Raw genomic sequence first — 57,141 nt, forward strand, 5'->3', positions numbered from 1 at the left:
AACTGTTGTCCTCTAGTGTAGGGCAGATTAGCTATACATTACTCACCCGTGCGCCACTAACTCATAAGAGCAAGCTCTTACTCGTCCGTTCGACTTGCATGTATTAGGCACGCCGCCAGCGTTCACTCTGAGCCAGGATCAAACTCTCCATATTAATTACCTATCTAATAGATAGGATTTTTATTATGAAGTTTTTAATCAAAAAAACTTTTAGTTTTTATATTAGTTTGTCTAATCTATTATTTAATCATAATAGACTGGCTCAATCGATCACTTGTTTAGATTTCAAAGATTGACTAATAGTTTAACAATTGTAAGTTAAAAGAACAACGATAAGAAAAAGGCTTTATTAACGTTGAAGTTAAAGGTGGTTTCTCGTTTCGTGAGCTGGAATTATATATGAGGGATGCTTAAAGTAAAATTAAACAAAACAATATTTTCTGAAAAAATGAATATTTTTAGTTTTTACAAAACTATTTCCTTTTTCATTTAATATAGGAAAAACCACTTTCCTTTTCTATAACTATAGTTGTTTTATTACCATATTTATCAAATATATTTATTTCACAGTCTTTTTTAAGAAGTCTATCATAAGGTCGTTTTGCGCCGTTATTTTTTGTAATACTTACAACTTTCATCAAACGACCCATTTCGTCAAAATTTATTGTTTGCATCCTATCACAACCATTTTTAAATTCAATTAATGTTATATTGAATCTCTTTCCTAAATTTGATTCTTTATTTAATCTCCTACAGGTAGACTCCGATGTTATTCCACTCCATCCGCCACTAAGCAACTTGCCGTTTTTATAAATATCACTAGCAACTTCTTTTTCTGAATTTATATTTCCACTAAAAATTTTTTTGCCTCTTTTATCAAAAAAAACAACTATATTTCCAGGTCTTAACTCCTAGCTCATCTATAGAACATTCCTTTAAACTAGTTTCATTAAACGTTATTCCCCATCTCATTTTAAACCATAGCTTTTCATCAACCGATTGAGCGTATTTATCATCCTGCATAGCGAGGTGTTGAGTATATCTGATATGAGTTAGGATCTGATTTGCAGCTTCTCTTGAGGCATTTCTGTTTAGTTTTGGGATCATAATGGCAGCTAAAATTCCAACAACAACAATAACAAAAATAAGCTCTATCATCGTAAAAGCTCTTTTTTTCATAGTTTATCGTTCCTTGATATTGAAATTTGCAACTACTCTTCCCATTTTTTCTATACTAAATTTCGATTTTTCATCTAAATCGGCACTTGCTAATAAATTTTTAGAATAGCTTTTTGTTTTTATCCCATAAAATTTAAGTCTTAGCGCAAGCCTTGTATCTTCAGTCGCTATATCTTGCACTCCAGCCTCTTTTAGCTTATCTGCCAGCTCTTTTGCTACATCAAATTTATAAGTGAGGTGTTTTGTAGGATCGTTTAAAAATAGGTAAAAAATTTGATTAAAGATGATCGCTGACCAGTTAAATATCAAAAAAAGCATCACTAAGCTAGTGCAAATTTTATGACCTTTTCTAAATTTTGGCAGCCTCACGCGATATGAGTTGAAAAAAACTCTTACCATAAGTGGTGTTGCGATCACGCAAAATGGCAAAAACTGCTCAAGCTCCAGCCTTTGGCGCACAGAGACTATCATACAAAAGCAAAATGAGCAAATGGCGATAAACCACAAAAGATCCTTCTTCTCCTTAACCCAAATTCTATAAATCGTATATACAAAAAAGATAAAGACAAATGGCGAAAATACAGCGGCAAATATGCCAAAGGTATCGATAAAATGCCCACTTGGTCTGCCATTTGTTTCAAAGCCAAAAAAGTAAAGTGTCAGCAAAAATAAAATAGCGCTTAGCCAAGCAAGAGGCGGCTTTCTTTTGTAAAGAGCAAATATAAAAAATCCTGCATAAAATATCAAAAAATCACCATCTATAAAAAAGGCTAGGCAAAAAAAGATGCCAAATAAAATTTTCTTTTTAATATGAAAAAGATATATGCACAAAAGCGCTAGAGTGATGCAAATTCCAGCATTATTTATGATAAGGGCAGAAGCTAACGTGCCAGGCAATAGCACAAAAAGTAGAACCGCTATGATCCTGTCAAACTCAAGCTTGATGTAAAATTTACTAACCTTATACATCAAAACTACGCTTGCTATGTAAAAAAAGATCATCACGCCTCGCACAGCAAGGTCATTTTGACCAAAAAAATGGGTGCTTAGCTTTAAGATAAAGCTTAGAAGGCTGCGCTTTTGAAAGAAAATTTCAGCCTCATTGTAGCTTACACTAAGAGAATTTGCCGCATAAAGTAGAAAAACAAAATCAATCAAACATATCAAAAATACGCTAAAAGCGATGTGTCTGCTAGCAAATTCTCTAACTCTTTCTAACAAATCGCGCCCTTAAATATGTATATCCCAGAAAAACTCAACCCAGTCATGAGCCTCTTTTACCTTAAATTCAGGCAAAAGTAGAGCCTTTTCTTTGTAAAATACAGTTGCTATCTTTATATCTAAATTTGGATAGCGTTTAAGCAGCTCTCTTTTTATCTCGACCATACTCTCGCCGCTATCAATGATATCATCAACGAGCAAAATTTTAGTGTATTTGCTAAGATCTGGCACGTTAAAAATTTGTATTGTATCAAGTTTGTTTGTATCCTCGTAGTGGATAGAATTTAGGGTAAATAAATTTCTATTATTAAGCGCAACAGCTAGCGAGTGACCAAGCGTTAGACCGCCTCTTGCCACAGCTAGTATCACCTCTGGATCAAACTCATCTTTTATCTGTTTTGCCATCTTTTTGGCATCAATGGCAAATTCATCGTAGCTATAAAATATCATCTTTCATCCTTATCAATGCACTAAAAATACGATAAAACTAATGAGCGCTAGCACGACTACACCTAAATTTATATCGCTAAATTCTCTCTTTATGAGCTTAACTATGACATATGACATAAAGCCAAATGCAAGGCCGTTTGTGATCGAGTAGGTAAGCGGGATGAGCACAACTATGAAAAATGTCGCAACGGCGATGGCTGGATCTTTGAAATTTATGCTAGCTAGCTCAGCAAACATAAGCACGCCGACCATTACGAGGATCGGATAGATGGCATTGCCAGGGATAGCTTTAAAAAGTGGCAACATAAATAGTGTAAGTATAAATAAAAGTCCGCAAAATACAGCCGTTAGGCCAGTCCTGCCGCCCTCTTCTACGCCGCTTGCGCTCTCTACAAACGATGTGGTCGTACTTACACCTACAAGCGAGCCAGCTGCAGTAGCAACGGCATCAGCTTCAAGAGTTTTTTCAAGTTTTACGACGCCATCTTTTTTGTTTTCGTCAAATATCCCAGCCCTCGTGCCAACGCCAGCTAGCGTGCCTATCGAGTCAAAAAGATCGGTCACAAAAAATGTGATAATAACTGGGAGTAAAGCTAGGCTAAAGGCACCTTTTATGTCAAGCTCTAAAAATATCGGTGAGATAGAGGCTGGAGTTGAGAAAATTTCTGTTGGATGAGGAGCTATGCCAAGCACCCAAGCTATCACTGAAGTGACAAGCACTGCCAGGATAAACGCGCCCTTTATCTTCCACGCCCAAAAGCAAATAACCAAAAATAGCCCCAAAACGCCAAGAAGCACGTTTGGATCTCTGAAATTTCCTATGCCAACCAAAACTGCGTCACTATTTACGATAAAGCCCATTTGCTGAAATGCAACAAAGCTGATAAAGGTGCCTATGCCAGCGCTTATCGCTCTTCTTAGATCAAGTGGGATGGATCTTATTATCCACATTCTAAAATTTGTAAAAGACAAGACAACAAATATCACGCCGCTTAGAAAAACAACGCCAAGAGCCGTTTGCCAAGGTACTTTCATACCGATGCAAAGACCAAATGTAAAATAAGCATTAAGCCCCATGCCAACGCTCATCGCAACTGGCGTGTTCGCCCAAAAACCATTTAATACCGTAGAAAAGATGGTAATTAGCGCAGTTGCCGTAATTAGTGCCTCATAAGGCATACCAGTTTTGCTCATAATGATCGCATTTACCGGCACGATATACATCATCGCCAAAAACGTCGTAAGTCCCGCTCCAAATTCCTGCTTCACACTCGTTTTGTTTTGTGCTAAGTCAAAAAATTTCACCCCAAGCTCCTTTAGTAAATTTTAAGTTCGTTATATAAGCTATCACGCTCAACCGGCGTAAAACCAGATGTTTTAATAAGATCGCAAAATGTCTTTAGTGTAACGCCATTTGCGCTATTTGCCCCAGCTGCACTTTGGATACTCTCTTTTTCTATCGTGCCATCAAGATCATCAGCGCCAAATTCCTGAGCGATCATCGCTAAATTTAGCGTCGAAGTAGCCCAGTACGCCTTTATATGTGGAACGTTATCAAGCACCAAGCGAGATATCGCCATAGTTTTTAAAATTTCAGCTGATCCTAGAAATTTAACATCTTTTAAGTAGTTATTTTCTCTTTGATAGACAAGCGGGATAAATGCGTTAAATCCGCCAGTTTCGTCCTGCAAGTCTCTGATCCTTAACATGTGATCGATCCTATTTTCGCGGCTTTCTATGTGGCCAAAGAGCATTGTTGCATTGCTTTGCCTGCCCTTGTCGTGCCACATTTTGTGGATTTTGAGCCAGTTTTCGCTGCTTACCTTGCCTTTGCAAATTTTAGCCCTGACCTCTTCATCAAAAATTTCAGCCCCACCGCCTGGCATGCTATCGACGCCGTATTCAAGCATCTTTTCTATCACCTCATCATAGCTTAAGCCGTAATGTCTTGATAAAAAGTCAATCTCAGCCGCCGTCATCGCCTTTACGTGAAGCTCTGGATGAGCTGCTTTTATCTTTTTAAAAATCTCTAAATACCACTGCCAGCCGCTAGTTGCGTTGTGAGCTGATACGATGTGTATCTCTTTTACTCCGTGACTCACGCTCTCATCAACGATCTTTAAAATTTCTTCGTGGCTCATTAAGTATGGATTTGGATTTTTTCTGTGAGCCGAAAATGCACAAAATTTACAGATATCAGCGCAGATATTTGTTGGATTGATATGGCGATTTACATTAAAAAAGACCTTGTTGCCGTGCAGTTTTCTGCGCTTTTTGTCGGCAAATTTAGCCAAGGTAAAAAGATCAAGCTCATAAAGCGAAAAAGCCTCTTGCTTGCTTAATCTCTCGCCACTTTCTAGTTTTTGTAATAGATTCATTATTTATATCGTCCTAAAGCTGAACTTAAGGCTTTATTATAAGCAAATAAAGCTTTGTTTTTGCAAAAATTATGTAACATTTGCCAAGATATTTTTAACAATGGAAACACTAAATGCTAGCTGATAAAAGTGCCAAAAATAGCGATAATTATTCAAAGATCAAAGAGAAATTTCTTGATTTTAAGGCAAATTTGCCAAAACATTTTCAAAAAAACCAAGGTAGAAATTTCACAAATTTCTTAGCCAAAGAGTATGATGATTTTATAAAATCTTATTTAAATGAAACTATGCGAGAATTTTTTGATGAGTTTGTGCCACAAAATGACAGCTTTGCCTTTAGTGTTTTAGCCACTGGAAAATACGCCCAAACCTTACTTAGCGCAAATAGTGAGCTTGAAATTTTACTAGTTTATAAAAATTTAAAAGGCTACAACATAAAGAATTTCTTAAAAGAATTTAGCGAAATTTTAAGTAGCTCTGGAATAAATTTTTATATAAAAAGCGTTGAGTTAGATGAAATTTTTACAAATTACAAAGACGATCTCAAATTTAAAAGCGAAACATCGCAAGTCCGATATATCTGTGGTTCAAAAAGTCTATACCGCCTAGTAAAAAGCGAGATCGTAAAATTAAAAGAATTTGATAAAAAAGCCTTTTTAAACTACCATTTAAAGGCATTCTTGCCATTTTCTAGCATCAGCTACTTAGCCCAAGAGCCAAATTTAAAAAGTGGCTTTGGCGGGATAGATGAAATTTATCACCTAAACTGCATACTAAACTGCCTAGATAGCGATATTTCAGTTAGATCACAAGCCCTAAAAGTGATGAATGAAAAAGAGATCGCTAGTTTTAACCTAAATGTAGACTTTTTACTAAGCCTACTAACTACCTTAAATTTAACGCAAAATTCTGATACTTTTAGCGCTTCAAGTGTCGAGATTACGACAAATTTCATGCAGACAAAGTCCAAAAAGCTTCAAGACAACGAGAGTGTCATCAGCCAAAAGATGCTAAGCTCGATGAACAACGTAGCCATTTATTCAAGATTTATCGCAGCTTCGCTTTGCAGGCCATTTTTCAAAAGCGAGCTAAGCTTCGTTCAAAGAAAATTTGCTAGGCTGAAAAATGGCTTTTATGAGATAAATAGCGTCATCTACGTGCCGCTTCACAAAAAGCCAGCACTCATCGAGGATCTCATAAATGAGCTTTTAGAGCTAAAAGATGTGGATTATAAATTTGATATAAGCGCGATCTTTTATATTAAGCGAGCCATCATCACAAAAGATGGTTTAGAGCGCGCTATAAGCGAGTTTAAGAAGATATTTTTAAGAGAAAATTCCTACGCCATCTTAAAATCCTTACTCGATGCGCAGATGATACAAATTTTGATAAAACCGATGGAGCACATCTCCCAGCTAGCAGAATATGACGGCTATCACGAATTTACGGTTGATGAGCATAGCATCTTAAGCGTCAAATTTCTTGAAAATATAAAAGATAAATTTATAAAAAATCTCTACACTGAGCTTTGCTTGGAGGGCAAAACGATGCTAAAGATCGTGACGCTTATGCATGACGTTGGCAAAGGACTTGGTGGCAAAGATCACGCAAACATCGGCGCAAACATCTTTAGAGCCTATGCTAACAAACTAAATTTAAGCCAAAAAGCTATCAACATCGGCGTCATCTTGATAAAATACCACACCCTAATGAGCAACGTCTCAAACAGAGAGGACATCTACTCACAGCGCGTCATCTTTGCCTTCATATCAAAGCTTGGCGACAAGCAGGTTTTAAAGCTACTTTACATCCTTAGCTACTGCGTGATAAACGCTACAAACGAGAAGCTTTACAACGCCTACACAGCAAAGCTTTTAAGAGAGCTTTATGAAATTTCTTTTAGCGCATTTAGCGATGAAAATTTACTTGATGAAGCGACAAGGCGGGTAAAAAAAGAGCAGTCTATAAAACGAAATAGCGAGTTTTTGGCGCTTGAGCCAAAGCTTCAAGAGAAAATTTTTAAGATCACATCAAATTTGGTCTTTACAAAATATAGCGCGAGCGAGATCATAAATTTAAGCAAAGTGGCTGATAGCCTAAACGAAACCGAAATTTTCATAAACAATAGTAAAAATTTAAGCATTCAAATTTATACAAACAAGAGTCTAAATTTAAGCGCCCTACTCTATGAATTTGCCAAATTTGACCTTGCGTATATGGAGATATTTGAGCTTTTTGAGAAAAAATTTTATATTAGGCTTGACTTTAACCAAAATGTAAAAAATCATGAGCTTGAAAATACTAAAATTTTAGCCCTAAAATCCCTAAATAGCGAGGTTTTAAGAGAGCCTTTGAAACCAAATATTAACAAAGATGAGATAAACTTCGAGCTAAATCACTCAAAAGATTACGCCAAACTTAGCATCAACGCAAAAGATCAGCGCGGGCTAATGGCTTATGTGATGAGTGTTTTTGACAGGCTTCATTTTCAAGTCACGAGTGCTAGAATTCAGACGGTTAAAAATAGAACGAGAAATCTCTTTTTGATCGAGAAAAACGAGCGACTTGAGAGTAAAGGCGAAGAGATATTAAATTTATTAATAAGCGAGTAAAACATGTGTGGAATCGTAGGATACATCGGAGATAAAGAGAAAAAAGAGGTCATTTTAAGCGGTCTAAAAGAGCTTGAGTATCGTGGATACGACAGCGCTGGCATGGCTGTGATGAGTGATGGCAAGATCGACTTTTTCAAAGCTGTTGGCAAGCTTGAAAATTTAGCCCTAAAGACAAAGGACTTTACATCAGAGGGCTTTGGCGTGGCGATAGGTCACACACGCTGGGCAACTCACGGCAAACCAACTGAGATCAATGCTCACCCGCACCTTGGCGAGCACTCATTTGTCGTTCACAACGGCATCATCGAAAACTACAAAGAGCTTAAAGATGAGCTTGAGGCAAAGGGCGTGAAATTTGTCAGCCAAACCGATACCGAAGTGATCGTGCACCTTTTTGAAGAAATTTTAAAAGAGAAAAAAGACCCATTTAAGGCTTATGAGGCGACTATTGCAAAGCTTAGAGGCGCTTATGCGACACTACTTATCACCAAAACTGCACCTGATAAGATATTTTTCGCAAAAGATGCCGCTCCTATGGCGATAGGCAAAAGTGACAAAAAAGAGCTATATTTTGCCTCATCAGATGCCCCACTTATCGGCAACGCAACCGAAGTGGCATATCTTGATGATAACAACTACGGCTATGTGAGCTTAGATGAGATAGCTGTTTTCAAACACGGCAAAAAAGCTAGCATAACATTTAACGCACTGCCAAAAGATAAGAGCTATGCCCAAAAAGAGGGTTATACATTTTTTATGGAGAAAGAAATTTACGAGCAAGGTGCTGTTGTGTCTGAAACCATCATGGGCAGGGTCAAAAACCACAAAGTCACCCTTGAAAATTTAGACGATGAATACCTAAAAGGCATCGATGATGTCGTGCTTTGTGCGTGCGGTACGAGCTACCATGCAGCGCTTGTTGCAAGCTATCTTTTTGAAAGGCTTGCTAAAGTTAGAACAAAGGTCGAAGTGGCAAGCGAATTTAGATACAGAAAGCCTTATCTAAACAAAAACTCGCTCTTCATCGTCATCTCGCAAAGTGGCGAGACAGCTGACACTCTTGAGGCGCTTAGGATCGCAAAAGAGGCTGGACTAAAGACACTTGCGATTTGCAACGTCGATAACTCATCTATCGTTAGACTAGCTGATAATACGCTTCTAACTCGCGCTGGCATCGAAAAAGGTGTGGCAAGCACAAAGGCCTTTGCAACGCAGATCATCGTGCTTTGGATGCTTGTGCTTCAAATGGCATCTGCAAAGGGATCTATCAGCAAAAAAGAGCTTGATCACGAGATCAAAACGCTTCTTCACATCCCACAAATTTTAAATATAGATAACTCTTTGCAAGAGAAGCTTCACCGCCTAAGCAAGCACTATTTACACGGTCATGGCTTCTTCTTCATCGGTAGAGATATCTTCTATCCGCTAGCACTTGAAGGTGCGTTAAAACTTAAAGAAATTTCATATCTTCACGCCGAGGGCTATCCATCAGGCGAGATGAAGCACGGACCTATCGCGCTTGCAGACGAGAAGCTATTTACGATAGCTTTAATGCCTCAAAACTTACTATATGAAAAGACAAAGAGCAATGTCGAAGAGCTTGCTGCAAGAGATGCATATATCTTAGCGATCAGCCCACTTGAGTTTGAACTAAGCGATGACTACGTAAAAACAAGCGTTCAAGATCACTATATGAGCGAATTTTTCGAGATGATGCTTGTGCTTCAGCTACTTGCTCTTGAAATTTCTGTTAGACTTGGCAACAACGTCGATATGCCAAGAAACCTCGCAAAAAGCGTAACTGTCGAATAATTTATGTGGCTGGCATCTTGCTGGCCGCTTAAATTTTCATAAAAATAATTTTGCATTATGTTATTAAACATAAATTTTATATTAATATTTTTATAATATTTACTCATATATAATTCTAAACCCAACTTAAATATTAAGGATAAAAATGAAGTTAAGCTCATCTTTACTAAGCGTAGGTCTTGGAGTTTTACTTTTAAGCGGTTGCGCAACTGGCAACAACAATGGTGTAACTGGCAGTGCTGCTGGTAGCAACAACAAAAACGCTAACACAAAAATAGAAAAGTGTAGTAGCACTATTGGAACACTTGCGTTTTATGAAGACCAGAATTCTGACTGGTATTCATATTTAACACGCAACTACAAGCTCACATCAACTATTCCTGTTTTGCGCCTTCTTGCACAACAAACTGGTTGTTTTGTTATAGTTGAGCGTGGCGCTATGATGGATAATATGATGCAAGAGCGTGCACTTGATAGATCGGGCGAACTACGTAGCGGTTCTGGCTTTGGCAAAGGTAAAATGGTAGCAGCTGATTATACTATTCGCCCTGAAATTTTCTTTAGTAACGAAGATACGGGCGGTGCAGGCGCTCTTGTTGGAGCACTTTTTGGTAGTGTAGCAGGTGCTATAGCTGGTGGTTTTTCAACAAAAGAGACACAAACTACATTGGTTCTTATAGAGAATCGCTCAGGTGTTCAATTAGCAGCAGCCATTGGCTCAGCTTCTAGCACTGATTTCTTTGGTATGGGCGGTGGCGCTGGTGCTTCTCTTGGTGCTGGACTTGGTGCATATTCAAGAACACCTGAGGGAAAAACACTTGTAAATGCTTTTCTTGATTCAATGAATCAATTAGTTATTGCTCTAAAAGACTACAAAGCACAGACCGTAAAAGGTGGTCTTGGCAAAGGTGGAAGCCTAAGAGTAGGAGATTAATATGAAATTTTTAGCCATTTTATTTTGTTCATTAACTTTTTTGTTTGCTATGAGTTATGAAAAAAAAGTTGAAGCTAGGCTTTGTGGTCTTATAAATCAAAGAGAAATGGCTAAAATTTATGGCGATATAAGAAGCATTGATAGCTTTGATAAAAAAATAGAAAGCTACAAATTTCGCAACGGAATAGAAAAATTTGACGAGGATAGTTGCCGTGCAAATGGCTACTATCCTGTTGATCCAAACTATGCGCCATATCCGCCTAACTACCGCCCATACTATCAAAATGAGTACGACAGATTTGATAGATTTCAGCGTGGTTACCGTGGAGGCTACTATAACGATGACGACTACGATGATGGTTTTGATCGTGGCTATAGACGTGGTTATAAGGATGCAAGAAGAGATTATAGGCTAGGTAGATAATCTTATCTAGCCTTAACTTTTCTTAGCTCTCTTTTCTAACAAGAAACGATTTTTACTAATAGCAAATCAAAAGCAACACATATACCAAATTTTACTGCTATAAATAAGTTCAATACATTGATTAAAAAATACTCTGTTTTTAGGAAAATAATGCAAAACCTGTGGATATGGCAACATCCCAACTACCCAAATTTTTCTTTCGATAAAAGTGCAATAGGTACCATCATAAATAAACTAGAGCAAAATCACGAAATTTTAAAAGAGATAATAAGCAAGACCGGCAGAAACGATCTTTTAAAGGCGCAAATTAATGCCCTGGAAGATGAGATCTTTTGCTCATCTCTCATAGAGGGCGAGAGGCTAAAAAGATCAAGCATTCACTCATCGGTAAAAAAGAGACTAGATGAAAATTTTGACTGACTAGCCGACACTCATGCGACCAGACACAGTGATAATCTAGTCTCGCTAATGCTTGAAGCAAATTTAAACAAAGCCCTATGAGCTTCGAGCGGCTACATGGCTTGCACAATGCCTTATTTGAATACAGCCATAGCAAAATTTACAAGATGAAATAGCTAAATTTAGAGATGATGAGATGAACGTCGTCTCAGGTCCTTCAAAAAATGTGCAAATCCACTACGAAGCCTTGTCAGCAGAGCGCATAGAGGATGAGAAATTTTTTAAATTTTATCAATAAAAATCACGAAAACACATATGTAAAAAGTGCCTTAGCGCACCTTTGGTTTGTGATCATCCATCCTTATGAGGGCGGCAACGGATGCATGGCAAGGGCTTTGGCGCACTACTGCTTGGCAGCTAACAGCATTAAGCTATTTTCTATCACCAGCATTATTTATGCAAATAAAAAAGATTATTATGAAATTTTAAAGCAGACGACAAAGCTTGAAAATAATTTAAACTTTGACTTCACAGCGTGGATAAAGTGGCATTTAGAAGCGGTAAATATCGCCATAAAACAAGCTATAAGCTCATTAAAAAGATAAAATTTCTATCAAATTTAAGAGCCAAAGCCCTTAAATTTTATCTTTACTTAGGATTTTTGCGAGCTGCTCTTTGATCTCGTCATCAAATTCACTAACACTTATCACGCCCCTGCTCTCGCACATCTTAGCGTCATTTACCTCGCAGTAGCCACTCAGCGCGTTTTTGTATCCGCCCCTTATGCAGGCCTCTCTATCCTCTAAAAATCCAGCCCCGCCAAGGATGAGCACACCAAGGTCAAAGCCGATCTTAAATTTCGCACTCGCTGAGCTTTTTATCCAGCTTAAAAATATCTCATCATACCTTAATCCAAGCGCCCCAACACCGTCTGGCACGACCAAGATATCCACGCCATAAAGGCTTTCAGCGTAAATTTCAGGATGAAGCCTGACGCCAAATTCATCGACTATCTCAGGCTTTAGGGCGTAGGTTTTGATGTTAAAACCTTCAAATTTATGCAAAAAATCATAAATTTTGGCAAAGCTTAACAAATTTATCTTGTCAAACATCAAAATGCTAACTTTCATGCTAGCTCCTTTTAATGAAGTGCCTCATTTAGCTTGATCGCCCTTTTGCTCGCACTTGCGGTGATCTGACCTGTTTGGCTATTTTGTCTAAAATGAAGCCCGTTTAGCCCGCCAAGTTCAAGCGCTTTGTAAATTTCAGCTTCAAATTTAAAGCTAGGATTTAGCTTAGCTAGCTTTTCGAGCTCGCTGGCTGAGATATAGACCTTTGTGCCCTCAAGCACTGCTATTCCAGCATCCACGATGCAGTTATCACCAAGTGGCACGCCTGTGACTGAGTTTGCGCCAAGCAAGCAGTGTTTGCCGATGCTTACAGGGTTGCCGTTTGTGCCGCTTAACACGCCAAGTATGCTAGCTCCGCCGCCAACGTCGCTGCCCTCGCCCACGACAACAGAGCTGCTGACCCTACCCTCAACCATCACGCCACCAGTCGTGCCTGCGTTAAAGTTGATGTAAGCAGCACCCGGCATGACGACTGTACCAGGATGCACAGCTGCGCCCATGCGAACCTTGGCAGCGTCTAAAATTCTCGTGTTATCAGCTGGGATGATGTGACTTAAAAATCTTGGGAATTTATCCACGCTCACGATCGCTGGATACTCGCCAAACATCTTTAGAGAAATTTCGTTTTCTCTTAACCACTCAAGCTCGATCGGGATGTTTTGGCTAGTCCATGCGACATTTGGCAGCACTCCAAAGGCTCCATCAAGCACGATCGTCCTAGGCGCGACCTTGCCAAGCGAGATCAAGTAGAGCTTGAGATAGACGGCCTCCACACTAAGTGGCTTTGCGTCATCAAATAAAAATACAAGCTTAAATTTATTCTCATTTAGCTCAAGATCGTCATCAAATGCCATCTTCACAGCGTGTAAATTCTCCACATTTTTATGCGATTTTATATCTTTTTCAAAGACACTAAAGAGCTTGCTAGCCTTTTTTACTACCTTTGGCGTGAGATCAGCGACAAACTCGTGAGCACTAAAATCAACTTCAACATCACACTTTTGCAAAGCATAGATAAAAGCAGCTGCGCTTAAAAAGCTCTCTTTATAATTTACAACGGCGTAACTTGCTTGCAAAATTTTGTCGCTATTTTTTTGTCCGCGATCGACTCTTGCGATGCCAAAAGCAACTGGATCTTTGTAACCATCTTTTTTTCTAAATTCTTCAAAAAATTCCTTAAATTCGTTTGCGTCTTTAAACTCTTTAGACATCTATTCTCCTTTAAATTTTTTCTTAGTCTAGCCAAAAATGGCTAAAAATTTTATGATTTTAAAGCATTTTGGTTTTGGTAAATTTATAAATTATAATAATGATTAACCTTATCATAAAGAAAATAGAAATAAAATGCCTTAAATTTTACAAGGAGGCAAAATGTCAAATTTAGCTACCAAACTAAAATTTGCCTTAGCTGCGTTGATCGGCCTCGTCGCTGGCGTAGTTTCAGCTTTTGTCAAATGGGGGGTGCAGAAGTACCGCTTCCGCCAAGAAGCCCCATGGATATGTTTAACGCAGCTTGTGGGCCAGAAAGCGCCCTCAGAGCGGCTGATGCGATCGACTGCTCGAGAAATTTTCTAAATCCCCCTTATGTGTTTTTGAGAGATTATGTCGGTATCACCGATCCAAACGCTGCTATCTACGAGTTTGCAGGGCATGCCTTTAACTACGTGATGCTAACGCACATCATATTTTCAGTAGTCTTTGCCGTTGGCTACTGCGTCGTGGCTGAGAAATTTCCAAAGATCACGATGTGGCAAGGTGTGATGGCTGGTATCTTAGCAACTATCGTAGTTCACGGCATCTCACTGCCGCTTCTTGGCCTCACTCCGCCACTTTGGACACTTCCTTGGTATGAGTATGTCTCTGAGTTTGTGGGTCACATGATCTGGTTTTGGTCGATAGAGATCATCCGCCACGACCTAAGAGCTAGGATCACAAAAGAAAAAGATCCAAGCGACTGCTGCAACGCATAATTAACAAATTTGCTGTTTTTGGGCGCAAAACCTAAGACAGCAAATTTCAATCATAAATAAAACCATAACGCCTCTTGATCGCAGCCAATACCTAAAAACAAAATTTCATCATTTTTTGCAAGGCTTGAAAATCTTAACTAGCTTTTAATGCGTAAATTTAAAATTTTAAGCACTTAGCACTCACTGCTAAGCTCTAAATTTTCTAAACAAAGCGGCTTTTCATCCTCAAAGATCACCCCTATACCATAAGGCTCACAGATATCAAGCGCACCCTCAGCAAATCTCATCAGCCACTGCTTATCGCCCGCATAAAAGGTGCATTGTGGCGAACTAAATGGCAGCTCACAAACTGGCACGTCAAGCAAGCTAAGCTCGTCCTTGCTCAAAAAGCCACTCGCCTAAGCTCATCTTTTAAAAAGGCAAGCGCCTCTTTTATGTATCGGTCGATATCTTGGGCGATTTTTTCTGCTAGCAAAGTAGTCTCATCATCCATGTCTGCCCCATCTGTGCTAACAAGGCAAAATAGCACCTGCCCGAAATTTTCGCTCATTAGCTTCACCTCCGCATACCAGATAAAGCCATCGTCTGTTGCAACTTTTTCAAGTTCGCCAAATTTCAAAGTCATTTTTTATTCTCATTTTTTGTGATTTTGCTACTCTTACGAAAAAGAGCGAAATTTAAGTAAATTTGTTGTGAGCTAAAATAGAAATAGCTTGTAAATTTGTCCTTTTATCATAAAGCAAAAGCTAAATTTACAAGCAAATTTTCAAATTTATATCGCTATTTAGAAGCAAAATTTCTCATCAGTGCCATTTTGCTTGCGCATAGCTTTGAAGTCAGCAAGATTGTCTTTGTCTAAAAAGTAATCTTTCTCTTTTTTATTGCGGGCTTCTAGCTTTTCTATGCCTTTTGCAAGGGCTGCTTTTCTATCTTCGTGAGGCGAGCTAAATTCTGGCGAAAACATCGCTTCATAGGCATTTTTCTTAGTCCATTCAAGCGCTTTATCAGCGATCTCTTGTTGCTTTTTGATATCGCAAAACGCATAAGGATTGACCACGTCGCCAACAAGCTTCATAAACGCCCCTATCGCAGCCACCACGTCAGTAAATTTCTCGCCCTCCATGTCTATAACGCCTCTTAGCAAGATCGCGCGGTTTTTTGCCGCATAAAACCAAAATACCGCATCATCGCGAAGTCCAAGATCATAAGCACGAGCTGAGAGGACAAAAAGAGTTATCGGAGAGACCATTTGTGGGGCGTCTTGCACGATCTTTTCTGCCTTTTTAAAGTCCTCTTCTTTGCCACTTTTTAAAAGCTCATCTATCTTGTCATAGACCTTGACGTACTCCACCTTGCCAGCATTTGCTGAGTAGTATGGCGTGACGTAGATGTCGATACTTCTTACTTTGCCGTCGTTTGCAAAGCTACATACCGCTGTAAAAAGTAGCATCGAAAGCAGTGATAAAATTTTCATTTTAGCTCCTTGTTAAATTTTTCTTTTTTTACTATCAAATTTATTAAAAAACTCGTATTTTTACATATCCTTATGAATTTAATACGCCTTTATTAGTCGTAAATTTTTTAAATTTATACCGCCTAAAAATACTCCTCTTTCAGGCTCAACCCACTCTACGACTATATTGTCTAGATCATCATTTGGCTCGCAATACATTTTTGAGCAATCATACTTTGCTACAAACTTATCACCAATGTTAAAATCCATCTGCGTAGAATTACTTGGTATGTGCAAAGTATATATTATTCGGTATTTTTCGCCCTCTTTTGTCTTTACTGATGTCATCTTAATAAGAATGTCTTCATCATTATTAAAATTTGATCTATAGATACCATCTTTACCAATACCTGCTGCTTCAAATTTCATCTCTTTGCTATAAAATGGATATAGTGCCGAGCAACCAGATAAAAGCAAAATCATAAAAAATAGTCCAACTGCTTTCATTTTATAACCATCCTTTTAGAAACTTTTAGTTTTTAAAACTATGAATAGGAGCTGGGATTTGTCCGCCACGAGCGATGAAGTCGGCACTTGAGGCCTTATTTATCTTCATCACAGGCGCTCTTCCTAAAAGACCGCCAAACTCGATCATATCGCCCTCACGTCCAAGAGGTATGATACGAACGGCCGTTGTTTTTTGATTTATCACGCCGATAGCCGCCTCATCAGCGATCATCGCAGCTATACTCTGGCTTGGCGTATCTGCAGGTATGGCGATCATATCAAGCCCCACCGAGCATATCGCCGTCATCGCTTCAAGCTTTTCTAAATTTAACGATCCCGCGCGCACCGCAGCTATCATGCCCTCATCTTCTGAAACCGGGATAAACGCACCACTTAAGCCGCCAACTTGGTTGCACGCCATGACGCCGCCTTTTTTGACTGCATCATTTAGGAGAGCAAGCGCAGCCGTCGTGCCGTGCGTACCAACAGCCTCAAGCCCCATCTCCTCAAGCACACGAGCCACCGAGTCGCCAACAGCTGGCGTTGGAGCAAGAGAGAGATCGACGATACCAAATTTCACCCCAAGGCGCTCGCTCGCCATTTGACCGACTAACTGACCGATACGAGTGATCTTAAACGCCGTCTTTTTCACAGTCTCAGCCACCACGTCAAAGCTCTCGCCACGCACCTTTTCAAGGGCTCTTTTTACGACGCCTGGACCTGAAACGCCGACATTTATCACCACGTCAGCCTCGCCCACGCCGTGAAATGCACCGGCCATGAAAGGATTATCTTCAACTGCGTTTGCAAAGACAACAAGCTTCGCACAGCCCATCTCTGAAGCTGCCGCCGTCTCTTTTATGATGCGCCCCATGTCACGCACTGCGCTCATATTTATGCCACTTTTTGTTGAGCCGACATTGACGCTTGAGCACACTTTTGCGGTTTGTGCTAGTGCTTGCGGGATAGAATTTATCAAAATTTCATCACCCTTTTGATAGCCCTTTTGCACTAGAGCCGAAAAACCACCTATAAAATCAATACCAACTTCAATAGCCGCCCTATCAAGCGTCTTTGCGATCATCACGTAGTCTTTTGCGTCCGTTGCTGCGCCGATTATTGAGATAGGCGTCACGCTCACTCTTTTATTGACGATTGGTATGCCTAGCTCAGCGGAAATTTCGTTGCCCACTCTAACTAGGTCTTTGGCTTTAGTGGTGATTTTTGCGTAAATTTTATCGCAGGCTTTGCCTATGTCAGGGTCGATGCAGTCAAGCAAACTAATGCCCATCGTGATCGTTCTGATGTCAAAATTTTGCTCCTCGATCATCGAGATAGTTTCGGTTACGTTTTTGATATCCATCTTTTGTCCTTAAATTTTGTGCATCGCATCAAAAATGGCTGAGCTTTGGATATTTATCTTTACTTTTAGGCTCTCTCCAAGCTTATCAAGCTCCGCTCTTAAGGCTGTAAAGTCCTTATTTTCATCGCTTGAAACCACCGCCATCATCGTGAAAAAGTCGCTCAAAATAGTCTGGCTTATATCATCTATATTTAGCCCTAGCTCGCTAAGCTTTGCTGAGACGCCAGCAACGATGCCAACTCTATCTTTTCCGACTACGGTTACGATCGCTTTCATCTTTTCTCCTGTTAAATTTTAAATTTATTTTTTAAAGTGCATTTTGGCTACAAAATTTAAGCTCCGCATCAAGCAAAGCTAAATTTTGGTAGCCAAATTTAAACTGGCAAATTTTAAAATTTGCTCTAAATTTTATCTTTTGTAAATTTACTTCGAGCAAGCACTCTTGCCGTCATTTACTGGCTGGATCGCTGAGTTATCAGCCCCACCGCCGTTATTTATATTTTCTATTATCTCCCAAAGCCTTGCAGCTGCGCTCTCGTAGCGTTTTGCAGTGACTGAGTTTGGCTCATAGAAGCTAACTGGCTTGCCATTATCGCCACCCACTCTAACAGCTGGCTCGATAGGAATTTCAGCCAAAATTTGAGTGTTGTAAGCCTTTGCCACCTCTTCAGTCGTGCCTTTGCCAAAGATATCGTACTCTTTGCCGTTATCTGGGCAGATGAAGCCGCTCATATTTTCGATGACGCCAGCGATTGGGATGTGAAGCTTCTCAAACATATCAAGCGCACGCTTGCTATCGTCAAGTGCTACTACTTGTGGCGTTGTGACGCATACACCTGCCGTTACTGGCACGCTTTGAGCTAGAGTTAGCTGCGCGTCGCCCGTTCCTGGAGGCATGTCGAGAAACAAGACATCAAGCTCGCTCCAAAGCACGTCCCTTAGCAGCTGCTCGATCGCTTTCATTATCATCGAACCACGCCAGATAAGGCTCATGCCCTCCTCCATCAAAACGCCCATACTCATCATCTCCACGCCGTGGCTAAGTATCGGTTTTAGCTTGTTGCCGACGACTTGTGGCTGAGTATTTACTTCGCCAAGCATTCTTGGGATGTTTGGTCCGTAGATGTCAGCGTCCAAAATTCCCACTTTTTTGCCTAGTTTTGCCATTGAGATGGCTAAATTTAGCGTTGTGGTTGATTTACCAACGCCGCCTTTGCCAGAGCTTACCATTACGAAATTTTTAACTTGTGGCGCGATATTTTTGCCACTTTGAGTGTTACTTTTCTCCTCAGGTATCTTTGGCTGGATCAAATTTAGCACGTACTCATTTGAGCCCATGACGCGTTTGATGTCCGTTTTTAGCTCGTTTGCCACCTCTGGGCTTGAGCTAACGATCTCGACTTCGATTAAGATTTTCTCGCCGATCTCTACGTTTTTTACAAAGCCAAAGCTAACTATATCCTTCTCAAATCCCGGATATATGACGCCTTTTAGTCTATTTAGGACCTCTTCTTTATTTAACATTTTTCTCCTTTTTCTAGATCTTTTGAAATTTTATATGCACAAAATTTTGGTCCGCACATCGAACAAAAATGAGCGTTCTTAAACGCATCTTCTGGCAAGCTCTCGTCGTGAAGCTCTCTAGCCTTTTTTGGATCAAAGCTAAGCTCAAACTGCTTGTTCCAGTCAAATGCGTATCTCGCGTCACTCATCGCATGGTCTTTTTCGATAGCTCCAGCTTTGCCAAGTGCGACGTCTGCGGCATGAGCTGCTATCTTGTGAGCTACGATGCCCTCTCTTACGTCATTTTCATTTGGCAAGCCAAGGTGCTCTTTTTGCGTCACGTAGCAAAGCATGCTAGCACCGTGATATGCTGCCATCGTACCACCAATCGCTGAAGTGATATGATCATACCCTGCGCCGATATCGCTAACAAGCGGTCCAAGCACGTAAAATGGGGCGTCATGGCAGAGCTCTTGTTCGATTTTCATATTATACTCAATTTGACTTAATGGCACATGACCAGGGCCTTCTATCATTACCTGCACATCTTTTTGCCACGCACGAAGCGTAAGCTCTCCAAGCACCTTTAGCTCACTAAGCTGTGCCTCGTCTGTTGCATCAAAAAGGCAACCTGGGCGAAGTCCGTCGCCAAGCGAGAGCGAAACGTCGTATTTTGCGCAAATTTCTAAAATTTGATCAAAAATCTCATAAAATGGATTTTGCCTATTTAGCTTTGACATGTAGCTCGCGCTCAAACTGCCGCCGCGGCTTACTATGCCCATTTTACGCTTTTTAACAAGGGGCAAAAACTCACGCAAAAAGCCAGCGTGTATCGTAAAGTAACTAACCCCTTGCCTTGCTTGCTTCTCTAGCACGCTTAAAATTAGCTCATTTGTGATATTTGTAACCTCTTTTGCCTCTTTTAAAATTTCATACATCGGCACTGTGCCAACTGGCACACTTGAGTGCTCAATGATAGCGCTTCTAATGGCGTCTAAATCGCCGTCCGTGCTTAGATCCATAACCGTATCAGCGCCAAATTCTAGGCAAATTTCAAGCTTTCTAAGCTCTGTGCAAATGTCACTACTTAGGCTTGAGTTGCCGATATTTGCATTGATTTTTGTCTTTAGCTTTCTGCCTATGCCCATAGGCTTTAAATTTGTGTGATTTACGTTTGCTGGGATGATGATGCTGCCTTTTGCCACCTCATCCATCACTAAATTTTCACTCACTCCCTCGATCTTTGCCACATAGCTCATCTGCTTTGTGAGCTCGCCTCGCCTAGCATAGTACATCTGCGTCTTTGTCATGACTAACCTTTTTTAAAATTTAAAGGCTCATTTTAGTCCTTTTTTGTTTTGATCTAACTAAATGCTAGCCTTAAATTTATTTCTATAAAAAGAAATATTTAGCTTTTAGGTGTATAATTCCGTAACAATCTTCAAAGGAGCTACCTTGCTTGATATCTCACTTATAATGCTAGGAGCAGGAAATTCCAGTCGTTTTGAGCTACCTGTAAAGAAGCAATGGCTTCGCATCGGCAGCGACCCACTTTGGCTATTTGCCACTAAAAATTTGAGTAACTTTTACACATTTAAAGAGATCATCGTCGTTAGTAAAGAGTGCAAATATATGTCTAAATTTGCTCCAAATTATAAATTTGTTGATGGCGGCAAGACAAGGCAAGATAGCCTAAAAAACGCACTTGAGCTAGTAAATAGCGAATTTGTCCTAGTTAGCGACATCGCGCGCCCTTGCATATCAAGCGAGCTCTTTCACAAGATCATCGAGGCGGCCGCTCAGGCTGACTGCGTGGTGCCTGCGCTAAAGATCGCTGACACTGCCTATCTTGGCGAAAACGCAATCGACAGAGAAAAGGTAAAACTTATCCAAACACCGCAGCTCTCGCGCACAGCACTTCTTAAAAAGGCTCTTAGTAGCGGCGAAATTTACACAGATGATAGCTCGGCTATGAGAGCCATTGGCGCAAGCGTTTGGCACATATTGGGCGATGAGATGGCTAGAAAGATCACTTTTAAAGAGGATCTTGCCAAAATTTCAGCCCTAAAAGCACCAGAAAATGAGGTTTTTGTAGGTAACGGCTTTGACGTGCATGAGTTTGAAAAGGGTCGTCCGCTTGTGCTTTGTGGCGAAAAGATCGACTATGAGTTTGGGCTAAAGGCTCACAGCGACGGCGACGTGGCACTTCATGCGCTAACTGATGCCATTTTAGGTGCTGCTGGGCTTGGAGATATAGGCGAACTTTTTCCTGATACGGACGCTAAATTTAAAGATATTAGCTCCATTTATCTGCTGCAAGAAGCTTATAAAAGGGTGCAAAGCGTGGGCTTTGTGCTAACAAACACTGATATCACGATAATGGCTCAAAAGCCAAAACTTTCAAAGCTAAAATCAAAAATGGAGGCAAACATCGCGCAGGCTCTAAATTTAAGCCAAAGCCGCATAAATGTAAAGGCGACGACGACTGAGGGGCTTGGCTTTGTGGGCAGATGCGAGGGGATCGCTGTCATGGCAAGTGCTAGCCTTAAATTTTACAACTGGACACAAATATGAAAATTTTAATAGTAGAAAACGAAATTTACCTAGCTGGCTCGATGGCTAGCAAACTAGCTGACTTTGGCTACGATTGCGAGATCGCAAAGAGCGTCAAAGAGGCTTTGAAATTTGAAAATTTTGACGTAGTGTTACTTTCTACCACACTCCCAGGGCAGGACTTCTACCCTGTCATAGAGAAATTTAAAAGCTCTATCATCATCTTACTCATCGCCTACATCAACAGCGACACCGTGATAAAACCGATACAAGCGGGCGCGGTGGATTACATACAAAAGCCATTTATGATAGAAGAGCTTGTTAGAAAGATAAGGCATTTTGAAGAGTTTAGAGGCTTTAAAAACGAGATAAAAAACTACGAAAACTATATAAATTTCGCCCTAAAAGACTACGAGATACCTTGCTTTGAAGCTAAAAAGATCAAATTTCCACTTCTTTTAAAATCAAGCAAAAATGGTTACAGCGATAAATTTATCTTTAACTATGTAAAGGCTGGAAATTTGCCATTTTTGTTTTTAGGCAAAGCCTGTTTTAGTGAGCTTGAAAAAGCACTTGCTCAAAGTGGCGACGAACTAATATACATCACAAATCTCGAAGAGCTAAAAGATGATGAAAAAGAGAAAATTTTAGAGCTTTGCAAAAAGAAAAAAGTGGCTATCCAAACTAGCGATTTTGCGCAAAGTGCGCCATTTGAAGTGCTTGAACTCTCTGTTAGAGATAAAAATTTTGATATCGGTGAGATCGTCACGATCGATGAATATATAAAATATATCATAGTTAATTATCAAGATAAATTCCCCGACACCGAGCTAAGCAAAAAGCTTGGAATTTCTAGAAAATCACTTTGGGAAAAGAGAAAGAAATATGACGTCAGCAAGAAAAAATAGTGAAATTTCTATAAACACCGAAGTTTATGGCGCCTTAGAGCTTATCAAAAACAAAATTCTCTCAAATTTTAGCGCCCTGATGGACGACGAGCAGATCAAAGAGGTGGCAAAAAAGGGCTACTTTAACGGCGAGCCGATGCCCTACTCTTTTGGCTTTGCTCCATTTGGCGAGGTCAATCAAAATATCGCTAGCAAGCTGCATGCTGGGCAAAGAGTAAATTTAAATATGGACGGCAAGATCGTTGGGCACATCGACGTGGCAAAGGTCTTTAAATTTGACGAGAGCATGCGAGCTAAAAATATATTTTTAGCAAATGAGTCAAACAGCGAAATGTCACTAAATTTAGGCAAATACGGCATAAGCGGCGAGTTTGAGCTATATGATGAGAGCCTCCAAATAAGCAAAGATGCGCTAAATGAGCTGATAAAAGAGAGTGGCGCCAAGAAGATAACGGCTGTTTTTTTAACGGCCGATCCATTTAACCGCGCGCATGAACGCCTAGTTAGGATGACTATCGACAAGGCCGATCTCGTGGTCGTTTTTCTCATCAGAACGCGCGAAGAGAGGCATATTGACTACGAGATCAGAAAGCAAGTGCTTGGCTTTTTTAACCAAAACTATCTGCCGACAAAAAAGGTCTTTGTTTTCGCACTAAAAAACACAACCCTTTTTAGCTCGCACGCCAACCCAACGCTTGAGTGCATCGCAGCTTCAAGACTTGGCGCAAATAAGCTAGTCATCGGACAAAATCACTCAGGAATTGGCATGTTTTTTGACCACAACGAGGCACACACGATCCTTGACATCTACAAAAACGATCTAAATTTAGATGTGATCGTCCTGCCAGAGCTAGTTTATTGCAACAAGTGCAAGACGCTAGTTAGCACCAAAAGCTGCCCGCACGGACAGCACCACCAGATCAAATACCACCCAGACGTGATCAAAGAGCTGCTATTTAACGGCATCATGCCACCAGCCATACTAGTAAGGCCTGAAATTTCAGCGCTCATCTTAAGCAAGCTCTATGTAAATCGCTTTAAAGATATACAAAAGCTCTGCGACGATCTCTTTGTAAATTCTGGACTGCTTGAAAACAAGACCGACCGCGACTTTTACGAGGAGCTCATGAAGCTCTACCAAACATCATCACTCACTTAAGGAAATTTATGCAAAAACTATTTTTGACATTTTTTGGATTTGGACTTTTACCAAAGGCACCTGGCACTTGGGGCTCGGTGGCTGGAGCTGTGGTAGCTTATTTTGTGTTATATTTTTTCTCATCTACCACGCTTTTGCTAGCTAGTATTTTATTATTTTTGGTGAGCATCAGCGTCATTGATGATTTTGAAAAAAAGGTAAATTCGCACGACGAGAGCTTTATCGTGATCGACGAAGTTGCTGGCGTTTGGCTTGCTATCGCCATTAGCGGAGCGACTATCTCACAGCTAGTTCTCTCGCTAGTACTTTTTAGAGTACTTGATATCAAAAAGCCTTCGATCATTGGCAGGATAGACCGCAACGTAAAGGGCGGACTTGGCGTTATGGGTGATGATATGGTTGCTGGATTTTTCGCTGGCATTATTAGCGCGATGATATATGGCATGGCTATGAAATTTGGCGTAGTTTTGCCGTAAGCTGAGCTAGCGATCTTGCTGGCTCTTTTTTAAATTTAACTCTCCCTGCTTTTTATTTTAGACCTCTTTTTAGATGAGAACTTTATCGTTAGAATTTATCTCATCCCTGCCTGCAAATTTCTCTTTGTCATAATTTTTCTAAAGACGATCATATTATAAAGTGAAAATTTTAGCTCTCCAAAAAAGCTTAAATTTTTCACATTTTCAGGGGTTATTTCATTGCTATTTTTGTCACGTCCTTTGCCACCTAAAAATAGCAAATAAACAAGCGTGGTCATGAAGTTAAATCTTAAAAGTAACGCCAAGAAGCAGTTTATAAAGCCGTGATTGTATTTAATGCAAACATAAAAACCAAAAACGGCGTAAATGGCTATTATAAAAAGCATAGTGTAAAAAATATAAGTTAGTCCATCATCGTTTGAAACGTCAAAATACTCGGCCACTTCACTAAAAATAGCTACAAAGATAGGAAATATCACGAGTGGAAAAATGAGATACAGTCCAACTAGGTCAAATTTACTCAGATAGACTTTTATATTTCGCCTGCCAGCAAAGATCATCAACAAAATAGCTAGCACTATCGGCAAAAAAGACCAAACTAGCATAGAGATCATTGATGTCCAAATTGCACTCCTATTTTTGCTTTGTAAATTTGAGTTTTGCTAACGATGTTTTGCGTTCTTAAATTTAAAAAAGCTAAATTTACCTACGGTTTTTACGGTTTTCTATGCCTATCCTCTCGCTATCTTCGATCTCTGCAACATAGCTTGGATTTTTCTTTTTAGCCTCTTTGTCTAAAAAGCTAATAAGCTTTGCATCGGCATTTTGGTGAGAGCAGATGAGGATTATAAAATTTATGTAGTTGCTAGCTTCTTTTGGAGCGACCTGATTTTTTTTCGCTGGTATTATAAATTTCTCTCCAAAAATTTGTATAAGCTCGAAAAGCTCGTTTTTGCTTAAAGTTTTATCACTAGCAAACTCTTCTAGCTTTTCGATCGTGATCTCTTCTTCACTATCAGGCTCTAGCCCTCTTGCCAAGGCTTGATGATTTTTGTTTTTTAGCAAAAGATAGACTAGCGCGCAAATGGCAACTATAAGCAAAAAAACAAAAAAGACTATCAAGCCTTTAATAAGCATCTATAGCCTTGTGCAAAGAGAGCGTTTCGTAAATGCAAGAACGCTCATCGCTATCATCACGACGATGCTTATCCAGACAAAATCAGGCACTGGAAGCGGATCTCCAGCTGCGTATGAGTGCATGCCAGCTAGATAGAAATTTACCCCAAAATAGGTCATTATGATCGACCAATAGGCAAAAAATGATGCAACAGCAAATGCGTATTGATTATTAAGCTTTGGTATAAATCTCATGTGAAGCACTGCTGCATAGACAAGGATCGAAACTAGCGCCCAAGTCTCCTTGCTGTCCCAGCCCCAGTATCTACCCCAGCTCTCATTCGCCCAAACGCCACCTAAAAAGTTTCCAAGCGTGAGCAAGCTAAGACCTAGTATCATCGCCATCTCATTTATACGCGTTGCTTCAGTGATATTGCGCGCGATCTCTGCATTTGGCTTTTTCTTGTTTTGCAAGATGATAAGCAGCAAAGTAAAGCCACCAAGCAACGCACAAAGGCCTAAAAATCCATAACTTGCAGTTATGATAGAGACGTGGATAGTTAGCCAGTAGCTCTGAAGCACAGGCACAAGTGTCGTGATCTGCGGATCCATCCAGCTAAGGTGTGCAACAAATAGCGTAACGCCAGCTAATATAGATGTAAGCGCAAGTGCGATCGGACTACGTTTTGCAAAGATGATGCCTGAAAGTCCAAGCGCCCAAGCGATATATACCATCGACTCGTAGGCGTTACTCCAAGGGGCGTGTTCAGCGATGTACCAGCGAAGACCAAGTCCAGCTGTGTGCGCAAGAAAAGCTAGTAAATTTATAATATATACAGCTTTAACTATGCCATTTATCTGCACTTTTGGCGCTAACATCTTGACAAAAACAAATAGTAAAAGAGCAAGTCCAGCCAAAAGATATATCGGCGTCAAGCGGTCAAATACTTGAAATTTATTAAATAAAATTTCTATGTCTATTTTTTTCTCACTTGGCATGACTGCAGAGCCGTATTTGTGCTGATAGGCTGAAATTTTCTCAAGCGCCGCATCCGCCTTACTCCAGTCATTATCCTTTGAGGCTGCATCAACAGCTGAAAAATACTCTCTCATCATGCCAACTACTAGCTCAGCCTCTTTTGGCGAGAAGTACATCATCGCACTAGCTGGCGAATACCAAGAATTTGACGGATCATCTTGTTTTGGGAAAATTTTGAAAATTTCACCGATAAATATCATATAAAATACATTTAGTCTCTCGTCGATCTTTATCACATCTTTGTCAAAAGTATTGCGTGAGCCTGGGTGTTTGCGGTTTGCTATCTCGGCAAATTTTGTTAGTTTATACTCGCTTCCGCCATCTTTTGTCGCTTTAAAAAATTCATCAAAGCTTGCGTATCTTGCATTTTCATCGACGCCTAGCTCTTTTTTAAGCTCCTTGCTTTGGCCAAGTGCGATGATCTTCTCATTTCGCCAAAAATCAGGCGTTACCATTATAGAAAGCATCGCTTGGTTTGAATTTAGGCTACCTATGCTCTCGCCTCTGTGAATTTTGTTTAAAACCTCTTTGCTAAGCGTATCAAATGGCTTCATCCTGCCATCTGGACTTTGCACGATAAGCCTAGCAAGCTTGTCTGCATGCTCTTTGCTGATATGCGGCAAGAAATCCTCTGCCCTTAATGAGCTAAAATTTAAGCCCAAAAGTAAGACCGTTATGAGTGCAGCAACTTTTTTACCGCTTTTTGTTGATTCATTATCTATTAGTTTAGCTAGCTTTCTAAAGCGGCTGTTAGGATTTATGACATTTAACAAGAAGCCAAGACCTAGCAAAAAGTAGCCGATATATGTCGGGATCTTGCCTGGGTCTTTATTAACAGAGAGGATCGTACCTTTCTCGTCAGTATCGTATGAGCTTTGGAAAAATCTATATCCATCATAATCAAGCACGTGGTTCATATAAATTCTATAATCAAACCCCGGATCATTTGTGCCATCTTTTACCACAACCTCGCTTGAGTAGCTCATAGGAGAATTTGAGCCAGGATATCTTTTTAGCTCAAAGTCCTTTAGGTAGAGGCTAAATGGGAGTTTTATCTGCTGAGCTCCCCATGAAGCGTTAAATTTCTGTCCAGCCACGGCGATACGTGAAGGCTCCATTAGGTTGTAAAATACATGCATCTCTTTACTCTCACCTTTATAGTTTAGCTCAGCTATCAACGCATTAAACTCGCTATCCTTTGAGCTGACTAGCTTTCTTGAAGCGTGCGCTGAGACTAGCCTTGGGGCAAAATTTATATTTGAGATAGTATATAAGCTACCTGTGCCAAATTCATTCACGCTGCCAGCTTTTAGCTCAGTTTTAGAGCTATCCACCATAGTAAATTTTAAAAGATCAGCATTTGAAGTAACTGTAAAATTTCCATCGTTTAGTCTAAAAAGAACGTATTTTTTATTTTCATCTGGTTTTGCATTAAAGATAAAGCTGATATCTCCAACTCTTGCCTCTTCTTCTTCAAGCAAAAATATCTCTTCGCTTTCGCTCTCGTTTGATACTACAAATTCAACAACAGGCTTTCCGCTATCATCATTTACAAATTTATAACTTGCATTTGGCACAAATTCTTTAAATTTTAAACTAGCCTCACCGTCTGCTGTTTTTAGCCTTAGATCAAAGCCCTTCTTCACATCAGCAAGTCCCAAAGGCATAGCCGAGCTGATCTCCTCGCCTTTGTCGTTAAGCGCTGTTAAATTTATATACGAAACCTTTGTACTAACAACGTTTGAAGCGGTATTTTCACGTATATGTATATCGGCTTCAAAGCCAAGGTATCTTGTGATGCCAGCACCGATTAAGATGACGATAAAACCTAAGTGAAAGATGAGCGATGGGAGTTTTTTAGGATCGATTAGGTTGTATCTAAAGATATTGAAGGCTAAATTTATACCAAGAAGTAGTTGGATGAGCGCAAACCAGCCAGCCCCATAAACATAGTACCAAGCTGCTTCAGTGCTGGTTTTGCTCTCTATTATTGTGGCGGCTCCACTAGCTATGGCAAAGATTATCATCAAAACGATAGCTGAGCCCATACTTAAAAATAATGTTTTTGGATTTAACATCTGCTTCCTTTTATTTATATTGTGGCAAAGCTACCAAAGTGAAATTTATCTTAAATAACTGCCCTGCTTTGTTTCGGTTGAAACTGGTTTATTTTCGTTAGTATCTTGATCTGCAAGTGCGTCTTTACCTTTTAGATAAGCTAGTATCGCGCCTAGATCATTATTTGAGACGATCTTAGCTTGGTTTTGCATAACGTTTTTACCGCTACCACCAAAGCTTGAGTCGCTTCTATAAGAAATGATGCTATCTTCTATATCTTTAGCATCCATGTTTTTAAGTGGTGTTGAGCCAAATGGTCTTTTATCTGCGCTTTCACCATGGCAGCTAGCGCATTGTTTCTCATAAAGCTCTTTTCCTAAAGAGACACTATATCTACCTTTTCTATCAACGCCTAATTTTAAAATTCTATTATCTTTATAGCGTCTTGGATCTTCATCGACATAGACATTTACTTTTTCATTTCTGTCATTAGCCTGCTTTTTTGCCATCTCGGCAAGCTCTTTACCAAACTCACCACGAGCTTCTATATAATAAACCTGAGAAGCTGCAAAGGCATTTGCCACCAAAAAACACGCCAAAAAAGAAATTTTGATATTTTTCATGAGTTTCCTTGAAATTTTGCTCTAAATTTAAAAATCCCGGATCAGATTGCTCCGACCCGGGATTATATCATAAGTTGATTAACGAGCTATGAATTAGAATGAGTATTTAGCTTCAAATCTAAATTTGTCAGCTTTGTTTTTATCTCCGTTATGCTCTTTTTCTGTTTCGAAATAATAGAATGAGCTAAATTTCAACTTTTTGTTGTATTGATAAGCAAATCTTGGAACAAATTCCTCAACTTTAGTTTTCTCTTTTGTCTTATAACTACCTTTGATATAGTCTAGACCAGCTGTAAATTTATCAAATGTATATGCACTTGTTGCATAGAAGTAACTACCCTTACCTTTTGCGCGTGTCCAGTCAAGTACATCTTCACCAGCGTCGATTAAGCCACCTTGATCTTCAAATGTAAATACTGAATATTTACCATCTTGATAGTTTTGAGTTTTATAACCGATATAGCCAGCAGCTAGATCAAGACCAAATAGTGAAGTTGAAAGCTCGCCAGCATAGAAGTTACCATCATCATATTTTAGAGCATTTTTTGCACTTGTATCAGCTTGGCTATGTGCATAGTTAAGTCTTGCACCAACAGATACATCGTTAGTTATAGCGAAATTTCCTGAAACATCAGCTGCAAGAACATCAGCTAGGTTAGTTAATGTGCCATACCATAGTTGGAAATTGATAGGATCGTATGAACCAGCGATACCAGCTGCATATAGATTACCAACATCGTAGCCTGTTAAATAGTTCGTTACTTTATGAGTTTCATCATCACCTTCATATAGGGCGCCATTACTGAAACCTTTTGTTCCTTCAAGTGCATCAAATGCTAAGGCTGTAAGTGTAAGGCCTTCGATATCTTTATTTACTACTCTTATACCAGTGCCTACTTCATCATCAGTAAAGTAAGAACCGATAGCTTGTTTACCAGCTGTTATAGTAGTGTTGCCGGCTTTATAGCCAAGATAGAATTGATGAACATTAAATGCTCCATTTGTTTTTGTATTATCAGTTCCGTTTTCTACACCGTCGCCTGAATTGTCTGTAGTGTTGTATCTAAAACCAATAACACCAAAGAAGTTATCGTCAATAGCAGCTTTAAAGTTAGTGATCATTCTAAATTGATGACCTGCTTCATGGCTTTTTTTATCAGCCTTATTTGCTTTACTCTCTTTCTTGTTAGTGTTTGTATATCTATATCTTGCAAATCCTGAAAGATCTACGTTTTTTATAGCTTCTTCAAGTGGAGTTGCACTTGCAACGCTTGAAAATGCACCTAAAGCAACCAATGCAGCTAAACTAATTTTTGTTAGTTTCATTTTTTCTCCTTTTAAGGTTTTGTGATGACGATTATAATCAATAAAATTTAAGATGAAGCTTAAATTTTGCACTTTTGTTACCGATCGTTTACCGATTTTGACCAAAAAGAGGTATATTTTGATAATTTAACTTTTACAAGTGAGACTTTTAAAAAGGGGATAAAAAGAAAAAGGGGCCGTTGCTTTGCCCCTTAAAAGGAGTTCTAGTTTTGATTGCTGATGAAATTATATATGCTAGCAGTAAATCAACGGTAATCTAAAAAGAAATTTTCTCCTCTTTTGGCACATCGATATTTGTTTTTATATTTTTTCTTTTAACGACTACTTCATTTTGTGGTTTTCTTATGCCATTATATGCGCCTCTGGAGCCGCCCTCTTTTATAAGAAGCATGTCTATGAGCTTATCTGCGTAAAAAGTCGCATAGACAAGATCGCCCTTATCGTAATAATATCTGTTTGCACAAAAATTTGCTTTGTTTAGTTTGTGATTTTTCACATCGCTGGCTACTATCTCGTAGCAGTATTTCGAATCTTTATAGCTAACATCTTTTATGAAGCCTTTGATGGAGCTTTTTGCGGGTATAGTTTTAGTAGCTTGTCTTGGTTGCTTGCGGACTGGTGGGTTGTCATCAAAAAACGAACATCCCAAAAACATAGTGGCTACTGCTAGAGGAAGTAAAATTTTAGATTTCATCTTTTCTCCTTAATATAAAGAGAAAAGTATAGCTTTTAAGATTAAATAAAATTTGCGAATTTTAAAATTTGAGTTTTATGCTTACATTAAATGTATAAATTTCTTGGGAGAGATCCCCAAGAAATTTAGGCTGATACGTTTAAGACGTTACCACCAAGCTCGGCGATCTTTTTATCGAGCGTCTCAAGGGTCTTTTCGATAGTCTTTTGTGAAATTTCAGGAAGCTCACCGCCCCAAATTTTCTTTGCATCCTCAAAACCCTTTGCCACGCCATCTCTACCAGCTTTTAGCTTTTCTACATCATCACCTGCGCCATTTAGAACAAAGCCAGCTATCCTTTCAGCTGTATTTGCGATGCCAAAAAAGCCATTTTCACTAACTAGCTCGCTTGCTTCATCGCTACTTAGCTCTCCTAGAGCTTTACCGTTGTAGCCGATGCCTGCTAGATCAAGTCCAGCTAAAATGTCTGATAAATTTTCAGGCACGTTAAAGCTTAGACCACCTTGCGCTAGTAAATTTGAGCTAGCATTTTGAGTAATATCTTTTTGATACTGCAAAAAGTAGCTATTTGATATCTCTTTTGCACTTAAATTTGAAATCTCAGGCTGCTTTTTAGAAATCTCTTTTTCATCTTTATGAAGCGAAATTTCTGATTTTACATTTTCTTTTACGCTTGAAGTGTTGTATGAGCTTACGATTTGACTGATTTGCATATTTGGCTCCTATAAGTTTATAAAAACTATATCGCCAAAAGGTGGAATTTATTTAGGGTAAAGCGGGAGAGCTCCCGCTATGATTATTTACCAAGTGTTGCGTTTAGCATCCAGATGGCTTTTTCAAATTTAGCTATTTGATCTTGTGCGTACATCTGAGTTGTTGTGTCGCCTTCTGCAAGCTCATCAAGCTTTTTAAACTCACCCAAAAGGTGCTTGTAATCAGCCAAAACGATCTCCAAAACTTCAGTCGGAGTGTAGCTCTCTTTTGGCTCGTGTTTTATGTGAGCGACTTTTGCTAGCTCCTCAGCCTTGACGATAGGTCTGCCACCAAGCATAAGAGCTCTCTCAGCTGCGTCATCAAAAATCTCACTCATATCCTCATAAGCTTTTTCAGTATACTCGTGGACGCTAAAAAATTGGATGCCTTTTACATTCCAGTGAAGATCATGAAATTTAATATAAAGTGCATTTGCATCAGCCTGAATTGTGTTTAACTGTAAAATAACTTTTGACATTTTGTCTCCTTCTTTATTGTTTAAATGTGATGAAATTATATTGACTTAGAGTTAATCACTGGTTAATCAAATAATAAAATTTATTATTTAGTATAAATTTTGACTACAAAATAAATTTATCTTGTAGCCAAATGTAGAATTTAGAGATTTGTCTATTTTTTATAAGGTGCAGTTTTGTAGCCTTGCTCGATCAAACTACTCATGCCACCATCTAAATTTATAATCTTAAGATCTGAGCTATCTATCGCTGCAGCTGCTGCTGTGCTTCTTCTACCACTTCTACAAACAAGAGCGATAGGCTTTTTGATATCAACCGCTTTTGAAAGCTCATCTAAAAATGCACTCTTGTTACTTGGATCAAAAGTGATGGTCTTAGCACCAGCTATGATGCCAGTCTCTTGCCATTCAGATGGAGTTCTTATATCAATAATCTGATCATATTTTTTGATCTCATCTGGGCTTATATTAACAGTTTTAACATCAGCTGACAACATGCAACAAACGGCTCCTAAAAGTAAAATTTTTTTCATCTACTCTCCTTAAATAAATTTTTGAAATATTAGCATAGATTATTAAATATATAAAATTTTTGTTGATAAATTTTATTGATAGTGAGGTCATACAGATAATTCATTAAAAAAATAAATTTATTTATATGCCAAACACAGCTACTTATAAAAATAAGAATTCTAAATATAAATGATTTAAAGCACTCTATAAAAGATTTTTATGAGGTGGTATTTAAAGCAGGAATGGTGTCCCCAGCGAGGTTCGAACTCACGACCTCAGAATTAGGAATTCTGCGCTCTATCCAGCTGAGCTATGAGGACAAATTTGCAAGTTAGTTTAAATTTTTACTCAAGTAGTTAAATTTTAAAGGGCAGATCGCTCTGCCCTATTTTGGCTAATTAGCCATTTCTCTTTTTAATAATCTCTTCACTTACATTTTTAGGAACTTCTTCGTAGTGATCAAATTCCATAGAATAAGTCGCACGACCTTGGGTCATTGAGCGAAGATCTGTTGAGTAGCCAAACATTTGAGCAAGTGGACAATAAGCAGCAATGATTTTTACACCATTTCTATCATCCATTGAATTTACTTGGCCACGGCGCTTATTGAGGTCACCGATAACATCACCCATATACTCTTCTGGAGTCTCAACTTCAACTTTCATCATAGGCTCAAGGATAACCGCACCTGCTTTTCTAGCGCCCTCTTTAAAGCCCATAGAAGCAGCAAGTTTAAACGCCATCTCAGATGAATCCACTTCGTGGTAGCTACCATCAAATAGTGTAACCTTAACGTCTTCAACTGGATAACCAGCAAGAACACCGCTTTGAAGCGCTTCTTTACAACCTTTTTCAACAGCTGGGATATACTCTTTTGGAACAACACCACCTTTGATGTCATTAACGAATTCAAATCCGCTAGCAGCTGGAAGTGGCTCGATGCGTAAGAATACGTGACCGTATTGACCACGACCACCTGATTGTTTAGCATACTTGTACTCTTGCTCAACTGCCTTACGGATAGTTTCACGGTATGCAACTTGTGGCTGACCAACTTCAGCATCAACTTTAAATTCACGAAGCATACGATCAACAATGATCTCTAGGTGAAGCTCACCCATACCACTAATGATAGTTTGTCCGCTCTCTTCATCAGTGCTAACTCTAAAGCTTGGATCTTCTTGAGCTAGTTTTTGAAGAGCGATCGCCATTTTTTCTTGATCTGCTTTTGTTTTTGGCTCAACCGCGACACTGATAACTGGCTCTGGGAAGTCCATTCTCTCAAGGATAACTTTATCTTTTTCACTTGCAAGAGTATCGCCAGTTAGGGTACTTTTTAGACCAACAACAGCGCCGATTTCACCAGCGAAAAGTTCAGTAATCTCTTCACGTTTATTTGAGTGCATTTTTAGTAAGCGGCCGATTCTCTCTTTGCAGTCTTGAACTGTGTTGTAAGCGTAGCTACCGCTTTCAAGGCTTCCTCTATAAACACGGATAAATGTTAGCTGTCCAACAAATGGGTCAGTCATAATCTTAAACGCAAGAGCGGCAAATTCGCCATCATCTGTACTTTCAACAGTCACTTCAGTGCCATCTTCGTAAACACCATTTATCGCTGCAATCTCATCTGGAGCTGGTAAATAATCAACAACAGCATCAAGTAGAGGTTGGATACCTTTGTTCTTAAACGCAGTTCCGCAAAGCATAGGTGTGATAGTCATTCTTAAGCAGCCTGCTTTTATACCTTTTTTGATCTCTTCTTCAGTTAGTTCTTCGCCTGCAAAGAATTTCTCCATCAAGCTATCGTCTGTCTCAGAAACAGCTTCTATTAGTTTTGCGCGGTATTCTTCAGCTTTATCTTTAACTTCAGCTGGAATTTCTTCTTCTACATAGTCAGTTGGCTTTTTCTCGTCATTCCAAACGTATGCTTTCATCCTTACAAGATCAACCACACCTTTAAAGTTATCCTCTGCACCGATAGGAATTTGTATAGGCACTGGATTTGCTTTTAATCTTTCTCTGATCTGCTCTTCAACTCTAAAGAAATTTGCACCAATTCTGTCCATTTTATTAACAAAAACAATTCTTGGTACGTGATATTTATTTGCTTGTCTCCAAACAGTTTCAGACTGTGGCTGAACACCACCAACAGAACAAAATACCGCAACAGCGCCGTCAAGAACACGCATAGAACGCTCAACTTCAATAGTAAAGTCAACGTGTCCCGGAGTGTCGATTAGGTTTATTTGGTAGCCCTTCCAAAACGCTGTAGTTGCAGCTGATGTAATAGTAATACCACGCTCTTTTTCTTGCTCCATCCAGTCCATAGTAGCAGCGCCATCATGAACCTCACCTATCTTATGGCTCATACCAGTGAAGAACAAAATTCTCTCACTAGTGGTTGTCTTTCCAGCATCAATGTGAGCCGCAATACCGATATTTCTTACCTTATGTAAAGGCGTTTTTCTCTCTGCCATGCTAATTCTTTCTTACCAGCGGTAGTGAGCAAATGCTTTATTAGCCTCTGCCATCTTGTAAGTATCTTCCTTCTTCTTGAAAGATGCACCTTTTGAATTTGCCGCATCTAAAAGCTCATTTGCTAGTTTATCAACCATTGTTCTTTCGCTTCTTTTTCTAGCAAAAGTTATAAGCCAGCGGATAGCAAGAGCTTGTTGGCGAGCTGGGCGAACCTCAACTGGTACTTGATAAGTAGCACCACCAACACGGCGTGATTTAACTTCTAAAATAGGTTTTACATTTTCAATAGCGTCGTTAAAAACGTCAATGCCTTTAACTTCAGCATTTTTCTTTTCGATAGCTTTAATAGCACCATACATTATCTCTGTAGCGACGCTTTTTTTGCCATCATACATAAGAGAATTAATAAATTTAGTGATTATTTTATTTCCGTAAATCGGATCAGGTAAAACTTCCCTTACAGGAGCTTTTCTTCTTCTCATTTTGATTTTTCCTTCAAATTTTTATGAAATTTTACTCAAACGTTTGCAAATTTAAGCAACGTCTGCGAACCTAATTTTTTACTTTTTTGGAGCAGCAGCGCCAGCTTTAGGGCGTTTTGCACCATATTTAGAACGAGAAACTGTTCTTTTTGCAACACCAGCAGTATCAAGTGCGCCACGAACGATGTGATATTTAACACCTGGTAAGTCTTTAACCCTACCGCCGCGAACTAAAACGATACTGTGTTCTTGTAGGTTGTGACCTTCACCGCCGATATAGCTGATGACTTCAAAACCGCTTGTAAGCCTAACTTTGGCAACTTTCCTCAAAGCTGAGTTTGGTTTTTTAGGAGTTGTAGTATAAACCCTAGTGCAAACTCCTCTTCTTTGAGGGCACTCTTTTAACGCTGGAGATTTTGACTTAACAGTCACTTTCTTGCGTTCATTTCTGACCAATTGATTTATGGTTGGCACAATAATTCCTTTCAACTAAATTTATTAAAAAGACCTAATTTTATTTAAAAAAAGCTTAAATAACGGTTAATAAGTTAGACTTATTCATACGTTCCTTTTTTTATAAAACCACTGTCATCTTTTAAAATTTCACCCTTTGCAACGACAAATTTAATCTCAAATTTCTCATTGATTAGCAAAATATCTGCATCGTAATTTTCTTTTATCTCGCCTTTTTTATTTTGCAAGGCCACACTTTTTGCCACGTTTGTCGTAAAATATGGCAACGCCTCTTCGATACCAAAGCCATCTTTTACGAAATTTATAAACTCTTCATATAGGCTCTTGACGCTAGCGATGCCAATTTTTAGTAAATTTCCGTCGCTATCATAGCTAGAGTAGCTGCCAAAGCCGTCTGAGCTAATTGTTATCTTATTTGTCGGTAAATTTTCTTTTTTGATGCGCTTTACAGCCTCAAGTGGCGTAAGTCCTGGCATGCAGGTAAAGTCGATATAGCCGCCATCTTTTATAAATTTAAAGCTTTGTTTAAAAAGCTCCTCGTTTCTATTTACGTGCGTTGGTTGAAATAGTGTGATTGGCATGTCGTACTCATTTAGCACTTCATAGATCAAATTTAAGCCCTTTTTGCCGTCACCCATATGAAGCGTGGTGTGGCCTGACTTTGAGCTGATCATACTAGCCACTCTGCCAGCGGAGACTATGTGAGCGAGCTCATCTTTGCTTACACTTGATGAGCGGTGGTCGCTTATGGCTAGTTTTGTGCCGATTATGGGATCAACAAAGACAATATCTTTTTCAATCTCGCCAGTTATGGTTGGCGTTTTAGAGCTGTATGCGCCGGTGTGAGCGTAGCATGTGATACCCTCGTCGTTTAGCGCGTGTGCTTTTGCGACTAAATTTTCAACGCTTCTTGTCGTGCTGTCAGTTCCAAGTAGGCCAACAGCCGTCGTTATGCCAGCTTCTATTAAATTTGATAGCATGATCTCAGGCACTCTAGTCTTAAAGCCGCCCTCTCCGCCACCTCCAGTGATATGCACGTGCTTATCGATGAGGCCTGGTATGGCTACTAAATTTGAAGCGTCGATCACCTTTACATTTGGTAAATTTGGCTCTATATTTTCAGCTATGCAGACGATCTTGCCATTACATATAAATATATCTTTTTTGCCAAGAAATTTTGGCGAGTAAATTTTGGCATTTTTTATAAGTATCATTTGGCGTCCTTGTTTATCTTAGCTATGCCAATCCCTGTGAGCGCTAAAATGATAGCAAAGACAACGCCCATGTAGTTTAGTATCGCCCATGGCAAGTACTCGACCGTTGGCACTCCAAGTGTGGCTGTCATATATGCTCCTGCCGCTGACCAAGGGATGAGTGGGACGATAACAGTGCCAGAGTCTTCAAGTGTTCTTGAGAGGTTTTTGGCTGCTAAATTTTTCTCTTTATAGAAGTCTTTAAACATCTCGCCAGGGATGAGGATAGAAAGATATGAACTACCTGTGACAAATGCGACAGTTAGGCATGAGCCGATAGTCGAGATGATGACGCCTGCTGTTGATTTGACCCTTGCCATAATGGTGTGAAGTACCTTTGTAAGCATGCCAGTTTTTGAGATGATGCCAGCAAAGCCCATAGCGCAGATGACTAGGATAGTGGTTGAATTTACCGAGCTCACGCCGCCTCTGTTTAAAAGCTTAGTGATATCCTTTGAAAACTCCATATTAATGCCGCTCATCGTGACGTTAAAGCCAGTCATCACTGAGATAAAGCCATTTTTAAAGCTAAAATCTTGAACGATAACACCAAGAAGCACTGAAAATAGCGAAGCTATGATCATGACAGGTATCGTTGGCCACTTTAGCACCGAACCAGCCAAGACAAAAAGCACAGGCAAAAGCAAGATGATGTTCCAGTGAAAAATTTTATCAAGCTGACCTTGAAGCGTCAAAACCGACTCTGAAACATTTGCACCGCTGCTTGCAGCCTCGCTACCAAAGAATAGATAAGCTGCTATCGCAACGATAGTTGCTGGGATGGTCGTATAAAACATATGTCTGATGTGCTCATAAAGCTCTGAGCCAGCTGCTATCGGGGCTAGATTTGTCGTGTCTGAGAGCGGAGAGAGCTTATCGCCAAAGTATGCTCCTGCGACTACCGCACCAGCAGTTGCTGCTAAATTTACATCAAGACCTTGAGCTATGCCCATGATAGCCACGCCGACTGTGCCAGCAGAACCCCAAGATGTGCCAGTTACAGTTGAGATGATAGCTGCGATGACAAAAGCTGTTAGGACTAGATACTGCGGACTTATAAGATCTACGCCGTAGTAGATGATCATAGGGATGGTGCCTGAAAATACCCACGAGCCAATAAGCAGACCGACTGCCCAAAGTATCATAAGTGCTGGCAGTGAGCTAGAAATTTTCTCTATCACCCCTTCTTGAAGCTCGCTCCAGCTATATCCTAGTCTCCAAGCGATGCCACCAGCCACGAGGGCTGCTATCAAAATGATCGGCTCAACCTTTAGTTTCATGTAACCAACGCCAAGCGCAAGGCCTACGATCATAACCAAGATAGGCGTAAGGGCTAGCAGAAACGAAGGCTCTTTTTTTATAGAGTTCATCATGTGTCCTTTAAATTTGAGATATTTTTGAATTTAAAGGCTACAAACTTAAATTGTTATAAAAAAATAAAATAAATTTAAAATTTAAAATAAATGTGTGAAAATTTAGCACATCTAATATGTGCTAAATTTAGATCAGTCTTGCTTGATAGCGTATTTGCCGCTGCCAGTCGAGATGATACAAAGTGACATAGCGATATAAAGATATATAAGCTCTGCTTTAAAGCCATTTACATTAGTTAGCTCAAGTAAATTTGACAAGCCAAAATACGAATACAAAATGACAAGACTAGAGCCAAAAACTAGGAGCGCGCCAAGCCTTGAGTAAAAACCAACGGCGATCATTATAGGGGCTAAAACCTCGCTAAGATAGGCAAAATACGCCAGAAAACTAGGTAGTCCAGCATCAACTAAAATGCTCTTTACACCGCCAACTCCGTGTAAAATTTTGCCAAAGCCGTGCATAAAAAGGCAAATTCCAAGACCTAAGCGCAGAAATAAAAGTCCAAGATCGACATTTTTCATAATATCTCCGTTACATATTTTTAGTTATGGATTTTATTTAATATTGATTAACGGCTTGTAAATTTTGAGATTTTGTAAATTTAAGTGGGTAAATTTATGAGAGGATTAAGCCCCAGAGATGGGGCTTAATATATTAGTTTTCTTTGATCTTTATCTTTTTATCTTTATAAAAACCAGTACCAACTGGGATCATACGTCCAAGGATGACGTTCTCTTTTAGATCTTCAAGATAGTCAAATTTAGCAGCGATTGACGCTTCTGTTAAGACCTTAGTTGTCTCTTGGAATGACGCAGCAGAGATCACACTATCGCTTCCGATAGCCGCTCTTGTAACACCAAGAAGGATCGGCTCAGCGATAGCTGGCTCGCCACCCATTTTCATAATGCGCTCGTTCTCTTCTTTAAATTTATTTCTTGAAACCATGTCGCCAACGATGAAATTTGTATTTCCGCTATCGACGATTTTGACTTGGCGAAGCATTTGAGAGACGATGATCTCGATGTGCTTATCAGCGATCGCAACACCTTGACGGCGATAAACTTGCTGAATTTCACTGATCAAATAGTAGTGAAGTGCCTTTTCGCCAAGAATTCTTAAGATATCGTGACTTGAGATAAGTCCGTCTGTTAGTTTTTCACCAGCGTGGACAAATTCGCCGTCTCTTACTTGGATCTGGCGGCTCTTTTCTATCAAATACTCAGCTGTCGTGCCATCTTCTGCTTGGATGATGATGCGCTCTTTTGAGCGAAGTGGCTTGTCAAATCTAACAACGCCGTCGATCTCAGCAACGATAGCTGTATTTTTAGGGCGTCTTGCCTCAAATAGCTCACTAACTCTTGGAAGACCACCGGTGATATCTTTTGACTTAGCAACAGCTTTTGGAGTCTTAGCCAAAATGTCAGCTTGAGCTACTTCATCGCCACTTGAAACAAAGATCGCAGTTTTTGGATCAAGCGGATACTTGATCAAATGTCCGCTCTTTGTAGTGATAATGATCGCTGGTTTTACGCCACTTGGCAAATATTCGTTGATGACAAGACGTCTTTGACCAGTTGCCTCATCAGCTTGCTCAGTCGCACTATATCCTGGCTCGACATCTTCAAAGCTAACCGCGCCAGCCTCTTCTGCGATAGTTGGAGTTGAGTATGGATCCCACTCAGCGATTATTAGCTTGTCATCTTTTTCAGGTAGTGAGACCACTGTCGCTCTTTCTACCGCATCATTGTCTGATACTTGAATGATAGAATTTCTTGGGATATAATGGCGAACTGCCTCGCGTCCATCCTTGTCAGAAACGACAACAAAGAAGCCTTTTTCAGTTACTTTGTGACCTTTTTTGATATCTTTTAGCCTATCAAGGAAGTCACCTTTTAGTATGAAAAATTTAACCACACCATTTGCATCTGCTGTGATCTTTCTAGTTACTGGATCGCCGTCTGAAATTTTAAGCTCACTGGCATAAGGGATACGATTTGGAACGTTCCAGCCCTCTTTTATGATCTCGACGATACTCTCGTTCTCTTTTACTTTGTCGCCATTTACGTAAGGGATATACATCTTGCCTTCGATCTTGCCGCTAACGCCAGCTAGTTCGTTTGGCTTAGCAAGATCGTTTCTTCTGATGGTATATTTGATCTCTTCTTTTTTGCCTTTGATAACGATATTTACATCTTCGTGGGCATATTCGATCTCGATTTTACCATCGATTGTTGATTTTATCTTTGGCTCAACAAGTAGTACAGCAGCACTTCTTCTGTTTGCAACGATTTTCTTGCCGTTGTTCTCGTATGTGCTAAGGTTGTAATATCTAATAAAGCCCTCTTTTTGAGCGATGACTTGGCGGTCTTGTTGTTCAGTAGAAGCCGTACCACCGATGTGGAACGTTCTTAGCGTTAGCTGAGTACCTGGCTCACCAATTGATTGAGCTGAGATGATACCGACAGCCTCGCCTGGTTTTACAAGTTTGCCCTCACCCAAATTTAAGCCATAACATTTTGCGCAAACGCCTTTTGGTGCCTTGCACGTGATAGGTGTTCTAATGCTTACTGATTTTATGCCAGCTTCTGTTATTGCCTTAGCTTTCTCCTCATCAAGCAATGTGCCTTCGCTAAATAAAATTTCATTTGTTATAGGATCGATCACATCATCTGCTAAAACACGGCCCAAGACTCTCTCTTCAAGGCTCTCTATTAGCTCGCCGCTCTCTGTGATATCTGTGATCTCAACGCCCTCGTGCGTACCGCAGTCGTGCATTGTGACTTTAACGTTTTGAGCAACGTCGATTAGCTTTCTTGTTAGGTAACCAGCGTTGGCAGTTTTTAGCGCGGTATCCGCAAGACCCTTTCTAGCTCCGTGGGTAGAGTTGAAGTACTCCATTATGTTTAGACCTTCACGGAAGTTTGAAATGATCGGTGTTTCGATGATCGAGCCGTCAGGTTTTGCCATAAGACCACGCATGCCGGCTAGCTGGCGAATTTGCGCAGCACTACCTCTCGCACCTGAGTCAGCCATCATATAAATTGAGTTAAATCCGCCCTTATCGCTTTGGATAAGCTTCATCATCTCGCTTGCAACGCTATTATTTGTATCTGTCCAGATATCAATGATCTTGTTGTATCTCTCACTATCTGTTAAAAGACCAGCGCCATATTGCTTTTGAATTTCACGAACTTTTTTCTTAGCTTCGTCGATATACTTTTGCTTGCTATCTGGCACGATGATGTCTGCGATAGAGATAGAAATTCCCGCTTTCGTAGCATACCTAAAGCCTAAATTTTTAAGCTTATCAAGGAAGTCAGCCGTTACTTCAAGGCCGCCATTTCTATAAACATAATCAACCAAATTTGCAATGTCTTTTTTCTTCATGATCTTATTCCACATATTTTCAGGGACAAAATCAGGAAGTATAGCTCTTAATATCAAGCGACCAGCCGTTGTGAAGATGATCTTATTATCAACCATTGTTTTGATTTTAGCGTGAAGGCCAAGAGTGTTAGCCTCTTCAGCGATCATTACTTCATCGACGCTTGAGAAAATTTTATTTGCACCTTTTTCGTCATTTCTCTCTAGGCTTAGGTAATAAATTCCTAAAACCATATCTTGTGAAGGGACTGTGATAGCCTTACCGCTTGCAGGAAGCAAGATATTCATTGAGCTAAGCATCAAAATTTTGCACTCAGCGATAGCTTCCTGCGATAGTGGCACGTGAACAGCCATTTGGTCACCGTCGAAGTCCGCGTTGAATGCTGCACAAACTAGTGGGTGAAGCTGGATCGCCTTACCCTCAACAAGAACTGGATGAAACGCCTGGATAGAGAGCTTGTGAAGTGTCGGAGCACGGTTTAGCATGACCGGATAGTCTTTAACGACCTCTTCTAGGCACTCCCAAACCTCATTTGTCTTATCTTCTATCATTTTTTTAGCTTGCTTAACGGTTGTCGCATAGCCTTTTTCTTCAAGGCGAGCAAGCAAATGTGGCTTAAATAGCTCTAAAGCCATCTTCTTTGGAAGACCGCACTGATCCATCTTTAGCTTTGGACCAACGACGATAACAGAACGTCCAGAAAAATCAACACGCTTGCCTAGCAAATTCTGACGGAAGCGGCCTTGCTTACCTTTGATGATCTCACTTAGTGATTTTAGTGGGCGTTTATTTGCACCTTTTACCGCATTTGCTCTGCGGCCATTGTCAAATAGCGCATCAACAGCCTCTTGAAGCATTCTCTTTTCGTTTCTGATAATGATCTCAGGTGCGTCAAGCTCAATTAGGCGTTTTAGACGGCTATTTCTATTTATTACACGGCGATATAGATCATTTACGTCCGAAACAGCAAATTTACCACCATCAAGATTAACAAGAGGTCTAAGATCAGGCGGAAGAACTGGTAAATTTGTTATCATCATCCACTCTGGGCGGTTGCCTGAATTTAAAAAGCTCTCGATAACCTTTAGACGTTTTACGATAGTTTTTTTCTTGGCCTCAGAATTTGTAGCCTCCATCTCTTCTTGTAGCTGATTTAAAATTTGAGTTAGGTCAAGCTCAGCTAGCATATCATAGATGACCTCGCCACCCATTCTAGCACTAAAGCCAGTCTCTTCATATCTTGAAGCCAGGCTTTGATATTGCTCTTCGTTTAAAACGTCATATTTTTCAACTTTTTTAGAATTTTCATTGTCATAATAAGCCTCGCCAGCATTATCAACAATGTATGCCTCATAATAAAGTACGCGTTCAAGATCTTTCATCTTGATACCAAGAAGTGCACCAATGCGACTTGGTAAGAAATTTACATACCAGATATGAGCCACTGGAGTTACAAGCTCTATGTGACCCATGCGAGAGCGACGAACTTTAGATGTTGTTACTTCAACGCCGCACTTTTCGCACTTGATACCTTTGTAGCGCATCTTTTTATATTTACCGCAAAGGCACTCGTAGTCGCGGATCGGTCCAAAAATTTTGGCACAAAACAAGCCGTCACGCTCAGGTTTTAGCGTGCGGTAGTTGATAGTTTCTGGTTTTTTAACCTCGCCATAGCTCCAAGATTTTATCTTCTCAGGACTTGCTAAACGAAGTTGAAAAGCTTCAAAATCACGAGGTCTATGCTCTTCTTTTATCTCAACTGGTTTTAAATTAGTTAGTTTCATTTGTCTCATCCTCATCATATACTTCCACATCAAGAGCTAGTGATTTTAGCTCGTTTGTTAGAACAAAGAACGTCTCAGGGATACCAGTCTCAGGAACGTTTTCACCTCTTGTTAAAGCTTTATAAGCAGAGAGTCTTCCCTCAACATCGTCTGATTTTACAGTTAGCATCTCTCTTAGTGTATGAGCAGCACCATAAGCCTCAAGTGCCCAAACCTCCATCTCACCAAACCTTTGACCGCCAAATAGCGCCTTACCGCCGACAGGTTGTTGTGTAACAAGGCTGTATGGTCCAGTACTTCTTGCGTGAACTTTTTCATCAACCAAGTGGTGAAGTTTTAGCATATACATACAACCAACATTAACGCGTTCTCTTATCTTTGAACCTGTGCGTCCATCATATAGCTCAGTTTTACCATCGCTATCTATCTTTGCCATCTCAAATAATTTTGCAAATTCGTCAGCTTTAACGCCTTCAAAAATCGGAGTTGCAAATCTTACGCCATTGCTCCAATCTTTTGCATACTCGAGAAGCTTCTCATCACTCATCTTGCCAAGAGCTTTTTTAGCGTCCATTAGCTTAGCAACGCTTGCAATCTCTATCATCTTAGCTCTTAGCTCTTTTATCCACTCGCCTTTTTTGGTCTCAAAAATTTCATTGATCTGCTCGCCTAAGCGGTAACCAACAAGACCAAGGTGGCTCTCTAAAATTTGACCGATGTTCATACGGCTTGGAACGCCTAGTGGGTTTAGCACGATATCAACGATCTGACCACTTGGAAGATACGGCATATCGACTTCTCTAACTATATTTGAAACGATACCTTTGTTACCGTGACGTCCAGCCATCTTATCGCCAACTTTTAGTTTGCGTTTTGTAGCTATATAAACTTTTACAAGTTTTACAACGCCGCTTGGCAAAATGTCATCTTTTTCTAAAATTTCTATCTTAGCGTCGTGCTCTTCTTTGAGCTTTTTCTTCTCATTTTGGAAGTAATTTTTTAGCTCGTCATATTTCTTTTGGATATCTTTTGAAAAGCTCTTTACGATAGCATTTAGAGTAAATCTATTGATATTCTCAAAGTCAGCTTTATTGATCTTTGAGCCTTTTTTATACTCTTTTTTATTTACCTCTTGATCACTCGCTAGTGGGTTTTTAGAAAGAAGCGCTGTAACTTTTAGCATCTCTTCGCGGTCTAGCATAAGCAGTCTATCGTGGTGCTCTTTTTCTAAAAGTGTCTTCTCTTCTTCATAAGCCTTGTTTGTTCTACTATCTTTCTCATAGCCTTTTTTAGTGAAAATTTTAACATCAACAACAACGCCTTCCATTGAAGCTGAAGCATAGAGCGATTTATTTACAACATGGCCTGCTTTTTCGCCAAAGATCGCACGCAAAAGTCTCTCTTCTGGGGTTGGTTTAACTTCGCCTTTTGGAGATACTTTACCAACAAGGATCATGCCAGGCTTGATCTCTGTACCAATTTTAACGATACCACTTTCATCAAGGTGCATAAGCTCCTCTTCTTTGACGTTTGGTATATCTTTTGTTATCTCTTCAACACCGTCTTTTAGCTCACGAGCCTCGATCTCTTTTTCATAGATATGAACGCTCGTAAAGGCATCTTCACGTATCATTTTTTCACTAATAACGATCGCGTCCTCATAGTTATAGCCATTCCAAGGCATAAATGCGATTAGTGCGTTTTTACCGATAGCTAGCTCGCCTTTTTCCATACTTGGACCATCAGCTATGATTTGATTAGTCTCGATCTCGTCGCCTTTTTTAACGATCGGATGTTGTGAAAATGTCGTATTTTGGTTTGTTCTTAAATTTTTCTCTAAAGAGTAGTGATCGATATATGGACCAGCTTCATCTTCACCAAGGATAAAGATGTTTTTATTATCAACCTTTTCAACCACGCCACCTCGTTTTGCTTTTACGCTCTCCCAAGCATCTCTTGCGATAACACTCTCCATACCTGTTCCAACGATAGGAGCAGTTGAACGAAGTAGCGGCACTGCTTGACGCTGCATGTTTGAGCCCATAAGCGCACGGTTGGCGTCATCGTGCTCTAGGAATGGGATAAGCGAAGCTGCAACACCAGCTATCATACCAGAGCAAAGGTCGATCAAGGTAACATCTTCTCTACGAGCAAGCATCATCTCGCCCTCTTTTCTAACCTCGATCAAATCCTCAACAATATGTCCATTTTCATCAAGCTTAGTTGATGCTGGAGCGATAACATTGCCCTCTTCTTGTGTCGCTGTTAGATAGACTATCTCATCAGTCACTTTACCATCGACAACCTTTTTATAAGGCGCCTCAACAAAGCCAAGGTCATTTACTTTTGCATAAGTTGAAAGAGTGTTTATAAGACCGATATTTTGACCTTCTGGAGTCTCAACCGGACAAATTCTGCCGTAATGAGTTGGGTGAACGTCACGCACCTCAAATCCAGCACGCTCTTTTACTAAGCCGCCCTCACCAAGCGCAGATAGACGGCGCTTGTGTGTAACCTCACTAAGCGGGTTTGTCTGATCCATAAACTGGCTTAACTGACCGCCTGTGAAAAATTCCATGATTGTTGCTGTGATCATTTTTGGGTTGATAAGATCATAAGGCATGATCTCGTCAGTATTATTGCTTAGACTTGTAAATTTATCACGGATAGCCTTTTGCATTTTAACAAAACCAAGATGAAGCTCACTAGCAAGTAGCTCGCCGATCGATCTTATACGGCGGTTACCAAGGTGGTCGCGGTCGTCAATGTGACCTTGTCCGTTTTTAACTTTTATAAGATATTTTGCAGTTTTGATGATATCTTCACTAGTTAGTAAGGTAACATACTCTGGCACATCAAGCGAAAGCTTGTGGTTCATCTTCATACGACCAACTTTTGTTAAGTCATATCTTTCAGGGTTAAACAATATATCATTTACAAAGCTTTTTGCAGCCTCTTTAACTACTGGCTCGCCAGGTCTCATGACCTTGTAAATTCTAATCGCAGCAAGGTCATTTTCATCATCAACGCCCTCGGTTTGTTTTAAAACTTTAAGCATGTCATTGTCAGCTATAAATGAATTTATGATAGCGTCGTCAACACCAGCTGCGGAGTTGTTTATGATCTCGATACTTTCATGCTCAGCTAAAATTTTTGCAAGTTTATTCTCATCAAGAGCAGATAGTGTGTCATATAAAATTTCGCCGCTTTCTGTGTTTATCACAGGGTTTGCCAAATATCTACCTATAAGTGCTTCGATCGGATACTCGACAAATTTAACGCCATCTTCGATTAATTTATCAGCTTTTTTCTTTGTTAGGCGTTTGCCAGCTTGGTGAAGAACATCACCCTCTTCATTTTTTATATCATACTCAACTCTTCCTAGGTAATCCTCTGGATTGAAAAGAGTTAAAAACTTATTATTTTTAATAACTAAATTTTGTATCGGATAAAATAGCTTAATAATGTCTTGTTTTTTATATCCTAATGCCCTAAACAAGATAGTTACAGGCACTTTTCTGCGCTTATTTATCCTAACATATAAAATATCTTTTGTATCATATTCAAAGTGTAACCAAGATCCGCGATCTGGGATTATTTGAGCTGTATAGATAAGTTTGTTTGCAACAGTCGCACTCTCTTCTTGTTTGAAGATAACGCCAGGGCTTCTATGGAGTTGATTTACAACAACACGCTCAACACCATTTATAATAAATGAAATTCTATCTGTCATCAACGGAATTTCACGTATAAAAATTTCTTGCTCTTTTATATCTTTAACGCCAACTTTATCACCAGTCTTATCATCTTTTTCATGGACAATAAGGCGTATTTTCATTTTTAAATTTACAGAGTATGTAAGACCTCTTTCTATGCACTCTCTGATTGTATATTTTGGTTTTCCAATCTCTGAGCTAACATATTCTAAAGTCAAACGATTTTGCGGATCATGTATAGGGAAAATCGACTTAAAAACTTTTTCGATACCGCTTTCTGTCTGATTGTTATTTAGATTTAAAAAATTATCAAAGCTCTTTTTTTGTAGTTGTAGTAGGTTCGGAACGTCTATCTCTTTAACGACATTAGAGAAGTCAACTCTAAGACGATTTCCTGAGTATAAGCTATTTAACATTGCATCTACCTCGTGGTAATTTTGAAAGAAAAGTATAGCCTTTTAACAAGGCATCTAAAATTTAAAAAAGAGAGAGCCTCTGCTCTCTCTTGAAATATTAAGCCTAAATAATAAAAAATTATTTAAGTTCAACCTTAGCACCAGCCTCTTCAAGCTCTTTTTTAGCTGCTTCAGCTTCGTCTTTGCTAACGCCTTCTTTAAGAACAGATGGAGTTCCTTCAACTGCGTCTTTAGCCTCTTTAAGACCAAGACCTGTAAGTGCTCTAACAACCTTAATAACGTTGATTTTCTTATCACCAGAATCAACAAGAACGATGTTAAATTCTGTTTTTTCTTCAGCAGCAGCTGCACCACCAGCAGCAGCTGCACCACCAGCTACCATTACAGGAGCTGCGCTAACACCAAATTTCTCTTCAAACTCTTTTACAAGTTCGCTAAGTTCAAGTACAGAAAGATTAGATATAAACTCTAATACGTCTTCTTTTGTAATTGCCATTTTTAATCCTTATTATTATTTAATTTAATTAAGCTGATTGTTCTTTTTTCTCTTTAAGCGCATTCAAACCAATTGTGAAATTTTGAATTGGCGCATTCCAAACTTGCAAAAGCATCGCAATAAGCTCATCACGACTAGGCATTTTAGATAGAGCTTTAACTTTATCAACGCTTGCAACTTCACCATCAATATAAGCTGTTTTAATTTTAAAAAGATCAGAATTTGACTCTTCAAATTTTGCGGCTACTTTAGTTACTGCTAATTGATCTTCGCTCCAAAGATAGATATTTGTATCTTTGAGTTCCATTCCGACTTTATCAGAATTTTTAAGAGCAATATTTGCAAGAGTATTTTTAATAACTTGAACTTTTACATTTTGTTCTTTTGCAGAATTTCTTAAAACTTCAAGTTTTTTAACTGAAAGACCACGATAGTCACAAACTACAATAGCTTCAGCAGTTTTAAATTCACTCTCTAATTTTGCAACAACTTCAGTTTTTTCGTTACGTGTCACTTTTTCTCCTTTCCGACCGGTAATTTCAAGCAGAGCGGGTCGAATCAATTAAGCCCAATGGCCTCGGCTATCTCCAATCTAAGATATAAATTTCTCTAAATTCTTATTTTAAATCCATAACTTCTTGAGCATCAAGAGTTACAGAAGGACTCATCGTTAAAGACAATGAAGCATTTTTTACATATCTACCTTTTGCAGTCGCAGGTTTATGTTTATTAATAGCTTTAATAAATGTTGAAATATTTTCATTTAATTGCTCTTTAGTAAAATTAACCTTACCAAGACCTGCATGTATATTTCCTTGCTTATCAACACGGAAATTTACCTGACCACTTTTTGCATTATTAACAGCTTGTGCAACATCCATTGTAACTGTTCCAGTTTTTGGATTTGGCATTAAACCTTTAGGTCCTAAAATTCTACCAACTTTACCTACAAGACCCATTAAATTTGGAGTAGCTATAAGAACATCAAAGTTCATTATACCTTTTTGAATATCCTCAACCAGATCATCAGCACCAACTATATCAGCACCAGCAGCTTTTGCCTCATCAGCTTTAGCATCTTTTGCTATAACAGCAACTCTTACAACTTTACCTGTGCCAGCTGGTAAAACAACTGAACCACGAACCATTTGATCAGCATGTCTTGGATCAACGTTTAATTTTAACGCAATCTCAACTGTCTCATTAAATTTAGCAGAAGCTAGAGTTTTAACTGTATCGATAGCCTCGCTAAGGTTATAAATTTTATCTTGCTCTACTTTTTTGAGCAATTCTTGAAATCTCTTACTAGTTTTTCCCATAAATTTCTCCGCATATAAATTGCTTCCGTCTTTTGAAAATCAACCTGACGGTAAAGGTTTTAGTCTACTACTTCGACACCCATTGAACGAGCTGAACCAGCGATAATCTTAGCTGCTTGCTCTTTATCATTTGTATTTAAATCAACAAGTTTTTTCTCAACAATTTCTAAAACTTGAGCTTTTGTCAATTTACCTACCTTATTTTTTAAAGGATTATCTGTTCCTTTTGTTATACCCGCAGCCTTTTTAATAAGGTCTGTAGCAGGTGGTTGCTTTGTGATAAATGTAAAACTTTTATCAGCATAAACTGTTATAACAACTGGGATATTAAATCCAACCATATCTTTTGTTTTTTCATTAAAGGCTTTACAAAATTCCATAATATTAACGCCTTTTTGTCCTAATGCTGGACCAACTGGCGGGCTAGGATTTGCTTTTGTTGCGGCAATTTGTAATTTTATTTCACCTATAACTTTTTTAGCCATTTCTTGCTCCTTAAATTATCTTCTCAACTTGTGAATACAAAATATCAACAGGGGTACTTCTACCAAAAATAGAAACATTGAGTCTAAGCTTGCCATGTATCATATCGTATTCTTCAACGATACCTGTAAAGTTAGCAAAAGGACCTTCTGTTATGCGAACGCTTTCACCATCCTCAAAAAATATTTTAGGTTTTGGTGCCGCTCTTTTTTGAACTTTCTCCAAGATAGTATTTATATCTTTTTCAGTCAATGGTGTAGGCTTTTTTGCTTCACCGATAAAACGTCCAACCTTTGGCAAAGACTGAATCTTATGCCAAAGAGCCGTATCAAGATCTAAACATGCAAAAGCATATCCAGGATAAAGAGTTCTTTCATTAATTTTTTGCTTACCGTTTTTTATCTCTATTACGTCTTCTGTAGGAACTATAACTTCTTTTAGTTGATCTTCAATACCGTGATCTCTAACTAAATTTTCAATTCCTCTTTTTACTGCCATTTCGCTACCAGCGTAAGTTTGTATAGCATACCATTTATGTGACATTATTTTTCCTTATCCTATATAACTTTAGAAAGAACAAAGGACATAATAACATCAACAAGAGCTAAAAAAAGTGAAACAACAGCGACCACGATAAAAACTGCAATAAAAGCATTTCTAATTTGTTCTTTAGTAGGAAAGATAACTTTCATTATTTCCAATTTAGATAGCTTTATATAATTTATAAATTTTTCCATAATCTTAACCTTAATTGTGGCAGGGCAAGAGGGATTCGAACCCCCAACCATTGGATTTGGAATCCAGCGCTCTACCGTTGGAGCTATTGCCCTAATAGCTACTTATTCTTAATTAGCTTTTTAACTTAACTTCTTTATGAACAGTATGTTTTTTTAATCTTGGGCAATATTTTTTGAGCTCAACCTTATCTGTAGTGGTTTTGCTGTTTTTTGTAGTAGTATAATTGATATCACCACACTCAGAGCATTTTAAACCGATTTTAATTCTCATATATATTCCTTATAGAAAGCCAAAGGGTTTCCCCTTTGGCATAATTTTATAAATTAACCAAGTATTTTTGAAACAACACCTGAACCAACAGTTCTACCACCTTCACGGATAGCAAAACGAGTACCTTCTTCAAGTGCAACTGGAGCGATAAGCTCAACAGAAATTCTTACGTTATCACCTGGCATAACCATCTCTGTGCCTTCTGGTAATGTAATAGAACCAGTAACGTCAGTTGTTCTTACGTAGAATTGTGGTCTATAGTTATTAAAGAAAGGAGTGTGGCGACCGCCCTCTTCTTTAGTCAGAATATAAACCTCACCCTCAAATTTTGTGTGAGGAGTAATTGATTTAGGTTTGCAAAGAACCATACCACGTTCAACGTCTTCTTTTTTAGTACCACGAAGAAGAACACCAACGTTATCGCCAGCTTCACCTTGATCCATCTCTTTTCTAAACATCTCAACACCAGTAACTGTTGTTGTTTGTGTAGGTTTGATACCAACGATTTCTATTGTGTCGCCAACTTTAACAACACCTTTCTCAATTCTACCTGTTACAACTGTACCACGACCTGAAATTGAGAAAACATCTTCGATTGGCATAAGAAGATCTTTGTCCGTAGCACGAACTGGAGTTGGGATATAGCTATCAACCGCATCCATTAGTTCCATAATTTTTGCTGACCATTCGCCATCTTGTCCAGCTTTTGCCTCTTCAAGAGCTTTAAGTGCTGAACCAGAAACTATTGGAGTATCATCACCTGGGAAGTTGTATTCGTTAAGCAGTTCGCGAATTTCCATTTCAACTAGTTCAAGTAACTCAGCGTCATCAACCATATCTGCTTTGTTCATGAAAACAACGATATAAGGAACACCAACTTGACGAGATAGCAAGATGTGCTCTCTTGTTTGTGGCATTGGGCCGTCTGCTGCAGAAACAACTAGAATAGCACCGTCCATTTGAGCAGCACCTGTAATCATGTTTTTTACATAGTCGGCGTGGCCTGGGCAGTCAACGTGAGCATAGTGACGTTTTTCTGTCTCATACTCAATGTGTGAAGTAGCAATTGTAATACCACGCTCTTTCTCTTCTGGAGCATTATCAATATTATCATAATCTTTTAGCTCAGCAAGACCTTTGCGTGAAAGAACAGCAGATATTGCAGCTGTTAAAGTAGTTTTACCATGGTCAACGTGACCGATAGTGCCTATGTTTACGTGTGGCTTGTTGCGTGAAAATTTTTCTTTAGCCATCTTTTCCTCCGTTATGATATGTGTCTTTATCTAATTCAAATTCGTATAGTAATATAAAATCATATAAACCAGTGGAGCTCATAGCGGGACTTGAACCCGCGACCTCTTCCTTACCAAGGAAGTGCTCTACCTCTGAGCCATATGAGCGAAAAACGCTTGGCTGAGATGATTTTAATCAACATACAAACAACTAAAAATTCATGAAAATAAAGATGGAATAACTGTGTTTAGTAAAATCTAGATACAGCTCCCAGTTTACTTTCCCAAATTTTGGAGCGGGAAACGGGGCTCGAACCCGCGACCCTCAGCTTGGAAGGCTGATGCTCTAGCCAACTGAGCTACTCCCGCATAACAATGGTGGTGAGACGTGGATTCGAACCACGGAAGACATAGTCAGCAGATTTACAGTCTGCCCTCGTTGGCCGCTTGAGTATCTCACCTTAAACATTAATAAGTTATTTTGGTATTTTCTGGTCAAACACTGTTACAAAATGGAGCTGGTGAACGGACTTGAACCGCCGACCCACTGCTTACAAGGCAGTAGCTCTACCAACTGAGCTACACCAGCACCTGTTTTGTGAAGTCGCAATTATAGCCCAAAATAAAATAAAAGTCAAGGAGATTTTGAAAAATATTTTATCTAATTTTTTTGCAATAAAAAATCTATAGAATTTATAAAAAATTTCAAAAACACCCGCTAGACTAATCCGCTTTTACAAAAAAACAAAGATAAATTTTACATATATAAAATTTCATATTTTCATAGTTTTATTTTTTTTAAAAGCTAAAATTTCTATAATTACGAAAAATTACAAAGGATTTAATATGCAATTTTTACCTTGGGCGGTAATTTTACTGCTAATTTACGTGATCTACTTCTTAATGATCCGCTATGAAAAAAAGATAGCAACATTAAGTAAAATGATTGAACAAAACAGTGATGGCATCAAAGAAAATAGAGACCTCATAGGTCAAAACAGATCACTAATCGAGAAAAATAAGCACAACATTGAGAAAAACACCAAAGATATTACAACAAATGTTGAAAAAATAGACATCGACTTGGAAGATTAATTCTTCCAAAATTTCTCTTCTTTTTCTTTTTTTATCAAATTTTCGTAAGTTTGCATTCTTATATTTACTGGCTCTAAATTTATGCCATCTTTTTTTATCTTAAAATATTTTCCATCCATCAAGCAATACTCTGGCACAAGGTCATAACGCTTCGAAAGTGGCAAAACTCTAAAGCTTAAATTATCTAGTATCAAAGGCTCTTTGTGTAAATTTTCCCAAACAGCTAGCACCATATGATATTTTTTCGTATTTTTTTCCTGAACGACTAGAAGACATTTTTGATTATCTACACCAAGATCTTTTAGGCTATCACGCTTTGATATCGCGTACTCCTCGCAGTCTCCGCCACCTCGCCTTAAAAACTCGCTCCTAGTGCTCCACACATCGACATTTGTATTGTAAAAATCATCATATCTTGGCATTAAGGAATTTAAGTATGAATTTATGAGTTCTAGCTTTCTTATAAAGCTTTCGTGTTCTATTTTTTTCATAAAATTTGCATAGTGATTTAGGATATTTTTGCAAATTTGATTTTTACACTGAGATATATTTTTTGGAGAAATTTCAAAATTATTTGCAAAAAGTGAAGAGACAAAAAAGAAAAGAAGCAAAATTTTACGCATGCAGCTGCTTCATCAAAAGCACAAGACCTATTCTATCTTTCACATTTAGCTTGCTGTAAATCGACGTAGTGTGCGCCTTTACCGTCCTTAAAGTAATGCCTGTTTGCTCTGAAATTTCATTGTTTGTTAGACCTTGATATATTAAGTTTGCGATCTCTTTTTCACGTGAGCTAAGCTCGCTTAGATCGGACTTTTTCTCTAAAGTCTCACTTTCATTATTTATATATGAGCCAGTTAGCTCTCCGATCATCGCTTGGATAAATTCTGGATAAAGCCAAACTTTGCCATTTAAAATCGTCTCAAAGGCATCTTCAAAGTGTGTTTTTCTCATGTGTGAGTTTGCATATCCTTTGACACCAAGAGCCAGTAGATGTTTGCCTTCACTAAATTTTGGTTCGTTTGCAAGGATTAGACATTTTATATTTGGAAAACTTTCATGAATGGTTTTTATATTTTCATCAAGGCTATCTTTAAAAGCGTTTGTATCGATACCGGCGATATCAACCTCGTCGTTTAAATTTACAAAAAAATCCTTTTTGTTGTGAGTAAATTTTACATCTTCATCTGAAAAATACCCTCGCCAAAGATTATTAAGCGAACCATTTTGAGTAAAAAAACCACATTCATAACCATATTTCCTTATATCACATATAGGTTTGCTCGTAAATTTTTGACTCATTTATGAATACTATCACGTGGCGCTCCTTGCCACTATTTGCCTCAAATTTATAACTAAAAGTGGATAAAAATTTCTCAACCACTTCTTTTCTCTCTTTTAAAAAGATACTCATCTCAAAACAACCATTTGATATGGCATATCTATATGGCACACTAAGAGATAGTAAATTTAGATCAAAGTCCAAGCTATCGCTGCTTTCATCATAGCCACTAATTGATATTTTAATGCTGCTTACTAGCTCATCTTCTATCTTTAGCCCAGCTAAGTTGATATGCTCTTCTTTTTTTAAATTTATCATCTCATCAAAGTTTTTTTCACAGTCTTTAAAGAGAAATTTAACTACCTCTCTTCCGATTAGATCGCATATTTTGCCATCATTTAAAATGACAAATTCATCAGCCAACTTCGCTCTTGAAATTTGATATTCGCTAAAATTTCGCTCAAAGCTAGCTGACTTTTGCATTATCGCTCCGTTAAAGCGTTTTGTTTTGCTTTTAAGATAGGTTTTAGCAGATAGTCAAGTATCGTCTTTTTACCAGTGATGATATCAGCTGAAACTATCATGCCAACCTTGATCCTAAGTGGCTTTTTTTCTGTTCCAAGATAGTTTTTCTCAGTTTCTATCCTGACTAAATAGTAGCTCTCACCTGTCTTTTCATTTGTCTCAGTATCGGCACTGATCTGCGTTACTTTACCTTTTAAGCCGCCATAAATACTAAAATCATACGCCGTAAATTTAACCATCGTATCAAGTCCAGGTCTTAAGAACGCAACGTCGGCTGGCTTAACCTTTACCTCAGCGATGAGTTTATCTTCTAGTGGGACGATCTCAGCTATGTTTTCACCAGGTTTGATAACGCCTGAGACGGTATGCACCATCATCTTACTAACGATGCCATTTACAGGAGATCTCACATAAGTTCTTTCAACTCTATCACTTAGGCTGATTTGCGACTCGTTTATCCTTGCGATCTCAGCAGAGACTTCGTTTAGCTCTTTTTTTGCATTGTTTTTAAATGCCAGCTTTGCCTCTTCTATCTTATTTTTTGCCTCTTTTATGGTTGATTCGACCCTTGGTACAGCAAGCACAGATGCGTCAAGCTCGCCCTTTAGGTCATTTACACGTCTTTGAAGCTGGATATACTCAACCTCGCTAACAAGACCTTTTTTAAATATAGGCTCCATGATCGCTTTTTCTTTTAAAACAAGGTTATAGCTATTTTGAGTTTGAGAAATTTTGTTTCTAAGCTCATTTAGCTCACTTTGGCGTTGATGGATCTGTTCTGTTAGAATTCCTATTTGCTCATTTAAGTGATCAATGTTTGAGTTATGCAAGCTTATCTCGTATCTTACAGCCTTGCTATTGTTCGCATCTCTTGTTTCGTTATAGTCAAATTCTTTATCATTAGCTTCAGCATCAAGCCTCATAAATTTAGCCTGAAGCTCATCAAGTCTTAGCTTTGACTCGCCGTAGCTACTTGTAAAGTTTTTATTATCAAGTCTGATTAAAATCTGATCTTTTTTAACCTCATCGCCCTCTTTTACAAAAATTTGATCCACGATACCACCTTCAAGGTTTTGTATCGCTTGATTTTTGCCTGATGGGATGATCTTGCCGCTACCTCTTGTTATCTCATCTATCTGTGCCCACGAAGCCCAAAGAAGTAGCCAAAATACAGTTATACTAACTGCATAAAGTATCTTTTTTGAGGTTGATGGAGCTTTTGCCAAAACTGCTTCTGAGAGGCTTGACATAAATTTCAAGTCATAAGCATCGTAGTTTTTAGCCTGGATGTTTGACTTGATGCCATCT

58 protein-coding genes, 6 tRNA genes and 1 rRNA gene (1 of these 65 only partly in view) are annotated in these 57,141 nt (G+C 39.0%); 12 read left to right on the forward strand and 53 right to left on the reverse strand.

Annotation, left to right across the window (positions count from 1 at the left end):
• From HMPREF1019_RS04285 to mqnE, 7 genes are all read right to left on the reverse strand, one after another.
• A 16S ribosomal RNA gene (locus HMPREF1019_RS04285) occupies positions 1-154 on the reverse strand; the annotation flags it as partial.
• A gap of 331 nt (positions 155-485) precedes the next feature.
• Positions 486-797 (reverse strand): hypothetical protein, encoded by a 312-nt coding sequence (locus tag HMPREF1019_RS10300; RefSeq protein ID WP_009294433.1) that lies wholly within the window; start codon positions 795-797, stop codon positions 486-488.
• A gap of 79 nt (positions 798-876) precedes the next feature.
• Positions 877-1,179, reverse strand: a complete 303-nt coding sequence (locus tag HMPREF1019_RS10305) for a pilus assembly FimT family protein (RefSeq protein WP_009294434.1) — start codon at positions 1,177-1,179, stop codon at positions 877-879.
• A gap of 3 nt (positions 1,180-1,182) precedes the next feature.
• Complete coding sequence (locus HMPREF1019_RS04295; RefSeq protein WP_009294435.1) at positions 1,183-2,400, reverse strand: ArnT family glycosyltransferase; 1,218 nt, start codon at positions 2,398-2,400, stop codon at positions 1,183-1,185.
• A gap of 9 nt (positions 2,401-2,409) precedes the next feature.
• On the reverse strand, positions 2,410-2,850 hold the full coding sequence (locus HMPREF1019_RS04300; protein ID WP_009294441.1) for a phosphoribosyltransferase: 441 nt from the start codon (positions 2,848-2,850) through the stop codon (positions 2,410-2,412).
• A 12-nt stretch (positions 2,851-2,862) separates the two neighbouring features.
• Positions 2,863-4,155, reverse strand: coding sequence for an NCS2 family permease (locus HMPREF1019_RS04305; RefSeq protein WP_009294442.1), 1,293 nt, complete (start codon positions 4,153-4,155; stop codon positions 2,863-2,865).
• An 11-nt stretch (positions 4,156-4,166) separates the two neighbouring features.
• Positions 4,167-5,231, reverse strand: a complete 1,065-nt coding sequence (gene mqnE, locus HMPREF1019_RS04310) for an aminofutalosine synthase MqnE (protein ID WP_103569336.1) — start codon at positions 5,229-5,231, stop codon at positions 4,167-4,169.
• A gap of 110 nt (positions 5,232-5,341) precedes the next feature.
• On the opposite strand from mqnE, the gene HMPREF1019_RS04315 reads away from it, so the two are divergent.
• The 6 genes from HMPREF1019_RS04315 (at position 5,342) to HMPREF1019_RS04340 (ending at position 12,017) form a co-directional block, all read left to right on the forward strand.
• Positions 5,342-7,840, forward strand: coding sequence for an HD domain-containing protein (locus tag HMPREF1019_RS04315; protein WP_009294443.1), 2,499 nt, complete (start codon positions 5,342-5,344; stop codon positions 7,838-7,840).
• Positions 7,841-7,843: 3 nt separating this feature from the next.
• Positions 7,844-9,655, forward strand: coding sequence for a glutamine--fructose-6-phosphate transaminase (isomerizing) (glmS, locus tag HMPREF1019_RS04320; protein WP_009294444.1), 1,812 nt, complete (start codon positions 7,844-7,846; stop codon positions 9,653-9,655).
• Positions 9,656-9,800: 145 nt separating this feature from the next.
• Complete coding sequence (locus HMPREF1019_RS04325; protein WP_009294445.1) at positions 9,801-10,589, forward strand: peptidoglycan-binding protein; 789 nt, start codon at positions 9,801-9,803, stop codon at positions 10,587-10,589.
• 1 nt (position 10,590) lies between these two features.
• On the forward strand, positions 10,591-11,013 hold the full coding sequence (locus HMPREF1019_RS04330; protein WP_009294447.1) for a hypothetical protein: 423 nt from the start codon (positions 10,591-10,593) through the stop codon (positions 11,011-11,013).
• A gap of 150 nt (positions 11,014-11,163) precedes the next feature.
• Complete coding sequence (locus tag HMPREF1019_RS04335) at positions 11,164-11,433, forward strand: DUF4172 domain-containing protein (protein ID WP_009294449.1); 270 nt, start codon at positions 11,164-11,166, stop codon at positions 11,431-11,433.
• Positions 11,434-11,681: 248 nt separating this feature from the next.
• Positions 11,682-12,017 carry a Fic family protein gene (locus HMPREF1019_RS04340; protein WP_009294453.1) on the forward strand — a complete coding sequence of 112 codons (336 nt, stop codon included), beginning with the start codon at positions 11,682-11,684 and terminating at the stop codon, positions 12,015-12,017.
• Positions 12,018-12,047: 30 nt separating this feature from the next.
• Here HMPREF1019_RS04340 and HMPREF1019_RS04345 read toward each other — a convergent pair whose 3' ends face one another.
• Positions 12,048-12,542 carry a hypothetical protein gene (locus HMPREF1019_RS04345; protein WP_009294455.1) on the reverse strand — a complete coding sequence of 165 codons (495 nt, stop codon included), beginning with the start codon at positions 12,540-12,542 and terminating at the stop codon, positions 12,048-12,050.
• A gap of 11 nt (positions 12,543-12,553) precedes the next feature.
• Positions 12,554-13,753: a 2,3,4,5-tetrahydropyridine-2,6-carboxylate N-succinyltransferase gene (locus HMPREF1019_RS04350; protein ID WP_009294457.1), complete on the reverse strand. Its 1,200-nt coding sequence runs from the start codon at positions 13,751-13,753 to the stop codon at positions 12,554-12,556.
• A 243-nt stretch (positions 13,754-13,996) separates the two neighbouring features.
• Between HMPREF1019_RS04350 and HMPREF1019_RS04355 the strand changes: the two genes are divergently transcribed.
• Positions 13,997-14,512, forward strand: coding sequence for a DUF1440 domain-containing protein (locus HMPREF1019_RS04355; protein WP_232210170.1), 516 nt, complete (start codon positions 13,997-13,999; stop codon positions 14,510-14,512).
• Positions 14,513-14,685: 173 nt separating this feature from the next.
• Here the strand turns inward: HMPREF1019_RS04355 and HMPREF1019_RS10310 are convergent, their stop codons facing one another.
• The 9 genes from HMPREF1019_RS10310 to thiC form a co-directional block, all read right to left on the reverse strand.
• Entirely contained in the window at positions 14,686-14,898 is a 213-nt protein-coding gene (locus tag HMPREF1019_RS10310; protein WP_009294461.1) for a hypothetical protein, read from the reverse strand.
• Positions 14,895-15,137: a hypothetical protein gene (locus tag HMPREF1019_RS10315; RefSeq protein ID WP_009294463.1), complete on the reverse strand. Its 243-nt coding sequence runs from the start codon at positions 15,135-15,137 to the stop codon at positions 14,895-14,897. Before HMPREF1019_RS10315 ends, HMPREF1019_RS10310 begins: the two co-directional genes overlap by 4 nt.
• Positions 15,138-15,296: 159 nt before the next feature.
• The gene (locus HMPREF1019_RS04365; RefSeq protein WP_009294465.1) at positions 15,297-15,986 is read right to left on the reverse strand and encodes a hypothetical protein; all 690 of its coding nucleotides are present in this window, start codon (positions 15,984-15,986) and stop codon (positions 15,297-15,299) included.
• Between the two features lie 78 nt (positions 15,987-16,064).
• Entirely contained in the window at positions 16,065-16,472 is a 408-nt protein-coding gene (locus tag HMPREF1019_RS04370; RefSeq protein WP_009294466.1) for a hypothetical protein, read from the reverse strand.
• Between the two features lie 25 nt (positions 16,473-16,497).
• On the reverse strand, positions 16,498-17,835 hold the full coding sequence (locus tag HMPREF1019_RS04375; protein ID WP_009294468.1) for a PFL family protein: 1,338 nt from the start codon (positions 17,833-17,835) through the stop codon (positions 16,498-16,500).
• Between the two features lie 9 nt (positions 17,836-17,844).
• On the reverse strand, positions 17,845-18,111 hold the full coding sequence (locus HMPREF1019_RS04380; RefSeq protein WP_002939508.1) for an ACT domain-containing protein: 267 nt from the start codon (positions 18,109-18,111) through the stop codon (positions 17,845-17,847).
• A gap of 31 nt (positions 18,112-18,142) precedes the next feature.
• Entirely contained in the window at positions 18,143-18,271 is a 129-nt protein-coding gene (locus tag HMPREF1019_RS10505; RefSeq protein ID WP_262359232.1) for a hypothetical protein, read from the reverse strand.
• Complete coding sequence (locus HMPREF1019_RS04385) at positions 18,259-19,359, reverse strand: Mrp/NBP35 family ATP-binding protein (protein WP_009294471.1); 1,101 nt, start codon at positions 19,357-19,359, stop codon at positions 18,259-18,261. The genes HMPREF1019_RS10505 and HMPREF1019_RS04385 overlap by 13 nt, the downstream gene beginning before the upstream one ends.
• A complete protein-coding gene (thiC, locus tag HMPREF1019_RS04390; protein WP_009294474.1) occupies positions 19,353-20,648 on the reverse strand; it encodes a phosphomethylpyrimidine synthase ThiC in 1,296 nt (431 codons plus the stop codon). The genes HMPREF1019_RS04385 and thiC overlap by 7 nt, the downstream gene beginning before the upstream one ends.
• Before the next feature lie 145 nt (positions 20,649-20,793).
• On the opposite strand from thiC, the gene HMPREF1019_RS04395 reads away from it, so the two are divergent.
• The 4 genes from HMPREF1019_RS04395 to HMPREF1019_RS04410 are packed head-to-tail and all read left to right on the forward strand — an operon-like array spanning position 20,794 to position 24,434.
• A complete protein-coding gene (locus tag HMPREF1019_RS04395) occupies positions 20,794-21,912 on the forward strand; it encodes a bifunctional 2-C-methyl-D-erythritol 4-phosphate cytidylyltransferase/2-C-methyl-D-erythritol 2,4-cyclodiphosphate synthase (RefSeq protein WP_009294476.1) in 1,119 nt (372 codons plus the stop codon).
• Positions 21,909-22,799 carry a response regulator gene (locus tag HMPREF1019_RS04400; RefSeq protein WP_009294479.1) on the forward strand — a complete coding sequence of 297 codons (891 nt, stop codon included), beginning with the start codon at positions 21,909-21,911 and terminating at the stop codon, positions 22,797-22,799. Before HMPREF1019_RS04395 ends, HMPREF1019_RS04400 begins: the two co-directional genes overlap by 4 nt.
• Positions 22,777-23,958 carry a sulfate adenylyltransferase gene (locus HMPREF1019_RS04405; RefSeq protein WP_009294481.1) on the forward strand — a complete coding sequence of 394 codons (1,182 nt, stop codon included), beginning with the start codon at positions 22,777-22,779 and terminating at the stop codon, positions 23,956-23,958. Before HMPREF1019_RS04400 ends, HMPREF1019_RS04405 begins: the two co-directional genes overlap by 23 nt.
• An 8-nt stretch (positions 23,959-23,966) precedes the next feature.
• Entirely contained in the window at positions 23,967-24,434 is a 468-nt protein-coding gene (locus HMPREF1019_RS04410) for a phosphatidylglycerophosphatase A family protein (protein ID WP_009294483.1), read from the forward strand.
• A 95-nt stretch (positions 24,435-24,529) separates the two neighbouring features.
• Here the strand turns inward: HMPREF1019_RS04410 and HMPREF1019_RS04415 are convergent, their stop codons facing one another.
• From HMPREF1019_RS04415 to HMPREF1019_RS04565, 31 genes are all read right to left on the reverse strand, one after another.
• Positions 24,530-25,039, reverse strand: a complete 510-nt coding sequence (locus HMPREF1019_RS04415; RefSeq protein WP_232210171.1) for a hypothetical protein — start codon at positions 25,037-25,039, stop codon at positions 24,530-24,532.
• A 97-nt stretch (positions 25,040-25,136) separates the two neighbouring features.
• Positions 25,137-25,571 (reverse strand): fatty-acid CoA ligase, encoded by a 435-nt coding sequence (locus tag HMPREF1019_RS04420; protein WP_009294487.1) that lies wholly within the window; start codon positions 25,569-25,571, stop codon positions 25,137-25,139.
• A complete protein-coding gene (gene ccsA / locus HMPREF1019_RS04425; RefSeq protein ID WP_009294489.1) occupies positions 25,572-28,667 on the reverse strand; it encodes a cytochrome c biogenesis protein CcsA in 3,096 nt (1,031 codons plus the stop codon). It abuts the gene before it with no gap.
• Positions 28,668-28,712: 45 nt separating this feature from the next.
• Entirely contained in the window at positions 28,713-29,270 is a 558-nt protein-coding gene (locus HMPREF1019_RS04430) for a c-type cytochrome (protein ID WP_009294491.1), read from the reverse strand.
• Positions 29,271-29,363: 93 nt separating this feature from the next.
• Positions 29,364-30,596: a major outer membrane protein gene (locus tag HMPREF1019_RS04435; protein ID WP_009294493.1), complete on the reverse strand. Its 1,233-nt coding sequence runs from the start codon at positions 30,594-30,596 to the stop codon at positions 29,364-29,366.
• A 256-nt stretch (positions 30,597-30,852) separates the two neighbouring features.
• Entirely contained in the window at positions 30,853-31,290 is a 438-nt protein-coding gene (locus tag HMPREF1019_RS04440; RefSeq protein ID WP_009294495.1) for a hypothetical protein, read from the reverse strand.
• A 125-nt stretch (positions 31,291-31,415) separates the two neighbouring features.
• Positions 31,416-32,003, reverse strand: coding sequence for a hypothetical protein (locus HMPREF1019_RS04445; protein ID WP_009294497.1), 588 nt, complete (start codon positions 32,001-32,003; stop codon positions 31,416-31,418).
• An 83-nt stretch (positions 32,004-32,086) separates the two neighbouring features.
• Positions 32,087-32,521 (reverse strand): Dps family protein, encoded by a 435-nt coding sequence (locus tag HMPREF1019_RS04450; protein WP_009294499.1) that lies wholly within the window; start codon positions 32,519-32,521, stop codon positions 32,087-32,089.
• Between the two features lie 152 nt (positions 32,522-32,673).
• Positions 32,674-33,051 carry a rhodanese-like domain-containing protein gene (locus tag HMPREF1019_RS04455; protein WP_009294501.1) on the reverse strand — a complete coding sequence of 126 codons (378 nt, stop codon included), beginning with the start codon at positions 33,049-33,051 and terminating at the stop codon, positions 32,674-32,676.
• A gap of 223 nt (positions 33,052-33,274) precedes the next feature.
• Positions 33,275-33,351: transfer RNA gene (locus HMPREF1019_RS04460), tRNA-Arg, on the reverse strand.
• A 78-nt stretch (positions 33,352-33,429) separates the two neighbouring features.
• Positions 33,430-35,508, reverse strand: coding sequence for an elongation factor G (fusA, locus tag HMPREF1019_RS04465; protein ID WP_009294502.1), 2,079 nt, complete (start codon positions 35,506-35,508; stop codon positions 33,430-33,432).
• A gap of 12 nt (positions 35,509-35,520) precedes the next feature.
• Positions 35,521-35,991: a 30S ribosomal protein S7 gene (rpsG, locus tag HMPREF1019_RS04470; protein ID WP_002941142.1), complete on the reverse strand. Its 471-nt coding sequence runs from the start codon at positions 35,989-35,991 to the stop codon at positions 35,521-35,523.
• Between the two features lie 78 nt (positions 35,992-36,069).
• Complete coding sequence (gene rpsL, locus HMPREF1019_RS04475) at positions 36,070-36,465, reverse strand: 30S ribosomal protein S12 (protein ID WP_002941121.1); 396 nt, start codon at positions 36,463-36,465, stop codon at positions 36,070-36,072.
• 80 nt (positions 36,466-36,545) lie between these two features.
• Positions 36,546-37,679 (reverse strand): beta-aspartyl-peptidase, encoded by a 1,134-nt coding sequence (gene iadA / locus HMPREF1019_RS04480; protein ID WP_009294508.1) that lies wholly within the window; start codon positions 37,677-37,679, stop codon positions 36,546-36,548.
• Positions 37,676-39,088, reverse strand: a complete 1,413-nt coding sequence (nhaC, locus tag HMPREF1019_RS04485; protein ID WP_009294510.1) for a Na+/H+ antiporter NhaC — start codon at positions 39,086-39,088, stop codon at positions 37,676-37,678. The genes iadA and nhaC overlap by 4 nt, the downstream gene beginning before the upstream one ends.
• 135 nt (positions 39,089-39,223) lie before the next feature.
• Positions 39,224-39,613: a DoxX family protein gene (locus HMPREF1019_RS04490; protein ID WP_009294512.1), complete on the reverse strand. Its 390-nt coding sequence runs from the start codon at positions 39,611-39,613 to the stop codon at positions 39,224-39,226.
• A 133-nt stretch (positions 39,614-39,746) separates the two neighbouring features.
• Positions 39,747-44,261 (reverse strand): DNA-directed RNA polymerase subunit beta', encoded by a 4,515-nt coding sequence (rpoC, locus tag HMPREF1019_RS04495; protein WP_009294514.1) that lies wholly within the window; start codon positions 44,259-44,261, stop codon positions 39,747-39,749.
• Positions 44,248-48,393, reverse strand: a complete 4,146-nt coding sequence (rpoB, locus tag HMPREF1019_RS04500) for a DNA-directed RNA polymerase subunit beta (protein WP_009294516.1) — start codon at positions 48,391-48,393, stop codon at positions 44,248-44,250. The genes rpoC and rpoB overlap by 14 nt, the downstream gene beginning before the upstream one ends.
• Before the next feature lie 118 nt (positions 48,394-48,511).
• Positions 48,512-48,889 (reverse strand): 50S ribosomal protein L7/L12, encoded by a 378-nt coding sequence (gene rplL / locus HMPREF1019_RS04505; RefSeq protein ID WP_009294518.1) that lies wholly within the window; start codon positions 48,887-48,889, stop codon positions 48,512-48,514.
• A gap of 28 nt (positions 48,890-48,917) precedes the next feature.
• Positions 48,918-49,403: a 50S ribosomal protein L10 gene (gene rplJ / locus HMPREF1019_RS04510; protein WP_009294520.1), complete on the reverse strand. Its 486-nt coding sequence runs from the start codon at positions 49,401-49,403 to the stop codon at positions 48,918-48,920.
• Positions 49,404-49,506: 103 nt separating this feature from the next.
• Positions 49,507-50,208, reverse strand: coding sequence for a 50S ribosomal protein L1 (gene rplA / locus HMPREF1019_RS04515; protein ID WP_009294522.1), 702 nt, complete (start codon positions 50,206-50,208; stop codon positions 49,507-49,509).
• Between the two features lie 59 nt (positions 50,209-50,267).
• Positions 50,268-50,693, reverse strand: coding sequence for a 50S ribosomal protein L11 (gene rplK / locus HMPREF1019_RS04520; RefSeq protein ID WP_002941145.1), 426 nt, complete (start codon positions 50,691-50,693; stop codon positions 50,268-50,270).
• A gap of 10 nt (positions 50,694-50,703) precedes the next feature.
• A complete protein-coding gene (nusG, locus tag HMPREF1019_RS04525) occupies positions 50,704-51,237 on the reverse strand; it encodes a transcription termination/antitermination protein NusG (RefSeq protein WP_180385147.1) in 534 nt (177 codons plus the stop codon).
• A gap of 11 nt (positions 51,238-51,248) precedes the next feature.
• Entirely contained in the window at positions 51,249-51,428 is a 180-nt protein-coding gene (gene secE / locus HMPREF1019_RS04530; RefSeq protein WP_002941070.1) for a preprotein translocase subunit SecE, read from the reverse strand.
• Between the two features lie 17 nt (positions 51,429-51,445).
• Positions 51,446-51,521, reverse strand: a tRNA-Trp gene (locus HMPREF1019_RS04535).
• A 19-nt stretch (positions 51,522-51,540) separates the two neighbouring features.
• A complete protein-coding gene (gene rpmG, locus HMPREF1019_RS04540) occupies positions 51,541-51,699 on the reverse strand; it encodes a 50S ribosomal protein L33 (protein ID WP_002941157.1) in 159 nt (52 codons plus the stop codon).
• Positions 51,700-51,752: 53 nt separating this feature from the next.
• Positions 51,753-52,952: an elongation factor Tu gene (tuf, locus tag HMPREF1019_RS04545; RefSeq protein WP_002941132.1), complete on the reverse strand. Its 1,200-nt coding sequence runs from the start codon at positions 52,950-52,952 to the stop codon at positions 51,753-51,755.
• Positions 52,953-53,024: 72 nt separating this feature from the next.
• Positions 53,025-53,099: transfer RNA gene (locus HMPREF1019_RS04550), tRNA-Thr, on the reverse strand.
• Positions 53,100-53,223: 124 nt separating this feature from the next.
• A tRNA-Gly gene (locus HMPREF1019_RS04555) sits at positions 53,224-53,300 on the reverse strand.
• A gap of 7 nt (positions 53,301-53,307) precedes the next feature.
• Positions 53,308-53,392, reverse strand: a tRNA-Tyr gene (locus tag HMPREF1019_RS04560).
• Positions 53,393-53,444: 52 nt separating this feature from the next.
• Positions 53,445-53,520: transfer RNA gene (locus tag HMPREF1019_RS04565), tRNA-Thr, on the reverse strand.
• A 257-nt stretch (positions 53,521-53,777) separates the two neighbouring features.
• On the opposite strand from HMPREF1019_RS04565, the gene HMPREF1019_RS04570 reads away from it, so the two are divergent.
• The gene (locus HMPREF1019_RS04570; RefSeq protein ID WP_002941090.1) at positions 53,778-54,026 is read left to right on the forward strand and encodes a hypothetical protein; all 249 of its coding nucleotides are present in this window, start codon (positions 53,778-53,780) and stop codon (positions 54,024-54,026) included.
• On the opposite strand, the gene HMPREF1019_RS04575 is transcribed toward HMPREF1019_RS04570, so the two are convergent.
• The 4 genes in view from HMPREF1019_RS04575 to HMPREF1019_RS04590 are tightly spaced (each overlapping or abutting the next) and all read right to left on the reverse strand, a layout consistent with a single transcriptional unit that may run on beyond the window.
• Complete coding sequence (locus tag HMPREF1019_RS04575) at positions 54,023-54,649, reverse strand: transglutaminase-like cysteine peptidase (protein ID WP_009294528.1); 627 nt, start codon at positions 54,647-54,649, stop codon at positions 54,023-54,025. The two genes, HMPREF1019_RS04570 and HMPREF1019_RS04575, sit on opposite strands and share 4 nt — an antisense overlap.
• The gene (locus HMPREF1019_RS04580) at positions 54,642-55,328 is read right to left on the reverse strand and encodes a response regulator transcription factor (protein WP_009294529.1); all 687 of its coding nucleotides are present in this window, start codon (positions 55,326-55,328) and stop codon (positions 54,642-54,644) included. Before HMPREF1019_RS04580 ends, HMPREF1019_RS04575 begins: the two co-directional genes overlap by 8 nt.
• Complete coding sequence (locus HMPREF1019_RS04585) at positions 55,294-55,791, reverse strand: DUF5416 family protein (RefSeq protein ID WP_009294531.1); 498 nt, start codon at positions 55,789-55,791, stop codon at positions 55,294-55,296. Before HMPREF1019_RS04585 ends, HMPREF1019_RS04580 begins: the two co-directional genes overlap by 35 nt.
• On the reverse strand, positions 55,791-57,141 hold the 3' portion of the coding sequence (locus HMPREF1019_RS04590) for an HlyD family type I secretion periplasmic adaptor subunit (RefSeq protein ID WP_009294533.1). The gene runs 116 nt beyond the window's last position; the window shows 1,351 of its 1,467 coding nt (coding positions 117-1,467); its start codon lies beyond the right edge, outside the window; it ends in the stop codon at positions 55,791-55,793. The genes HMPREF1019_RS04585 and HMPREF1019_RS04590 overlap by 1 nt, the downstream gene beginning before the upstream one ends.

It is taken from the genome of Campylobacter sp. 10_1_50 (genome assembly GCF_000238755.1).
Lineage (GTDB): Bacteria > Campylobacterota > Campylobacteria > Campylobacterales > Campylobacteraceae > Campylobacter_A > Campylobacter_A concisus_R.

Coding starts and splice junctions, on each gene's coding strand:
- HMPREF1019_RS10305 (WP_009294434.1), bottom strand. CDS start 1,179: ATGAAAAAAAGAGCTTTTACGATGATAGAGCTTATTTTTGTTATTGTT.
- HMPREF1019_RS04300 (WP_009294441.1), bottom strand. CDS start 2,850: ATGATATTTTATAGCTACGATGAATTTGCCATTGATGCCAAAAAGATG.
- HMPREF1019_RS04315 (WP_009294443.1), top strand. CDS start 5,342: ATGCTAGCTGATAAAAGTGCCAAAAATAGCGATAATTATTCAAAGATC.
- glmS (WP_009294444.1), top strand. CDS start 7,844: ATGTGTGGAATCGTAGGATACATCGGAGATAAAGAGAAAAAAGAGGTC.
- HMPREF1019_RS04325 (WP_009294445.1), top strand. CDS start 9,801: ATGAAGTTAAGCTCATCTTTACTAAGCGTAGGTCTTGGAGTTTTACTT.
- HMPREF1019_RS04330 (WP_009294447.1), top strand. CDS start 10,591: ATGAAATTTTTAGCCATTTTATTTTGTTCATTAACTTTTTTGTTTGCT.
- HMPREF1019_RS04335 (WP_009294449.1), top strand. CDS start 11,164: ATGCAAAACCTGTGGATATGGCAACATCCCAACTACCCAAATTTTTCT.
- HMPREF1019_RS04340 (WP_009294453.1), top strand. CDS start 11,682: ATGAGAAATTTTTTAAATTTTATCAATAAAAATCACGAAAACACATAT.
- HMPREF1019_RS04345 (WP_009294455.1), bottom strand. CDS start 12,542: ATGAAAGTTAGCATTTTGATGTTTGACAAGATAAATTTGTTAAGCTTT.
- HMPREF1019_RS04350 (WP_009294457.1), bottom strand. CDS start 13,753: ATGTCTAAAGAGTTTAAAGACGCAAACGAATTTAAGGAATTTTTTGAA.
- HMPREF1019_RS04355 (WP_232210170.1), top strand. CDS start 13,997: ATGGGGGGTGCAGAAGTACCGCTTCCGCCAAGAAGCCCCATGGATATG.
- HMPREF1019_RS10315 (WP_009294463.1), bottom strand. CDS start 15,137: ATGACTTTGAAATTTGGCGAACTTGAAAAAGTTGCAACAGACGATGGC.
- HMPREF1019_RS04365 (WP_009294465.1), bottom strand. CDS start 15,986: ATGAAAATTTTATCACTGCTTTCGATGCTACTTTTTACAGCGGTATGT.
- HMPREF1019_RS04370 (WP_009294466.1), bottom strand. CDS start 16,472: ATGAAAGCAGTTGGACTATTTTTTATGATTTTGCTTTTATCTGGTTGC.
- HMPREF1019_RS04375 (WP_009294468.1), bottom strand. CDS start 17,835: ATGGATATCAAAAACGTAACCGAAACTATCTCGATGATCGAGGAGCAA.
- HMPREF1019_RS04380 (WP_002939508.1), bottom strand. CDS start 18,111: ATGAAAGCGATCGTAACCGTAGTCGGAAAAGATAGAGTTGGCATCGTT.
- HMPREF1019_RS04385 (WP_009294471.1), bottom strand. CDS start 19,359: ATGTTAAATAAAGAAGAGGTCCTAAATAGACTAAAAGGCGTCATATAT.
- thiC (WP_009294474.1), bottom strand. CDS start 20,648: ATGACAAAGACGCAGATGTACTATGCTAGGCGAGGCGAGCTCACAAAG.
- HMPREF1019_RS04400 (WP_009294479.1), top strand. CDS start 21,909: ATGAAAATTTTAATAGTAGAAAACGAAATTTACCTAGCTGGCTCGATG.
- HMPREF1019_RS04405 (WP_009294481.1), top strand. CDS start 22,777: ATGACGTCAGCAAGAAAAAATAGTGAAATTTCTATAAACACCGAAGTT.
- HMPREF1019_RS04410 (WP_009294483.1), top strand. CDS start 23,967: ATGCAAAAACTATTTTTGACATTTTTTGGATTTGGACTTTTACCAAAG.
- HMPREF1019_RS04415 (WP_232210171.1), bottom strand. CDS start 25,039: ATGCTAGTTTGGTCTTTTTTGCCGATAGTGCTAGCTATTTTGTTGATG.
- HMPREF1019_RS04420 (WP_009294487.1), bottom strand. CDS start 25,571: ATGCTTATTAAAGGCTTGATAGTCTTTTTTGTTTTTTTGCTTATAGTT.
- ccsA (WP_009294489.1), bottom strand. CDS start 28,667: ATGTTAAATCCAAAAACATTATTTTTAAGTATGGGCTCAGCTATCGTT.
- HMPREF1019_RS04430 (WP_009294491.1), bottom strand. CDS start 29,270: ATGAAAAATATCAAAATTTCTTTTTTGGCGTGTTTTTTGGTGGCAAAT.
- HMPREF1019_RS04435 (WP_009294493.1), bottom strand. CDS start 30,596: ATGAAACTAACAAAAATTAGTTTAGCTGCATTGGTTGCTTTAGGTGCA.
- HMPREF1019_RS04440 (WP_009294495.1), bottom strand. CDS start 31,290: ATGAAATCTAAAATTTTACTTCCTCTAGCAGTAGCCACTATGTTTTTG.
- HMPREF1019_RS04445 (WP_009294497.1), bottom strand. CDS start 32,003: ATGCAAATCAGTCAAATCGTAAGCTCATACAACACTTCAAGCGTAAAA.
- HMPREF1019_RS04450 (WP_009294499.1), bottom strand. CDS start 32,521: ATGTCAAAAGTTATTTTACAGTTAAACACAATTCAGGCTGATGCAAAT.
- HMPREF1019_RS04455 (WP_009294501.1), bottom strand. CDS start 33,051: ATGAAAAAAATTTTACTTTTAGGAGCCGTTTGTTGCATGTTGTCAGCT.
- fusA (WP_009294502.1), bottom strand. CDS start 35,508: ATGGCAGAGAGAAAAACGCCTTTACATAAGGTAAGAAATATCGGTATT.
- rpsG (WP_002941142.1), bottom strand. CDS start 35,991: ATGAGAAGAAGAAAAGCTCCTGTAAGGGAAGTTTTACCTGATCCGATT.
- iadA (WP_009294508.1), bottom strand. CDS start 37,679: ATGATACTTATAAAAAATGCCAAAATTTACTCGCCAAAATTTCTTGGC.
- nhaC (WP_009294510.1), bottom strand. CDS start 39,088: ATGAACTCTATAAAAAAAGAGCCTTCGTTTCTGCTAGCCCTTACGCCT.
- HMPREF1019_RS04490 (WP_009294512.1), bottom strand. CDS start 39,613: ATGAAAAATGTCGATCTTGGACTTTTATTTCTGCGCTTAGGTCTTGGA.
- rpoC (WP_009294514.1), bottom strand. CDS start 44,261: ATGAAACTAACTAATTTAAAACCAGTTGAGATAAAAGAAGAGCATAGA.
- rpoB (WP_009294516.1), bottom strand. CDS start 48,393: ATGTTAAATAGCTTATACTCAGGAAATCGTCTTAGAGTTGACTTCTCT.
- rplL (WP_009294518.1), bottom strand. CDS start 48,889: ATGGCAATTACAAAAGAAGACGTATTAGAGTTTATATCTAATCTTTCT.
- rplA (WP_009294522.1), bottom strand. CDS start 50,208: ATGGGAAAAACTAGTAAGAGATTTCAAGAATTGCTCAAAAAAGTAGAG.
- rplK (WP_002941145.1), bottom strand. CDS start 50,693: ATGGCTAAAAAAGTTATAGGTGAAATAAAATTACAAATTGCCGCAACA.
- secE (WP_002941070.1), bottom strand. CDS start 51,428: ATGGAAAAATTTATAAATTATATAAAGCTATCTAAATTGGAAATAATG.
- rpmG (WP_002941157.1), bottom strand. CDS start 51,699: ATGAGAATTAAAATCGGTTTAAAATGCTCTGAGTGTGGTGATATCAAT.
- tuf (WP_002941132.1), bottom strand. CDS start 52,952: ATGGCTAAAGAAAAATTTTCACGCAACAAGCCACACGTAAACATAGGC.
- HMPREF1019_RS04570 (WP_002941090.1), top strand. CDS start 53,778: ATGCAATTTTTACCTTGGGCGGTAATTTTACTGCTAATTTACGTGATC.
- HMPREF1019_RS04575 (WP_009294528.1), bottom strand. CDS start 54,649: ATGCGTAAAATTTTGCTTCTTTTCTTTTTTGTCTCTTCACTTTTTGCA.
- HMPREF1019_RS04580 (WP_009294529.1), bottom strand. CDS start 55,328: ATGAGTCAAAAATTTACGAGCAAACCTATATGTGATATAAGGAAATAT.
- HMPREF1019_RS04585 (WP_009294531.1), bottom strand. CDS start 55,791: ATGCAAAAGTCAGCTAGCTTTGAGCGAAATTTTAGCGAATATCAAATT.